The sequence below is a fragment of the Actinophytocola sp. genome (genome assembly GCF_035762905.1).
Classification (GTDB): Bacteria; Actinomycetota; Actinomycetes; order Mycobacteriales; family Pseudonocardiaceae; genus DASYTH01.
In genome coordinates this window covers 1-56484 of the sequence record NZ_DASUCC010000121.1, presented here as the reverse complement: position 1 = coordinate 56484, position 56484 = coordinate 1, and the positions used below count along the sequence as shown (strand labels likewise).

The following is a 56484-nucleotide window of genomic DNA, read 5'->3' as shown; positions in this document are numbered from 1 at the left end:
CGGGGTGCCGGGCAGCGAGTCGTCGGCGGTGAACAGCCAACGCATGATGTCGTCCGGGGTGAAGCCGGAGTCGGTGAGCACCGTGATGGTGCCGGGTAGTCCCTTGACGATCGCGCCGTCGTCGGTGAGGAACAGGGCGGGGACGACCAGGCCGCCGTCGCGCCGCACGGCGAGCAGGTGACCGTCGCGCAGCGCCTGCTGGACTCTGGTGACCGGCAGGGACAGCCGCGCCGCGACTTCCGGCAGCGTCAGGACCTCCACGTCAGGCTCGAGAACGTCCTCAGCAGACGGAATCGGACTCACGCGAACACCCTGCCACACTCCGTGCGCCCAGCACAGAAATCGGCGGGTCGGCCACACGCACCGCGCGGGCTACGTACCATCGACGATCGTGGAGAACGGCCCCGCCCTGACCGGAACCCTGCTCGAGCAGAGGTACCGGGTCGACGGGCTGCTCGCCCGAGGCGGGATGTCCTCGGTGTACCGGGGTCTGGACACCCGGCTGGACCGGCCGGTCGCGATCAAGGTGATGGATCCGAAGTTCGCCGCCGACCGCACCTTCGTCGACCGGTTCGAGCTGGAGGCCCGCTCGGCGGCCAAGATCCACCATCCGAACGTGGTCGCCGTGCACGACCAGGGCCTCGACGGCGAGAACGTCTACCTGGTGATGGAGTTGGTGGCCGGCGGCACGCTGCGGGACCTGATCGACGAGCGCGGCGCGCTTGGCGTGCCGCTGGCGGTGTCCATCATGGAGCCGATCCTGGCCGCGCTCGCCGCCGCGCACCGGGCCGGGCTGGTGCATCGCGACGTGAAGCCGGAGAACGTGCTGATCGGCGCGAACGGGGCGATCAAGGTCGGCGACTTCGGCCTGGTCCGGGCGATCGCCGGGGTGCGCACCACGAGCAGCAGCGTGATCCTCGGCACGGTCGCGTACCTGTCTCCCGAGCAGGTCACCACGGGCACGGCCACCGCGCGCGGCGACGTCTACTCGGCCGGGATCGTGCTCTACGAGATGCTCACCGGCACTCCGCCCTACGTCGGGGACAACGCGCTGTCCATCGCCTACCGGCATGTCAACGACGACGTCCCGGCGCCGGGCAGCGGGCTGCCGGCCCTGGACGAGCTGATGCTGCGCGCCACCCGGCGGGCGCCGGCCAGCCGGCCGGTGGACGCCGGGGCGTTCCTGATCGACCTGGAGCGGATCCGCGCCACCGCACCGGTTCCGCGGGTTCCGGTGCCGGTGCCGCACTGCCACCAGGTGGACCTGACCGTGCCGGTGTCGGCCGAGGACCAGGCCCGGGCGCTGGGGCTGGATCCGCCGGGACCGGTCGCCGCCGCCGACGCGGACACCCTGGTGCCGGTCAGCAACGCGACCGTGGTGCGGCAGGTGCCGGCCGGGTTCCAGCCGGTCGGTCCGCAGGGCACCCGGGCGCTGCTGCGCTCCGATCTTCCGCCCGGCGCGGACCCGGCGGTGCTCGCCGCGCCGCCACCGAGCCCGCCGTACGGCACCCCGCCGCCGCCGTCTCGGCCGCCCGGCCCGCCGCGCCCGCCCCGCCAGCCGATGAGCAGGCGCAACCGGACCCTGCTGCTGAGCATGATCGGGGTGCTGGTGCTGGCCCTGATCGGCACCAGCACCTGGTGGTTCGCCGCCGGCCGGTGGACCTCGGTGCCCGCGGTGACCGGGCTGGACGAGGCCGGCGCCACCCAGGCGCTGACCGACTCGGATCTCAACGCCGCGGTGGTCCGCAAACCCAACGACGAGGTCCCGCTCGGCACGGTGATCGAGACCGACCCGGCCGCCGGCTCCAGTGCGCTGCGCGGCGACCAGATCAAGCTGATCATCTCCACCGGGCGGCCGAAGGTGCCGGAGATCCGCCCGGGGATCAGCGTCGACGAGGCGAGCGCCGCGATCACCTCGGCCGGTCTGAGCCCGCTGCCGCCGGACGACGGCACCGCGGAGTTCGACGACAACGTGCCGGAGGGCACGGTGCTGCGGCTCGACCCGAAGACCGGCACCGAGCTGAGCCTCGGCGCCACGGTCAAGGTCGTGCTCAGCAAGGGCCCCAAACCCAAGCCGGTGCCGGACGTGCGCGGCAAGACCCGGGACGAGGCGTTCCAGATCCTGTCCCAGGCCGGCTTCGAACCGTTCGACGAGCCCGCCGCGTTCGACCGGGACATCGACGCCGGCAAGGTCATCAAGACCAACCCGCAGGCGAAGACCGAGCTGAAGGCCACCGACACCAAGCGGATCGGCGTCACGCTCTCCAACGCCATCAGCGTGCCCGACCTCACCCAGGGCAACGTCGCGCAGGCTCAGGCCACGCTCGCCGGCCTCGGTCTGCGCGCCGAGGTCCAGCAGTTCGGCCTCGGCAACCCGAACGGCCGCGTCTTCGCCCAGTCCCCCGACCGCGGCGGCCGAGTCGAACCCGGCGGCCGCGTGGTCATCTTCGCGCTGCCGTGACCCCGGCGGTTCCCCGCCGTCAGGAGCGGAGCATCTCGGCGACGAGGAAGGCGAGTTCGAGGGACTGCTGGGTGTTCAGCCGCGGGTCGCAGGCGGTCTCGTAGCGGCCGTGCAGGTCGGCGTCGGAGATTTCCTGGGCGCCGCCGAGACATTCGGTGACGTCCTCGCCGGTGAGCTCGATGTGGATGCCGCCGGGGTGGGTGCCCAGCCGGCGGTGCACTTCGAAGAAGCCCTGCACCTCATCGACGATCCGGTCGAAGTGCCGGGTCTTGTAGCCGGTGGAGGACTCGTGGGTGTTGCCGTGCATGGGGTCGCACTGCCAGATGACCTTGTGCCCGGCGGCGGTGACCTCCTCGATGATCGGCGGCAGCACCTCGCGCACCTTCGCGTTGCCCATGCGGCTGATCAGGGTCAGCCGGCCGGGGACGCCGAACGGGTCAAGGCGCTTGACGTATTCCACGGCCTGGCTGGGGGTGGTGGTCGGGCCGATCTTGACGCCGATCGGGTTGGCCAGCAGCTCGGCGAAGGCGATGTGCGCGCCGTCGAGCTGGCGGGTGCGGTCGCCGACCCAGAGGAAGTGCGACGACAGGTCGTAGAGCTTGGCCTCGTCACCGCCGGTGTCCAGGCGCAGCATGGCCCGCTCGTAGTCGAGCAGCAGCGCCTCGTGGCTGGCGAAGATCTCGGTGCTGTGCAGGGTGGTGTCCTGCACCCCGCAGGCGGCCATGAACCGCAGCCCACGGTCGATCTCGGTGGCCAGCGCCTCGTACCGCTCACCGGCCGGCGAGGTGCGCACGAAGTCCTTGTTCCAGTCGTGCAGGTTGTTCAGGTCGGCCATGCCGGCCGCGGTCAGCGCGCGCAGCAGGTTCATCGCGGCGCCGGCGTTGGCGTAGGCCCGGATCATCCGGCCCGGGTCCGGCGTCCGCGCCTCCGGGGTGGCCACCAGGGAGTTGATGATGTCCCCGCGGTAGACCGGAAGCCCGAGGTGGTCGGTGTTGTTCGAGCGCGGCTTGGCGTACTGCCCGGCGAACCGGGCGACCTTGACCACCGGCACGCTGGCCCCGTAGGTCAGCACCACCGCCATCTGCAGCAGCGTCCGGATGTTGCCGCGGATGTGCGGCTCGGTGTTGTCCGCGAACGTCTCCGCGCAGTCGCCGCCCTGCAGCATGAACGCCTCGCCGCGAGCGACCTCGGCGAGCCGCTCGCCCATCCGGTCGATCTCGGTCGGCACCGTGATCGGTGGGACGCTCTCCAGCAGCGTGCGCACCTGGCGCACCTGACCGTGGTCCGGCCATTCGGGCTGCTGTGCGGCCGGGCGGGCGAGCGCGTCGTCCAGCGCGGTCCGAAGGTTCGGCGGCAACGGTGGCAACTCCGGGAGTGTGTCCACCGGGACGTCCACGGTCCAGTTCACAGACCAAGGGTAGGAGGTCGCGCTACAAAGCCAATCTTCGGGCCGATGCCGATCAGCCGTAGACCGGGTCCGGCCGCCGGTCCGCCCACGGGTGCGCCCGCTCGTACTGGCCGGACAGCGACAGCAGCCGCCGCTCGGCATCCGCCGGACCGATCAGCTGCACCCCGATGGGCAGACCGGCGTCGTCCCAGCCGACCGGCAGCGCGGCCACCGGGTAGCCGAGCACGTTCCAGGTCGGGAAGTACGGGATGCCCAGGGATACGCCGGCGAGCGTGCTGGTCGTGCCGCTGCCGTGGTAACGGCCAACCCGCGGCTGCCGGGTGGTCCACCCGGGCTGCAGCAGCACGTCGAAATCGCCGAAGAACGCGCTCATCCGCTTGTGCAGGCCGGCCTCCGCGGCGCGGGCCCGGGCCAGCACGCGGTCCGGGATCGTGCCGCCGAGCCGGGCGATGCGCCGGGTGCGCGGCTCCAGCCACTCCGGATGCGGCAGCCCGGCCACGTCGTCGGCCACTCCGCGCAGGTAGCGGACCAGGAACTGGGGCGACGGCCGCGGCCCGAGCGGTGGGTCGGCCGGCTCGACGTGGTGGCCGAGCGCGCGCAGCCGATCGGCGGTGTCCAGCACCGCCTGCCGGCGCGCCGCCTCGATCCTCGGCGGCTTGCCGAGCGGGGTCCACCAGGACAGCGCGACGCGCAGCGGACCGGGGTCGGCGTCCACGGCGGCCCGGTAGCCGCCTGCGGGGTCCACCGGCCCGCCGGCGATGACGTCCAGCAGCGCGGCGGCGTCGGCGACCCGGCGCCCGAGCGGGCCGATCACGGACAGCCCGTGCCAGTCCTGCCCGGCACCGTCGTCGATCAGCCCCCGGCTGGTCTTCATACCGAACACGCCGCACGCCCCGGACGGGATCCGCACCGACCCGCCGCCGTCGGAACCCGTTGCCACACCGACGATCCCGGCCGCGATGGCGGCCGCCGAGCCGCCCGAGGAGCCGCCCGGGGTGTGGTCGAGCTGCCACGGGTTGCGGGTCGCGCCGTAGGCGAGCGTCTCGGTGAACGGCCACAGGCAGCGGTCCGGCGTCCGGGTGTGCCCGATGACCACGGCGCCGGCCGCGCGCAGCCGGGCCACGACCGGGCCGTCCCGTTCGGCGGGCGGGAACTGCGGGCGCCCGCCCTTGCCGGTGAAGTCGCCGGCCACGTCCAGGTCGTCCTTGATCGCGACCGGCACGCCGAGCAGTGGGGTGCGCTCACCGGCGTCGATCCGCCGCTGCGCCGCGGCCGCCGCCGCCCGCGCCGCGTCGCCGTAGACCGTCCGGAACGCGTTCAGGGTCGGGTCGACCGCGTCGATCCGGCGCAGCACCGCCTCGGTCAGCTCGACCGCCGACGCCGAACCGTCCCGCAGCGCCGCGGCCTGCGCGTCCGCACCCGCCCACAACAGCTCGTCGATATCCATGCCAGGCACCCTAAGGCCTGTCGTTGATCATCGTGTGAAGCCTGGGGCCAACCAACGCAACCTCAGGGGCACCGTGACGCAACCCAGCCACACTCAACCCGCCAACCGGCACCATCAGCTGGAACGCAACAACAGCAGTTAATCCCGGAGAGGCGGGCCAGCGAGGCGGACTAGCGAGGCGGAACAACTAACCGAAGAACACTTCGGCTTCGGCGTAGCGCTCCAGTGGCACGGTCTTCAGCTCGGCGGTGGCCTCGGACAGCTTGACCCGCACGATGTCGGTGCCGCGCAGGGCGACCATCACGCCGAAGTCGCCGTCGGCCACCGCGTCCACCGCGTGCAGCCCGAACCGGGTGGCCAGCACCCGGTCGTAGGCGGTCGGCGTGCCGCCGCGCTGGACGTGGCCGAGCACCACGGCGCGGGACTCGGCACCGGTGTGCCGGGTGATCTCGTCGGCCAGCCAGTTGCCCACCCCGCCCAGCCGGACGTGGCCGAACGCGTCCTTCTCGCCGCTGGCGAGCACCTCGTCGCCACCCTCCGGCAGCGCGCCCTCGGCCACCACGATGATCGGCGCGTACTGCCGCTCGAACCGCCGCTTCACCCAGGCGACGACCTTCTGCACGTCGAACGGTCGCTCCGGCACCAGGATCACGTTGGCCCCGCCGGCCAGACCCGAGTGCAGCGCGATCCAGCCGGTGTGCCGGCCCATCACCTCGATCACCAGGGCGCGGTGGTGCGACTCGGCGGTGGTGCGCAGCCGGTCGATGGCGTCGGTCGCGATGTGCACCGCGGTGTCGAAGCCGAACGTGTAGTCGGTGGCGCCGAGGTCGTTGTCGATGGTCTTGGGCACCCCGACCACGCCGACGCCGTCCTCGGTGAGCCGCCTGGCCACGCCGAGGGTGTCCTCGCCGCCGATCGCCACCAGCGCGTCGACGCCCTGGTCGGCCAGCACCTGCTTGATCTTGTCGACGCCGCCCGAATCCTTGTACGGGTTGGTTCGGGACGAGCCGAGGATCGTGCCGCCGCGGGCCAGGATGTCCTCGACGTCGGCCAGGCCGAGTGGGCGGACGTTGCCCTCCATCGGGCCCTGCCAGCCGTTGCGGAAGCCGACCAGCTCCCAGCCCTTCGCCTCGATTCCCTTGCGGACCACCGCTCTGATCACGGCGTTCAGTCCAGGACAGTCACCGCCACCGGTGAGCAAGCCAACACGCATCTGCCGATCCTCCATCCCAGGGCTCAACGGAGACTGGTCGCGGTCTGGACCACGAGTCGGCGCTAGCCTGCCACCTTCTGGATCGGTGCAGCAAGGCGACCCGGTTAACAGCCGGGGAAGCCGCGCCGAACACGTTCCGCCTCGATCACCCGCCAGCGAGCCAAGTTGTGCCGGGCGTCGGCGAGCGCGTCGTGCGCATCCTCCGGCGGCACCGGCAATGTCGGTTTGCCCACGTCCTCCCAGCGCTGGCGCAGTTCCCGGGTGAACCGGGGCAGCACCCGGGGCAGGGCCGGCATGTCCCCCCACAGCTGGGCAAGGGCCACGTGGTCGTAGGCGGCGAACCAGGCCCACAACTCGACCCGCTCGCCGTGCGGGCTGAGGAAGCGCAGCAGCCGCTCCCGCATCGTGGTCCGGTCGCACCAGACCGGGTCGCCCGGCGGCGGAAGCTTGTCCAGCACGTGCTCGCGCACCCAGGCACCGGCCTTCGCCGGGTCGAACTCGGTCGAGACCGCGTAGAACTCCCGGCCGTTCTCGTCCACGACACCGATCGACACCAGGTCGATGGTCGACCCGTCCTCGATGAACTCGGTGTCGTAGAAAAATCGCACCACGGCAGCCTAGTGCCGGCCCGCGGTCAACCCGCTTTGATCCGCGCGGCCCGGTCGGCGTCGGCGGGCGGAGCGGACTGCCGAGGCACCATCGGACCGGTGGCGGCCACGCCCATCAGCTCCTTTGCCTTGGCCGCGTAGAGGTCCACGTACTCCTGGCCGGACAGCTCCATCAGGGTGTACATGATCTCGTCGGTGATCGACCGCTCGACGAACCGGTCCCCGGCCAGGCCGTAGTAGCGGGAGAAGTCCAGCGGCTCGCCGACCTTGATGTGGATCTTGGTCGGCTTCCACATCTTGGAACCGATCGGGTTGGCCCGGTCGGTGCCGAACATCGCCACCGGGATCACCGGGACCCGCGCCTCGAGCACGATCCGGGCCATGCCGGTCTTGCCCTTGTACAGCCGGCCGTCCGGCGAACGGGTGCCCTCCGGGTAGATGCCGAGCAGGTGCCCCTCGCGTAGCAGCCGGATACCGGTGTCCAGCGCGGCCTGGGCGGCCGAGCCGCTGGACCGGTCGATCGGGATCTGGCCGACTCCGCTGAAGAACCACTTCTTGAACAGGCCCTTGATCCCCGGCTGGGTGAAGTACTCCAGCTTGGCCGTGAACGTGACCCGCCTGCGGACCTTCAGCGGCAGGAAGAACGAGTCGGACACGGCGAGGTGGTTGCTGGCCAGTACCGCACCGCCCTCGGCCGGGATGTTCTCGGCGCCCTCGATCGAGGGCCGGAAGAACAGGTGCAGCAGCGGGCCGATGAACACCCGCTTCATGAGCCAGTACAGCACCGCGAACCGCGCCTCCGTTCCTTACCGCCCCCGCCTTCCGCTCGCCGAGCCTACGGAGACTCCGCACGCAGGCACAATCCCGGGACATCCGCATGCCGGAACCCGTAACACCGACGAGGAGAACGGAGACTTCGACGTCATCACGGTACAGAACCACGTAACAACCGAGCCGAACCAGGCCGTCGAAACCGACCTGATTTCACCGACCAACCGGGCGCCGGTTCGTGCGACGATGGGCCCACCACCGTGCAGCACGGCCTAGTCGCCTGAGGAGGGCCGAGGTGTCCGATCGACCCGAGGATGTCGACGCAGCGTTCGCCGCTATCGTCGCCGATCTGGAACGCGAGGGTCTCGGAGCGGACGTCCAGGTCGACGAGCCGACGACGGAGGCGCTCCCGGTCGCCGACCCGGATGCGGGCAAGCCGGAGGCCGCCACCGGCGAGCCGACCGCGCCGATCGCGGCGGCCTGGCGCGGGCACGACGCCGAATGGGACTGGTCCTGGAACAACGACGAGGAGCACTACGTCCCGCCCGAGCCGCCGCCGATGCCCCGGCTGCGCCCACTGACCGTGCTCGCCCTGCTGCTGGTGGTCGCCGGCGTGCTGCTGCTGGTCTCCCCCGCCCTCGTCGGTCTCGACCCGCGGATCGCCACGCCGATCTCCCTGGTCGCCCTTGTCTGCGGCTTCGGCCTGCTCTTCCTGCGCATCCGCCGCTCCCCCGCCGACACCGGCGACGACAACGGCGCCCAGGTGTAGCCGTCACTCCAGCTCCGCGGCCAGGGTGGCGGCGCCGACCAGGCCGGCGTCGTCGCCGAGTTGGGCGGTGCGGATCCGGGCCAGCGGGCGGTGCCCGGCGCCGGTGATCACCGACTTGTAGTGGTCCCGGGCCTCGTCAAGGAACAACGGGGCGGACTCGGAGACGCCGCCGCCGATCACCACGATCTCCGGGTCGTAGATGTCCGAGATCAGCGCAAGACCCTCGCCGAGCCAGGTGGCCAGTTCGGCCATGGCCAGCAGGGCCAGCGGGTCACCGTCCCGGGCCGCGGCGCCCACCTTTCGGCCGGTGACGGCCCGGGAGTCGCCGGCGGCCTCGCGGGCGAGCACGGTGGACCGGCCGGGGTGGCGGGCGAGCAACTCGACGGCGGTGGTGGACAGCGCGGTGCCGCTGCAGTAGCGCTCCCAGCAGCCGGACTTGCCGCACGGGCACGGCCGGCCGCCCGGGACCAGGCAGAGATGGCCCAGTTCGGGGGCGACGCCGAAGGCGCCGCGGAACACCGACCCGTCGAGCAGCAGGCCGCCGCCGATCCCGGTGCCGATCGCGACCAGCACGGCAACCCCCGCCCCCCGGGCGGCGCCGTACCGGTACTCGGCCACCAGCGCGGCGTTGGCGTCGTGCTCGAGCACCACGGGCAACCCGGTTCGCTTGGCGATCCGGTCGGCCACCGGTGCGCCGCGCCAGGCCAGGTGCGGGGCGAACATCACCGACCGGCGGTCGGCGGAGACGAACCCGGCCACCGCCAGCCCGACGGCGGTCACCACGTGCCGCTCGGCCAGCCCGGCGACCACCGCGGTGATCGCGTCCTCCAGCGCCGCCTGCCCGGACGGCGTCGGCGCCCGCGCGGTGTCCAGCACGGTGCCGTACCGGTCCACGACGGCACCCCGCACGCTGGTGCCACCGACGTCGATGCCGATCGTGCTCAACCCGGTTGTTCCTTGCGTCGCACCGGAATCCGCTGGACCCGGGTGGGCCGCTCCGGCCGGAAGCCCGGCATGTGGACCACGTCGGGCTCCCACCGGTCGGCGAGCACCGCGCGCAGCAGCGCGACCAGGTCGGCCGCCCGGTCCAGCCCGCGCGTGGCCAGTTCGGGCGGCTCGCCGCGGACCAGTGCGAGCACCGCGCACGCCGGGCACCACTGCGCGTCGTGCTGCTCGTGGTCGCCGGCGGCCACCCGGTCCAGCCACGGCCCGGCCCGGTCGGCCACGGCATCGAGCAGCATCCGCAGTTCCTCCACCAACCGCGTGCCCGGACCGGACGGCGCGGTCAACGCGGCCCGCCGTCCGGCTCGAACCGCAGCACCAGACCGTCCGGGCCGGCCTCGGCGTCGGTGACGGTGTGCCGGCGCAGCAGCGCCGGCAACGCGATCAGCCGGCGCACGCCGTCCACGGTGATCACCAGGTCGTCGCCGGCCCTGGCCAGGTCCAGGTCCGCGGTGTCGGTCAGCGGCAGCGCGATCACCAGCTCCTGCGCCGCCCCGGCCGCCCGTACCGAGAGCAGCGGGGCCGGCCGGTGGGTGCGGGCCAGCGGGTCCGCACCGGCGTAGAGCTCGTCGGCCAGGTCGAGCAGCGCCGCGGTGCCGACCGGTTCGGCGGCCCGGTGCTCGACCACCCGCACGGCCAGCGGGGTGGACGCGGCCAGCTCGGCGAGCACCGCGTCCTGCTCGGCCCGCCGGGTGCGCAGCCAGCTCGCCGCCGGACCGGACCAGCGCCGGGCCCGCGGCACCAACCGGTTGGCCACCAGCCCCTCGACGTGGATGCCGCGCAGCGCCAGGGCGGTGAGCGTGCGCCGGGTCTCGGCCACCACCAGCCGCTCGGGAGTGAACACCAGCCGCACGCCGGCCCGCTCCGGGTCGGCAAGCAGCCCGCGCAGCGTCCCGAGATGCTCGGCCAGGGTGGTGGCCGCGCCGCCGGCGACCGGGTGGATCCGGCTCAGGTAGCCGGCGATCGCCTCGGGCAGCGCGAACAGCCGCAGCGTCTCCGCGGTCGGCCCGCAGTCGACCACGACGGCCTCCCACGGACCGTCGTCGGCCAGCCGGGCCACCTCGGTGAGCGCGAGCAGCTCGTCCACGCCCGGCAGCACGGTCAGCTCCTCGGCGTCCAGCTCGTCCACCCCGGCCCCGGACAGCACTCGGCGCAGCGCCTCGCGCAACCGCGGCCAGGACCGGTCGGCCAGCGCGCGAACGTCCACATGCGCCCCGAACAGGCAACTGTCCACTTCGGACGGTTCGCCGGACAGCGGCACGCCGAACGCGTCGGCCAGCGAGTGCGCCGGGTCGGTGGACACGACCAGCGCCTTGCGTCCGCCTGCGGCCAGCCGGGCGGCCGTGGCGGCGGCCAGGGTGGTCTTCCCCACCCCGCCCTTGCCGGTGAACAGGAGGATGCGCAATGCCGGGCTAGCTTTCCTCGACGCGGCGCTTGAGCTCCTTCAGCGCGGTGTCCATGATCATCTTCTCGGCCTTGCGCCGGAACAGCCCGATCATCGGCACCACGAGCTGGACCGACAGCGTGTAGGTCACCCGGGTCTTCTCGCCCTCCGGCGTGAGCTGGTAGGTCCCGGTCTGGGCACGCTGCATCTGGCCCTTGACCAGGTTCCAGTTCACCGAGAGCCCGTCGGAGGCCCAGGCGTAGGACAGCGTGTAGACGTCCTTGAACGGGCCGGCGTCCAACGTGAACCGCACCTGGCTGGCGTTGCCGTCCGGACCGGTCTCCAGCACCTCGGTCTGCTTGACCGCGTTGGCCCACTCGGGATACGCCGGGAAGTCCGCGATCACCCCCATGATGGCGGTGGGCGGGGCGTCAACCACGATGGACTGAGTGGACTCGTCGGCCATGGCGGCAGGTTACCCCGCACTTCACCAGCGCAGAACGTATGGCCGCTCGGCGCGCTGGAAATGTCCGACGTTGGCGCATTCGGTGCGGCCCACCCGCATCCGGGCCGCCAGCGGCTGGTGCACGTGCCCGAACAGCGAGGCGCGCGGGGCCCGTTCCCGGATCAGCTCGAGCAGGCCGGCCGAGCCGTACTCGGCCCGCCGGGCCAGCACGTCGTAGGTCAGCTCGGGCAGGTCCGGCGGGATGTGCGTGCACACCACGTCCACCGGGTCCAGCCCGCGGACCGCGGCGGTGTACTCCTCGGCGGTGCGCAGGTAAGGCCGCCATCCGCCGCCGCGCCGGCGCTTGGTGACCGTGGGCGGCAGCTGCCCGCCGCCGACGAAGCCGAACCGCAGCCCGCCGATCTCGGTCACCGTGCCGTCCAGGATCCGCACGTTGTCCCCGGCGTACTCCGGCCACAGCTCGGGCATGTCGACGTTGCCGGGGGTGGCGTAGGTGGGCGCGGTCAGCGCGGCGAACAGCTTGGCGTACTGCTCGCGGATCGCCTCCTCCACCACCGCGCCCGGGTCGGCCAGGCTCCCCCACAGCGAGCTGACGTAGGAGACGATCTCGGCGCTGCGGCGCTCGCGGCGCAGCGCGGCGAACACGGCGACCTTCTCGGCGCCGAAGATCGAACCGAGGATGCCGCCGGAATGGTCGTGGTAGTCCACGAAGTCGATCAGGTCGCCGAGCACGAGCAGCGCGTCCGCCCCGTCCGCGGCCCTGGCCAGCGCGTCGACGTTGCCGTGCACGTCGGAGACCACGTGAAGCCGCACCAGCAAACCCTACGTGAGCGCGGGCGGGCAGCCAGGTCTCCTGCCCTCCTCCAGCCGGTGTTTGAGGCCCAGTGCCAACGACTTCGCGGCCAGCTGCCGGCGGGTGCGCTCGCGGCACAGGTCCCGGCCCCGGCGCGGACCGCCGGCCGGGTCGGCCCGCAGGAAGTAGTGCAGCACCGTGCCGTCCAGCACCGGCTCCAGCCAGACCTCCATGGTGCCGACCAGCGCGCCGCGCACGGTCCAGCGCAGCCCGGCGTCGCCGCGGTCGGCGTAGACCTCGAGGGCGAGGTCGGGCCAGAACCGGCGCCAGGCGAGCGGGTCGGCGAACACCGCGGCCACTGCCTTGGGCGGCGCGACCAGGAACGTCTCGTCCACGATGTCCAGTTCGGGCACCCGTGCAGCCTCTCATGCGGGCACCTCACTACGGTTTCTGGACGTGTCGAGTATCGGTGCGGCGGTCACCGACCAGGAGAACCTGACCGACATGGTCTGGGCCAACGCGGAGCGGTTCGCCGACGCGGTCGTCTTCCGCCGGCGGGAGAACGAGTCCTGGCGCGACGTCACCGCGCGTGAGTTCGCCGGCCAGGTGCTGGACGTGGCCCGCGGGCTGATCGCGGCCGGCCACCCGCCCGGCGCGCGGATCCCCACCGGGGGCGCCGGGTACGACTGGGTGCTGGCCCAGTTCGGCGTGTGGACCTCGGGCGGTGTGCCGGTGCCCGGCGCGGACCCGGTGGTCCCCGGCCGGCTCGCCGAGGCCGGGCGCGCGGTCGACGAGCGGGTGGCGCACGCCCGCCGGCTGGCCGTCGGCGCCACCGACCCGGCGACCGCGGAGGCCAGCCATGGCGAGCTGCTGGCCGCGGTGCGCGGCACGGTGCTGCGCCGGGCGCGGCTGTTCGGCGTCGGCAGCTCGATGCTGATCCGGCTGCCGGTGGAGCACCCGCTCGCCCGGCTGATGGTGCTGTGCGGCGTGTACACCCGCACCACGCTGGCCATCGGCCGGGACGCCGACCTCGGCAGCTACCGCCCGACGGTGGTGGTGGCCGAGCCGGACCTGCTCGAGCGGGTGCACGACGCGGCCAGGAACCGGGCCCGGGCCGAGGACCGCGGCCGGCTGTTCGCCGCGGCCGAGGCGGTCGCCGTGGAGTACAGCCGATCCCTGGACCGGACCGGTCCGGGTATCACGCTGCTCGGCAAGCACATGGCGGCGAACCGGTTGGTCTACCCCAAGGTGCGGGCCGCGCTCGGCGGACGGTGCACCGCGGTGCTGTGCCCCGGTGAGCCGGTCGACCCGCGGCTGCGGCACTTCTTCCGCGGCATCGGGATCGCGGTCCAGTCCGTCTGAGCAACCCCGCTGCCCACCCGTGCACCGGGGCTTCCCGGCGGCCGGCCGGTCCGGCGATCGTTGCCCCGTGGACGCGCAGCAGATCAGCCAGGCGGTGGGCTACAGCATCGCCGCCGACGAGCTCACCGGTTACGTGCGGCACACCAGGCAGCTCGCCGAGGAGCTGACCCGGCTGGCCCGGCGCCGGATCGCCACGGTGCGGGAGATCACCGAGGACAGCTTCGGCCGGATCGGCAGGGAGACCGGCTTCACCGCCGCGCTGAACCGGTTCGCCGGTGCGCTTGAGCACCAGGTCGGCGGGATCGCCGGCAACGCGGACAAGCTCAGCGACGGCGTGGCCAAGACCGCGCGCAACTACCGCCGGCAGGACCAGGAGCTCGCCGAGGACCTGTTGAACCTGCTCGACTGAGCGAGCGTGCGAGCGCATCAATCTGACGCCGAGGGGCACACACGTGGACACCAGACTCATCGCGCGCAAGGTCGCCGGACAGCTCATCGAGCACCGCGACCGGCTGGCCGGCAAGGCCGAGGACGCCCAGCGCGCGCACGAGGTGCTGGCCGCCGGCGCGCGGGCGATCACCGAGCACCGCGACGCCCATCACCGCGACGCGGCCACCGCCACCAGCCACTGGGACGGGTCCAACGCCGGCGCGTTCGACCGGCGGGCCCGCCGGGTGACGAAGTCGCTCGAGGTCACGGCGGCCTCGGCCGGGCGCGGCGCGGAGATCGTCGGCACCGCGGCGGCCGCGCTGGACGGCGGGCACCGCGCGGTGGTGCGGCTGGTCGAGGAGTACACCACCCGGGCGGCGGCGGCGCTGGACGCCGGGCTCGCGGTGAAGGGCGCCGGGGCACAGGCCGCGCTGGTGCGGGCGGTCGGCCAGGTGGTCGACCTGGTCCGCGACTACACCGGCGAGTCGGCCAAGCAGCTCGCCGCGGTGCAGCACCAGCTGCGCGAGTCGGCCACGGCGCTGCGGGCGCTGGAGCGGACCGTCGAACACGACGGCTTCGTCGACCCGACCCGGACGCGCCGGCCGAAGGGGAAGGCGCAGCGGCGCAAGCCGGACCGCAAGCCACGCACGCCGGATGGCCAGCCGACCACCCGGTCCGGCACCACCAACAAGATCAAGAAGGTGGCCCGCAGCCAGCTCGGTTACCACGAGGGCCCCGGCAACCGGAACAAGTACGGCCCGGCGGCCGCCTGGTGCTCCTCGTTCGCCACCTGGGTGTGGCGCAAGTCCGGGGTGAACATCCCGATCCTGCCGTTCACCGGCGACGTCTACCGGTGGGGCCAGCGGCACGGCCTCGCCTACGGCAACCGGAACCTCGGCCAGGTCCGGCCGGGCGACGTGCTGCTGTTCGGCACCGGCCCGCAGAGCACCAGCACCAGCACGCACATCGGGATCGTGGAGAGCGTGCACGGCAACCAGGTGACGCTGATCGAGGGCAACTCCGGCGACCGGGTCCAGCGGGTCACCCACACGCTGTCCGGCTCGACCTTCTACGGCGGGGTGCACCCGCGATGACCGACATCACCGGGACCGCCCGGACCCCCGCGGTCGTGGCCGAGGTGTATCCGGGCGGGGCACTGCGCTCGCTCACGCTGTCCGAGCGGGCCTCGGCGCTGGGCCGCCGGGCACTGGCCGAGGCCGTCGTCGCGGCGGTCGCCGAGGCCACCGCGCGGGCCAACCAGCGCGCCCGGCACGCGCTGGGCGACGCGGTCACCCGGCTCGGGCTGGACACCGACGCCGGGCTGGTCGAGCGGGTCGAGACGACCACGCCGCACACCTGGCGGGTGTGATGGACCCGGCGGCCATGTCGACCGATGAGCTGATCGCGGCCAGCGCGGAACTGGCCGAGCGGGCGCACGGGGTGTCCGACCGGCTGGCCGGGATCACCGGCCGGGCGGCCGCGAACGGGATCGAGGTGACGGTCAACCTGGACGGCATGATCATCGCCGTCGAGCTGTCCGAGGAGGCGCTGCGGCTGCCGCCGGACCGGCTCGCCGCCGAGCTCACCCGGCTCACCCACGAGGCGGCGGCGGCCGCGCTGGCCGAGGGGGTCGCCACCCTCGAACCGGTCGCCGGCGAGCCGCTGCTGGCCCTGCTCACCGCGCAGGAGCCAGCACCCCCGCCGGAGTCCGCGCCTACCCCACCGGCCGACGAGGACTTCTCCGCGATCGAGAGCTGGGCGCTGCCGCGCTGACCGGCGCTACCCCGCCAGCAGGGTGGCGAGGCGGCCGGCGATGTCGTCCCACCGCCAGTGCTCGGCGACCCAGCGCCGGCCGGCTTCGCCCATCAGCGCGGCCCGGTCCGGGTCGGCCAGCAGCCCGGCGACCGAGTCCACCAGCGCGGCCAGGTCCCGCCCGTCGATGACCTGCCCGGTCACCCCGGACAGCACGGTCTCCGGCGCCCCGCCGGACCGGCCGGCCACCACCGGCAACCCGGACGCGGACGCCTCCAGGTAGACGATGCCGAGCCCCTCGACGTCCAGGCCGCGGCCGTGGGTGCGGCACGGCATGGCGAACACGTCCCCGGCGACGTAGTGCGCGGGCAGTTCCGGCCACGGCACCCGGCCGGCGAACACCACGTGCCGGGCCACGTCCAACTGCTCGGCCATGGCCATCAGGCGGGCCTGGTACGGGCCGCCACCGACCAGCAGCAGGGCCGCGTCCGGCACCCGCCTGCGGATCAGCGGCAGCGCCCTGATCAGCATGTCCTGCCCTTTGCGCGGCCACAGCCGGGAGACGCAGACCACCACCGGGCGGTCACCGAGACCGTACCGGTCGCGGATCTCCTTGCGCGCCAACGGATCCGGCTGGAACTGATCGGTGTCCACACCGGACGGAAGGTGCTCGAGCGCGGCCAGCGGACCGAACGCGGTGGCGAACCGGGATCGGGTGTAGCGGCTGACGAAGGTCACCACGTCGGTGGTCGACCCGATCCGGCGCAGTGCCTGCCGGGTGCCGGGCAGCATCGACCAGCCCACCTCGTGGCCGTGCGTGCTGGCCACGATCCGCCGGACGCCGGCCCGGCGCAGCGTCGGCGCCAGCAGGCCGAGCGGCGCGGCGGCGCCGAACCACACCGACTGGACGCCTTCGGACCGGATGATCTCGCGGGCCCGGCGGGCCACCGCGGGCGTGGGCAGCATGAGCGTGCCGGGGTGGCGGACCACGTCGAACGGCTGACCGGCGTCGAACTCCGGGTGCGAGCCCGACTGGGCCTGCCAGGACGGCGCGTAGACGATCAGGTCGTGGGCGGGCAGCCGGGTCGCCAGGGCGTGCAGGTACGCCTGGATCCCGCCCGGCCGGGGCGGGAAGTCGTTGGTCACCACCAAGGTTCTCGGCACCAGCGCACCCTACCGGCCGGGTTCACCCCAACGTGTCGTGCAGGTACTGCCGCCAGGACTGGACCAGGCCGGCCCGGTCCAGGCCGATCGCCGCCCGGAGCAGCTCGTCGGTCTCCGCGGCCGACATCGGCCCGGCCCCGGCCAGCCTGCGGTACAGCGCGACCAGCCGGTCCTCGCCGAACCGCTGCGCGATGAACCGGGCCACCGACCAGGACTTCTGGTAGACCAGGTCCAGGTCCCGGCCGGTGGACCGGAAGTCCTGGTCCTGCGGCAGCTCCCGGGGCAGGTCGCCGCGCCGGACCCGGTCGGCCAGGTCCGGGGCACCCTGTCGCAGGGTGATCCCGCTCTCCCGGTAACCCACGTAGTCGGCGAACCCCTCGAGCAGCCACATCGGAGAGCCGTCCACGGTCTCGGCCCGGGCCGCCACGTGCAGGATCTCGTGCCGCAGCACCACCCGCAGCGACGCCGCCGACAGCGACTTGGCGCTGGTCGGGCTGAGCACCACGCGCTGGCCGGCGACCGCGCGCCGCGCTGAGTCGACCCGGTCGGCCACGGCGACGGCCACCACCGACTCCACCGGGAACCCGGCGCCGACCAGCGCGCGCATCTCCTCCGGAGTGTCCGGGACCAGCAGCGCCACCCGCTGCGACCAGTCGGTGCCCCACAGCTTGCTCACCGCCGCCACCGAGGAGTCCAGCTCCCGGGCCAGCCGTTCGACCAGCCGCTCGCTGCCCGGGTGGGCCAGCACGATGCCGTTGCCGGTGGTGGTGACCTGGCACGGCCCGAAGTCCCATGGCCCGCGCCAGGTGTGCCGGCCGAGTCCGTCCAGCGCGGTGTCCGAGCGCAGGTACCAGTTGCCGCCGGTGCGGGCGAACAGGTAGCCCATCGCCCGGCCGGTCGGCACCAGGTCGGCGCCGCGCAGCGCGTAGCGCAGCTCGACCGCTGGCGCCCAGAGCTCGTCGGCGCCGCCGCGCTGGATCGCCGAGGTGTCCAGCGCGTCGTCCGGGGCGAGGTGGTACTCCCACGCGTCCAGCGGCACCCCGCCGAGGTGGGCGAACAAGGCGCGCTGCCGGACGGCGAAGTCCGGGTCGGCGGCCGGGTCGATGGTGGCCAGGAACGCCGCCTCGTCGCGGCGGAGCAGCGCGTCGGCCCGGACGCGCAGCAGCGTGGTGACCGCGTCGGCCCGGGACTGGGCCGGGGTGGGCGGGGGGACCGCGCCGAGCGGGCGGCCCTGGCCCGGGCTGGCCGGGGGCGGTGCGCCGGGGGTCGGGTCGCTCGGCAGCCACACCAGCACGAGCCCGCAGAGCAGCGCGGCGGCCACCGCCGCGCCCAGCCCGCCGCGGAACCGCGCCCTGCTGCTCACCGGGCGATGTTAGCCACCACGACTCGGGCCCGGTGCGCACGCACCGGGCCCGAGGGAACACGTTGGGCTGACTTACCCGACGATGCGCCGGGCGCCGAGGTAGTCGCGACCGCCGCCGTACGGGGCGTCGGCCACCTTGACCGGCACGCCGGAGGTGGAGGCGTGCACCAGCTTGCCGTTGCCGATGTACATCGCCACGTGGTGGATGCTGCCGGCGCTGCCGCCGTAGAACAGCAGGTCACCCGCGATCCACTCGCCGGACTTGACCGGCTTTCCGAGCGTGTACTGCGCCCGGCTGGAGTGCGGCAGGCCGACGTTGACCGCCCGGTAGGCGTACATGGTCAGGCCGGAGCAGTCGAACTGGTCCGGGCCCTCGGCACCGTAGACGTACCGGTCGCCGACCTGGTCGAGGGCGGTCTGCACGGCCGCCTGGGCGGCGCCGGCCGGGGCCAGGTAGACGCCGTGGTCGTCGGGACCGACCAGGTCCTGCTTGTCCTTGCCGGACAGCCGGGCGTAGGCCTTCTCGGCATCCGAGACCCGCGCGTCCAGGTCGGCCTTGGCCTTGTCGATCTCACCGACCAGGGCCTCGGCCTTGGCCTTGGCCTCCTGGGACCGGTTCTGGGCGTCGGTGGCCTGCTGGCGGGCCGTGGCGGCCTGCTCCACGGCGCTGCTGTACGCCTGCAGCGCCTGGGCGTTCTCGGTGGCGAGCATGTTCAGCGCCGAGGCGCGGTCCAGGAACTCCTGCTGCGAGTCGCCGGTGAGCAGGGCCGACAGGCTGGAGAACCGCGCGCCCTGGAAGGAGGCGCTGGCCAGGGCGTCGACGGTGCCGCGGAACTGTTCTTCCTGGGCCTTGGCGGCGGCCTCGCTCTGCTGGGCGTTGGCCAGGTCGGCCGTTGCCTTGTCCAGGTCGGCCTGACGGTTGACCAGTTCGTTCCGTGCCGCGAGGAGGTCCTCGTTGACCTTGGAGGCCTGGCCGGACAGGTCCTGGTACTGCTTGAGCGCTTCGGACGCCGTGGTCGGGGGGGCGGGGGCTTCTGGTTGCGCCAGTGCCGGTACGGGGGAGAGGCTCACCGCCGTCGTGATGACGGCAGAGATGCTGAGGGCTCCACGGACTGCGCGCTTCGCTTTGTGCGACGACACGTCGCGGGGGTCTCCGTTTCGTCTCGGACCGCTGACGAGGCGAACCCGCGGATCTCCGCAGGTTCCACCCCACCGTGGGGATACCGGTCCAGCCTCCCGACAAGGCCGAATCAGCGGCGATCCCGCGTCGCCGCCTCGGGGTTGACGGCCGTCGGCCGCGAGATCTCGGCTAGGTTACGAAAAGTGAGTCACGCCGTCTACCGGACCGTGGAAAAAAGGCGCCGAACGCGCTGGTGAACCCCAACGGAGCAGCGCCGACTTCGCACTGTGATCACGATTACACCCCCGTTCACCTGGTCGTGTGCCGTTCGTCGATTGCCAATGACCGTTCACCGATGGAACTCAATAGGCCGGGCGTGTCACCCGGCGAGTCGGCCCAAATCCGGCAAACCGGACCCTCGGCTAGGCCGATCGCTCCTCCGGCACCAGTCGTAGTCGCGGTATCAGGCCCGCACCGGCGAGCACGTCGATCGCGCGCCGCTCGAAGTCGTCCAGCTCCACCGCGGGCGGCGCCCCCAGCAGCACGCTGACCACGCAGTCCTTGCACGCCAGCCCACGCACCACGCAGCTGTCGCAGTCCACGATCAAGGTCGACATCGTCCACTCCTTCAGCTCTCGCTGATCACTTGGCGCGGACTCTACGGACGGCCACCGACATTCTCGGTCACCTGTTCGAACCGGCCCCGGCTCAGCCGGTGAACTCCCAGTGCCAGGGCTCCTCGCGGCCGTTGCCGGGGCGCGCCCAGGGTGGGTTCGACCAGCCGAAGGCGCGGGCGTTGGCGGTGAGCCAGGCGTGGGTCGGGGTGCCGGCGGTTTCGGCGCCGCCGCACAGGTCGACGGCCAAGCCCCAGCCGTGGTTGCTGGTGCCGGGGATGGCGGCCAGCGCGGGCTTGGCGGCGTAGAGGCGGACCTGGGCGTCGAAGGTGCGGTAGGAGTCGGTCAGGCAGAGCGGCTGGCCGGCCACGGCGGCGTAACCGGCGCTCATGGCCTGGAACGACTGGGCGGCGTCGCAGCGCAGCATGTGGCCGGCGTGGTCGGCGGGGCACAGGGCGGCGATCGGGATGAAGCCGTTCGGGTAGCCGCCCCAGGCGGCGACCGCCTCGCCGGGGGTACGCGGGGGTAACTCCACTCCCCCGCAGCGCCACGCCAGGCCGCCGTCGGTCGCGGCCGGCGCCGGGACCGGGGCGCGGTGCGGCAGGGCGGGCCGGGCGACGCCGAGCAGGCTGTCGCCGGCCGGCAGGTCGGCGACCACGACGCCGGTCAGGCGGGCGTCCGCCGTCAGCATGGTGTGCTGGTCCAGCAGGATCCCGACGCTCTGCGCGCCGTACCGGGGCGGGCCGGCGAACACCAGGTCGCCCGGTTGCGCCTCGGCCAGCGCGACCGGGGTGAGCACGGCAAGCTGCTCGGCGACCGACCCGGGCACCGCCAGGTCCGCGTAGGCGGCGCCGACCAGGCCGTCGCACGAGTAGGCCGCCGGCCCGGCGCCACCGGCGCCGGGCACGTACGGCCGGCCAAGCGCATCCACCGCCATGGTGACCGCGCGGATGGTCTCGGCGGGCAGCACCAGCAGCCGCTCACCGGAGGGCAGCTGGGCCGACGCGGCGCCGCCCGGGCCGGGCAGTGGTTGCAGGCCGGGCGGCAGCCGGGCCGGGTCGCGCAGGGCCGCGGCCGGCGGTGCGACGATGCCCGCCGCCGTGAGCCGGGCGGTGTAGGCCCGCCAGTTGGCCGCGGTGGCCTCGTTGCGCTCCCGCTGGGCCCGTTGGCGCGCGGTGACCGCCTCGTCGGTGGCGGCCAGCACGCCGCGCAGGTCGGAGGACACCGCGGCGGCCCGGTTGGTGGCGTCGGCGGTGCGCCGCTCCAGGTCGGTGCGCCGCTCGGCGGCGGCCCGCTCGGCCGAGGCCGCCGCGCCCTCGGCCGCGGCGGCGGCGTCGCGGCGGTGCACGGCGGCGGTCAGCCGGGCGTCCAGGTCGACCCGCAACCGGTCGACCAACTCGGCGCCGGCCAGGAAGTTCTCCGGGCTGTCCGCGGTGAGCAGCACGCGCATCGTGCCCGGCGCCGCCGAGGCGGAGAACACCGCCGCCGAGTACCGGTCGACCTCGGCCTGCTGCGCGGCGACCACCCGGTCGGCCTGCTCCCGCTCGGACCTGGCCCGGCCGAGCCGGTCGGTCGCGGCGCGCAGTTCCGCCTCGGCCTCGTGGATCCGGGCCGCCAGGTCACCGAGCTCCCGCTGCACGTCGGAGGCGGTCCGCTGGAGCTGGGCCACCTTCGGGTCCGCGAACGCCTCGCCCGGCCGGCTGTCCGGCACCGGCGCCCCGGGCGCCACCCCGGCCTCGATCCGGTCCGGGTCCGGCTGCGCCACGGACACCCCGGGCACACTGACCGCGAGCGCGAGCACCACCCCGGCGATCGCACTGGTCCGCCGCTCCGGAATCAACCGCTGTCGTCGCGTTCCAGCGAAGGTGCGGATCGGCCGTTGGTTGTGGCTGGGTGACGTCACGGTGCCCCTGAGGTTGCGTTGGTCGGGCCGAGACTTCACACGATGATCCACGCTTGGACTAACGCGCCCGGTCCGCGCGCGTCACGCGCCGGCCGGCCATCACACCCGGCCGAGCCGGGCCAGCAGCACCGCGGAGGGCACCGGATGGGCGCCGCGCCTGCGCACCGAATCGGCCACCGCCCGGTCGGAGGTGACCACCACCACCGGGCGGCCCTCGGGTTCGGCGGTGACCAGCGCCCTGATCACGTCGTCGGCCAGCACCCCGGGGTCGCTGAACAGCACCCGTACCCCGCGCGGCGCCGCGGTGGGCACGGCCACCACGCCGGCCCCGTCGAACACCAGCGTCACCTCGGCCGAGGTCCGGGCGGCCAGCGCGGCGAGCTGGCGGATCAGCCGGTCCCGCTGGTCGGACAGGGACAGCTCGGGGTAACCGGTCTTGGTGACGTTGTAGCCGTCCACCACCAGATGCACCGACGGAAGCGCGAGCAGCCGGTCCAGCGCCGCCGGATCCTCCACCCGGCCGACCACGCCCTGCGCCGCGGTGGCCCCGCGGACCATGTCGGCCGGCCGCGGCCCGGCCCCGCCGAGCGCCAGCTCCCGGCGTAACCCGGTGACCGCACCGTCCAGCGTGTCGACCAGCAGCGCCAGCCGCACCTCGTCGGCCTGCCGGGCCTCCCGGGCGGACTGCCGGGCGATCTCCGCGTCGGCCTCGGCCCGCTCGGCTCTGATCCGCTCGTGCTCGGACCGCTCCCGCTCCCGGTCCCGCTGCTCGGTCAGCGCGGCCAGCTCGGCGGCGGTGTCGGTGCGCATCCGATCCGCCGCGGCGACCGCCCTGGCCGCCTCGTCCTTGGCCTCGCGCAGCTTCACGCCCTGCTCACGCAGCTTCTTGCGGAGCCGCTCCAGCTCCACCTCGCCCTCGGCCCGCACCCGGTCGGCGGCGCCCTGCGCGGCGTCCAGCTCGGCCTGTATCCGGCGCAGCTCCGCCTGGGCCCGGTCCGCCCTGGCCACGGCGCCGTCCCGCTCGGCCCGCAGGTTCGCGTCCGACGCCCGGCGGGACACCAGCTCCAGGTAGTGCTCGGCACTGTCCGCCCCGAGCAGCACCGCCGCCGCGGCGACCGCGACCGGGTCCCCGCCGCCCAGGTCGAGCACGGCCGGGCGGTGCTCCCGGCACCACTCCACGACCGCGGTCCGGAACGCCACCGAGTCCCGCAGGCTGGCCACGATCGAGCCGCCGCCGAGCCGGGCCCGCTTGGCCGGCGCGAACCGCGCCACGGCGCGCAGCTGCTGCGGGATGTCCACCCGGGGCAGCACCGCGATCGCCTCGGCGGCCAGCTCGGCCAGCCGGACCCGGACCGCGTCCGGCAGCTGGCTCCAGTCCACAGTGGACCCGTTGGCCGAGGCGCCGTCCGCCGCGGGCGGACCGGCCGGCGCGTCCTGCGCCGGCTCGACCGGTTGGGACGACGGAGCCATCCCACAAGGCTAACGGGGTGGCAGTCGGGATGCGCGGTCCGTTGTCGGTGGTCTGGCCTAGCGTGCGGCGGTGATGACCGCGCCGCACCGCCCCCGCACCCAGCTCAGCTTCGACGAGCTGGGCACCCCGCTGCGGACCACCACGTTCGTGGTGTTCGACCTGGAGACCACCGGCGCCACCGCGGAGGACACGATCACCGAGTTCGGCGCGGTCAAGGTGCGCGGCGGGGAGGTGCTCGGCGAGTTCGCCACGCTGGTCGACCCCGGCCGCGGCATCCCACCCGAGATCGTGGCGCTGACCGGCATCACCGACGCGATGGTGTGCGCGGCGCCCCGGCTGGAGCGGGTGCTGCCGGCGTTCCTGGAGTTCGCCGCGGGCGCGGTGCTGGTCGCGCACAACTCGGGCTTCGACATCGGGTTCCTGCGCGCGGCCTGCAACCGGTTCGGCTACGCCTGGCCGAAGCCGGCCGTGGTGTGCACGGTGCGCCTTGCCCGCCGGGTGCTGTCCAGGGAGGAGGCGCCGTCCTGCCGGCTGTCCGCGCTGGCCGAGCTGTTCCGGTCCGGCACCAAGCCGGTACACCGGGCGCTGCCGGACGCGCAGGCCACCGTGGACGTGCTGCACGCGCTGCTGGAGCGGGTCGGCTCGCTCGGCGTGCACACCCTCGAGGAGCTACTGGACTACATCCCGGACGTCACGCCGGAGCAGCGCCGCAAACGCACGATGGCCGCGCACCTGCCGCACGAGCCGGGCGTGTACCTGTTCCGCGGCCCGGGCGAGGAGGTGCTCTACGTCGGCACCGCGTCCGACCTGCGCCGCCGGGTCCGGCAGTACTTCACGGCCAGTGAGACCCGCAGGCGGCTGCGCGAAATGGTCCGGCTCGCGGTCCGGGTGGACGCGGTGACCTGCGCCCACCCGCTCGAGGCACAGGTGCGGGAGCTGCGGCTGCTGGCCGCACACCGGCCGATGTACAACCGGCGCTCGAAGAACCCCCGGCAGGCGTGGTGGGTCACGTTGACCGACGAGGCGTTCCCCCGGCTGTCGGTGGTGCGGGCGCCCCGGGACGGAGCGCTCGGACCGTTCCGCTCGCACCGGCTGGCCGAGGAGGCGACGCTCGCGCTGCAGGATGCGACCGGGATCCGGCCGTGCACGCAGCGCATCCCGGCCCGCTCGCCGCGCGGCCGGCCGTGCGCGCTGGCCGAGCTGGGTCGGTGCGGGGCGCCGTGCGCGGGGCGGCAGAGCACGGCCGAGTACCGGCCGGCGGTCGAGGCGGTGCGCCTGCTGGTGACCGGCCGGCGGCTCGACCCGTTGCGGCACCTCGCGAACCGGCTCGCCGAGCTGGCCGGGGCCGGGCGGTTCGAGCAGGCCGGGCTGTCCCGGGACCGGATGCGCACGCTGGTCCGGGTGCTTGACCGGGGGCAGCGGCTGGCCGCCCTGGCCACCGTGGCCGAGCTGGTCGCCGCCCGGCCGGACCAGTCCGGCGGCTGGGAGTTCGCGGTGGTCCGGCACGGGCGGCTGGCCTCGGCCGGGGTGGCCCGGCGCGGGGTGCCGCCCATGCCGGTGGTGGACGCGCTGGTCGCCTCGGCCGAGACGGTGCGCCCCGAGCCGGGGCCGTTACGCGGCGCCCCGGCCGAGGAGGTGGGCGTGATCCTGCGCTGGCTGGACCGGCCGGGTACCCGGATGGTCCGGTGCTCGGCGCCGTGGACCGAGCCCGCCCAGTGCGCGGCCAGCTGGCGACCATGGCTGGCGCGCGCAGACTCGGCCCACGGCGGCACCGCGCCGGATCACGCCCGGGACCTACTTGCGGATGGCGACGGCGCTGTACGGGGTCTCGGGCGTCGGCGGGGTGCTGAACCGGGCGTTGGGCAGGTAGAGCCGGTTGCCGAACGAGGCCACCGTGGTGGGGATGTCGAACCTCGGGTCGGTGAGCCGCTCCACCAGCCGGCCGGAGCCGCCGGACCGGTCCAGCCGGAACACCGCGACCCGGTTGAGCTGGTTCTGCACCACGTACAGGGTGCGGCCCTCCACGAGCAGGCCGTCGCCGTTGGTGAGCAGTTCGCCGCCGAGGTCGACGGTGGCGGCCACGCCGGTGCCCGGGTCGACCCGGAACAACAGGCCGGTGGCGGACTGGACGATCAGCAGCGCCCGCCCGTCCGGGGTGCGCGCGATGCCGTTGGCGTTGAACCCGGCCACGTGCACGTAGTCCCCGGACAGCGGGAGCCGGACCACGTCGGCCTGTTCGGGCACCCCGCGGCCGCGCGGAACCCCGTAGATGAAGGGGTTCTGCGAGTCGGTGAACCAAGCGGTCCGCGGGGTGAGCACGACGTCGTTGATGAACGTGGGGGCGGCGGCGAAGGTCAACGACGCCAGGATGGTGCCCGAGCGCAGGTCGATGACCCGGCCGTTGCCGGCATTGCCGCCGGAGACGTAGATCCTGCGATCGTCGGTCTTCAGCCCCACCGACGGAGTGCCCGGGCCGGCGCTGACGTCCCGGCCGACCCCGGTGATCAGGTTGACCCGGTGGATCCGGCCGTCGGCCCGTGAGCCGAAGTACGCGAACGGGCCCGGGCCGATCGCGATGCCCTCCGGGAGGAAGCCGTTGGGCAGCGGGAACTCCGTGGGGAAGCCCCGCGAGCCGTCCGCCGACGCGGTGCCGGTGATGGCGGACGAGGTTGCCAGCGCGGCCGGCACGGCGACGGCGGCGGTCAGGAGCGTACGGCGACGGAACATGGTCGGTAATCCTCCGCTCTGTGCATACGGCAAGGGGGCGCCTGTGCCCCGACCGACATTACGACCAAAGCCGCCATTCGGTTCGATCTCTCTGTCCACAGTGGACCAAGACGGTCACTCGTCGGGCTTGCGGACGATCTCCCGCACGGTCATCACCAGGCCGTACACCCCGAAACCGATGATGAGAAGCGAGACCGCCCCGCCGGCCAGCAACTGGATCATCAGGCCGAGGCCGACGAACAACAGGCCCGCCACGATGCCGAGCACGTGTACCGGCGACATCGCGGACATGGCCGCTCCGAGCCGTCCCCCGGCCGCCGGTGTGGCGGCGGACTCAGCAGGCTCGGTGGCCCCGGACCCGGTCTCGGCGAGCCGCTCCCGACGGATTCTCGGGAGGACCCGAGCCACCAGGTAGAACATGCCGAGTATGCCCAGCGGGTGGGTGACCCAGGTGCTGATGGTGTGGACCCGGTACCAGTCCGGAGCGGCACCACCGGGCGACACGCTCTCCGTGACGAACCAGAAGAAGTTGACGAAGGCGATCAACACGACGGCCGCGGCCAGGTAGGCGAGCGGCCCGAACCGACGGGTGCTCATCGGCTCCCCCAGATAATGATCATTACCAGGCGCGCTCATTCTGCGGGCACTGGCCGGGGTTGTAAAGAGCCCGTGTGGTCAGGCGCGGCCGGCCAGGATGATCCGGGCGATCTCGCTGACCGTGGCCTTGCCGGCGTCGTAGCCGCCCTTGCCGCGCAGGTTGTTCATCGCGGCGAAGACGTAGCGCTCGGCGGGACCGGCGAAGCCGACCGTGTTCATCACCCAGCCGCCCTGCTCGGACGACCAGCCGTTCTTGTTGCCCGGCCGGGCGGCGGGGCCGGCGGCCCACACGCCCCACTGCTGGTTCGGGGCCACCCCGCGCAGCTCGCCGACCACGTAGTCACGCAGATCGGCCGGCAGTTCGCCAAGCACGTAGCTCATCAGCCGGTCGAGGTCGTCCGCGGTGCACTTCTGGAAGCCCCAGTACGGATAGAAGTCGGCGAAGCCGCGCTGCGGGGCCAGCGAGGTCATCCCGTAGCCGGAGAAGGCGTTGTTGAACGCCATGTGGTCGGCCCCGGCGTAGCGGAACCACAGCGTGTCCGCCGCGTTGTCGTCCGAGCTGTTCAGCATGGCGTGGATCAGACCGCGGTCCTCGACCGTCAGCGCGATCTCTCCCGCCCGGTCCCGCAGCAGCAGGTTCACGGTCATGGCCAGCTTGATCGTGGACGCGGTCCAGGTCGGGTCACCGGCGTGGCCGTTGTGCCACACCGCGCCGGTCTTCCGGTCGTGCACCACGATGCCCACCGTGCCCGGCCGTTTGGCCAGGTAGGCCTCGGCGCTGGCGAACCGGCGCTGGAAGTCGCAGTCGAACCCGGACTGCGGCAGCGGGCACTCCGCGGCCGGCGGCGGGGCCGGCGGCGGGGTGCTGGCGGACGCGACCGGCGGCCCGGCGGACACCGGTGGCGGCGTGGTGTGCGACGACGAGGCCGGATTCAGCACCAGATGGGCCGGGGACATCTCGCCCGACGGCGCGGACCCGCACCCGGCGGCGGCCACCAGCACCGCCGCCGCGATCAGGACGCGGGCGCACCGCCCGGCCGGGCTCAACCCAGCGGCTTCCGACTCGGATCCTCCGACGTCGCCACCTCGGTACTGGCCGCCGCGGCCGGCTCGATCTCGAGCGCCTCGTGCTCGGCCGCCCTGGCCCTGGCCAGCGCCGCGGTCTCCTCCGTCGGGTCCGGTCGCAGCAGCGAACCGGCCACCGGCTCGCCGGCCGAGCCGAGCTTGTTCATCTTCTTCGGCACCGGGGTGCCCTGGTACTCCAGCGGAATCGGGTGGCCGTGGTCGTCCACCGGGCCGAGCGGCTGATGGATCTCGATGAACTCACCGTGCGGCAGCCGCTTGATGATGCCGGTCTCCACGCCGTGCTCGAGCACCGCCCGGTCCGACCGCTGCAGACCGAGGCAGATCCGGTAGGTGAAGTAGTAGGCGATCGGCGGCAGCACCAGCAGCGCGATCCGGCCCATCCAAGTGGTGGCGTTCAGCGAGATGTGGATCTTGTCGGCCAGCACGTCGTTGGCCGCCGACAGCAGCGTCACCATGAAGAACGTGATCGCCATGACGCCCAGGCTGGTGCGCACCGGCACGTCCCTCGGCCGCTGCAGCAGGTTGTGGTGCGCGTGGTCCTTGGTGAAATGTCGCTCGATCCACGGATAGACCATGGCCAGTGGAATCAGCAGCGGCAGGCCCATCATGAACGGGAAGAACGCCGCCGGGATCGTGTAGTTGCCGAGATAGATCTCCCAGGCCGGCCACAGCCGGATCAGCCCGTCGGTCCAGCCCATGTACCAGTCCGGCACGGTGCCGGCGGAGATGTGCGCCGGGTTGAACGGCCCGAAGTTCCAGATCGGGTTGATCTGGAACAACCCGCCGAGCAACGCGGTCACGCCGACCACGATCGCGGTGAACCCGCCGCCCTTGAGCGCGAACACCGGCATGATCCGCACGCCGACGACGTTGGTCTCCTTGCGCCGCAGCCCCGGGAACTGGGTGTGCTTCTGGTACCAGACCAACCCGACGTGCACCGCGATCAGCGCCAGCAGGATGCCCGGGATCAGCAGGATGTGCGCGGTGTAGAGCCGCGGGATGATCTCGGTGCCGGGGAACTCGGAGCCGAACAGCAACCAGTGCGTCCAGGTTCCGATCACCGGGATGGACAGGATCAGCCCGGACATGATCCGCAGCCCGGCACCCGAGAGCAGGTCGTCCGGCAGCGAGTAGCCGGCGAAGCCCTCGGTGGCGCCAAGCGCGAACAGGATCACGCCGATCACCCAGTTGACCTCACGCGGCCGGCGGAACGCTCCGGTGAAGAACACCCGGAACATGTGCACCACGATCGCGGCCATGAACAGCAGCGCCGCCCAGTGGTGCACCTGGCGCACGAACAGGCCGCCGCGCACGTCGAACGAGATGAACAGGGTGGACTCGTAGGCCTTGGTCATCTCAAGGCCACGCAGGTTCTCGAAGCTGCCGTTGTAGGTGGTCTCGGCCATCGACGGGTCGAAGAACAGCGCCAGGTAGGTGCCGGACAGCAGCAGCACGATGAAGCTGTACAGCGCGATCTCACCGAGCAGGAACGACCAGTGCGTCGGGAAGACCTTGTTGAGCTGCTTACGCAGCCCGCCGGCCATGTGGTACCGGTCGTCCGCCCACTTGGCCGCGCCGGCGGCGAAGCGGCTGGCCACGTTGGTCGGCTTTGTGGGCGTGGTGAGTCCACTCATGACTTACGCTCCCAGAATGCCGGTCCCACCGCTTCCATGAAATCACTCTTTGCGTAGAAGTAGCCAGTCTCCGGGTCGAGATCGATCGGCAGCTGGGCAAGCTTGCGGGTGGCCGGTCCGAAAATCGGCTTGGCGTACTCGAGCGCGTTGAACTGGGACTGGTGGCACGGGCACAGGATCCGGTTGGTGCGCTGCTCGTACAGCGACGTCGGGCAGCCGAGATGGCTGCAGATCTTCGTGTAGGCGTAGAAGTCGCCGTAGTTGAAGTCCTCCTGGCCCCGGTGCTTGATCACCTTCGCGGCGTCCTCCGGGCGCAGCCGGATCAGCATGACCGGGTTGTCCGAACGGCGCAGCGCCTCGGACAGCGCCTCGTGGTTGCCGCGCTCCGACTCGCGGAACGGGAACACGGTCTCCATCGAGCCGGCGTCCATGTCCTCGGGCCGGACCAGCACGACCTCCTCGACGTCGCCGGTGACCCGGCGCAGGAACACCTTCTCGGTGTTGCCCGGCTCGGAGTGCCAACCGGTGCGCCACAACCCCTCCGGCTCCTCGGAGTGGGCGTGCGGGTTGCGCAGGAAGGCGCCGAGCGTGAACACGCCGATGCCAAGGCCCATGATCCCGGCGCCGGCGCCCGCGCTGCGCTTGATCAGCGAGCGGCGGGCGATCGTGCTGCGCACCCCGGCGTCGGACAGCTGCGCCAGGATCGTCTTCTGGTCGATGTCGGCGGACCCGCCGTCGTGCCGATCCTGCACCGCGACCTCGTGCGGGACGAACTTCCTGGTGTAGTTCAGCACGCCGACGCCGACACCGAGGATGGAAAGGCCGAGGGTGATGCCGAGCATCGGGGTGTACCAGTAGTAGAGCTGGAAGACCCCGTCCTGCGGCGCCTCGTACTGCCACGGCCACCAGATGAACACGACGATGAACGCCAGCCCGGCCAGCGCCGACAGGATGAACCAGAACGCCACCTGGCGCTCCGCGCGCCGCTCCGCCCTGGTTCCCTTGACCGGCCACGGGTCCGGGTACTCGATCAGCTCGACGCCGTCCATCCGGCCGCCGAGCTTGACCAGCTCGTCCCGGTCCAGTTCGGCGAGCTCGGCCTCGCTCGGCAGCTCCGGCTTGTCTGAGCTCACTGCTTAGCTCCAATCCACAGTGTGATGCCGAGCAGAGCCGCCATCCCCACGATGAACGCGATCAGACCCTCGGACTGCGGCCCGAGCCCACCGATCGGGTTACCTCCGGGGTTGTTGTTGCCGTCCGTGACCGACTTGACGAAGGCGATGATGTCCTTCTTCTCCTCCGGGGTGAGCTGCCGCTCGGAGAACTTCGGCATGCTCTCCGGGCCGGACAGCATCGCCGCGTACATCAGGTCCTCGGAGACGCCGTCCAGGTCCGGGGCGACCTTGCCGGACGAGAGCGCGCCGCCCCGGCCGGTGAAGTTGTGGCAGGAGGCGCAGTTCAGCCGGAACAGCTCGCCGCCGCGGGCCGGGTTGTCGCCGCGCAGCTCTTCGCCGTGCTCCTCGGGCAGCGTGGTGCCGCCGCCGTGCGACTGGATGAACGCCATCAGGGCCTCGATCTCCTCGGTGGTGAGGACCTTCGGCTTCGCGTCCATCTGCGCGCCCTGCTGCACCGCGGGCATCCGACCGGACTCGACCTGGAAGTACACGGCCGCCTCGCCGATCCCGATCAGGCTCGGGCCGCGGCCCTCCTCCCCCTCCAGGTTGCCGCCGTGACAGCTGATGCAGGTGTTGTTGTAGATCCGCTCGCCCTCGCGGACCTGCGCCGGGTCCTGCTGGGCGTTCGCGGTCTGCGGGTCCGGGACCACCGCGCTGTACAGGAAACCCATGCCGATCAGCGCCACGGCCAGGGCAAGCAGGCCGGCCACGCGGCGGTGCAGCTTCGATCGGCTCCGTAGCCTCTTGCTGATCATCTGTGCGGCAGTCCTCGTGGTCACGGGATGAAGTAGATGACGGTGAACAGGCCGATCCAGACGATGTCGACGAAGTGCCAGTAGTACGACACCACGATCGCCGACGTGGCCTGGGCGGGCGTGAACTTGCTCAGCTTGGTGCGGATCAGCAGGTAGACGAACGCGACGAGTCCGCCGGTCACGTGCAGGCCGTGGAACCCGGTGGTCAGGTAGAACACGGTGCCGTAGGCCGAGGACGGGATCGTGGTCCCCTCGGCGATCAACTGGCGGTACTCGTTGGCCTGACCCAGCACGAAGATCGTGCCCATGATCAGGGTGAGCACGTACCACCTGCGCAGCCCGAACACGTCACCCTTCTCCGCCGCGAAAACACCCATCTGACAGGTGAAGGACGAGGCGACCAGGATGATCGTGACAACCAGCGCGTAAGGGATGTTCAGCTCGGTGGGCTCCGGCGGCCAGTGCTCGGTGTCGTTCTGCGCCTTGACCGTGAAGAACATCGCGAACAGGCCGGCGAAGAACATCAGCTCGCTGGACAGCCAGATGATCGTGCCTACGCTGACCATGTTCGGCCGGTTCAGCGAGTGCACCCGTTGGCTGATGGAGGGCGCTGCGGTCGTCACGCGGGCATTATGTCTTGCGGTGATCCCCCTCGCCTGTTCGGGTCCACGGCGCGCCGCGGGGGTCGCTCGATACCATTCGAGGCCTCCAACCTGGTCGATTGCCAGAAGGGCGCGCACCGTGAGCACGCAGCCGCTGAAGATCCTCGTCTACAGCCACCGCCCCAACATTCGAGAGGCGATCATCACAGCGGTGGGTCGCCGACCCGCCCCGGACATCGGGCGGGTGGACTACATCGAGGCGGGCACCGTGTCCGAGGTGCTGATGACCATGGACGCCGGCAGGATCGATCTGGCCATCCTGGACGGGGAGGCCCAACCGACCGGCGGGATCGGCCTGTGCCGGCAGCTCAAGAACGAGATCACCGACTGCGGCCCGATCGTGATCGCGGTGCGCCGCAAGGACGACCGGTGGCTGGCCACCTGGTCGCAGGCCGACGCGGTGGTGATCTACCCGCTCGACCCGCTGGCCGCCGCCGAGACCGTGGCCGACGTGCTGCGCGCCCGGCGCCTGCCGGTGGCGCGGGGGTGACCGGGATGACGACCCGGACCTGGCCCGAGATGCTCACCCGGCTGGTCGGCCGGGAGGACCTCGCGCTCGAGGACACCTCGTGGGCGATGAACGAGATCATGTTAGGCAACGCCACCCCGGCGCAGATCGGCGCGTTCGTGGTGGCGCTGCGGTCAAAGGGTGAGACGCCGGCCGAGGTGGCCGGGATGGCCGAGGCCATGCTGGGGCACGCCCGCCGGGTGCGGGTGGACGGGCGGGCGGCCGACGTGGTGGGCACCGGCGGCGACCGGTCCGGCTCGGTGAACATCTCCACGATGAGCGCGCTGGTCACGGCGGCCGCCGGGGTTCCGGTGGTCAAGCACGGCAACCGGGCGGCGTCGTCGCAGTGCGGGTCGGCCGACGTGCTCGAGGCGCTCGGCGTGCGGATCGAGCTGTCCCCGGAGGCGGTCGGCACCTGCGTCGGCGAGCTGGGCATCGGGTTCTGCTTCGCCCCCGCGTTCCACCCGGCGCTGCGGCACGCCGGCCCGACCCGCCGGGAGATCGGCATCCCGACCACGTTCAACGTGCTCGGCCCGCTGACCAACCCGGCGCAGCCCGTGGCGGGCCTGGTCGGCTGCGCGAACGAGCGGATGGCCCCGATCATGGCCGAGGTGCTGGCCGCGCGCGGCTTCACCATGCTGGTGGTGCGCGGGGACGACGGCCTGGACGAGATCACCACGACCACGACCACCCGGGTCTGGACCGTCTCCGGTGGCACCGTGCGCCCGGATTCGATCGACCCTGCCCGGCTCGGCGTCGCGCCCGCCACCGCCGCCGACCTTGCCGGCGGCGACGCCGCGACCAACGCCGCGATCGCGCAGAAGGTGATCTCCGGCTCCCCCGGCGCGGTGCGCGACACGGTCCTGCTCAACGCGGCCGCCGCCATCGCCACGTTCCGTGGCCTGTCCGGCGACCTGCACGCCGACCTCGCCGCCGCCATGGAAACCGCCACCGAGGCCATCGACTCCGGCGCCGCGGCCGGCCTGCTCAACCGCTGGGTGACCCGCTCCGCCGAACTCGCCGGCTAACGGAAAACAGCACCGCATCCCGGCCGCGGTCACCTACTCCTACTCGGTGACGTTGGGGCGGGTGTGGTACTCGAACACCAGGCCGCCGATGGTCAGCAGCAGCAGGACGGCGCCGATGACCAGGAGCCAGACCTGCCAGAAGGCCATGGCGAGCGCGGCGATGGCGGCGGAGGCGGCGACGCCGACCGGCCAGTAGCTGCCGGGGCTGAAGAAGCCCAGCTCACCGGCGCCGTCGCTGATCTCGGCGTCCGGGTTGTCCTCGGCGCGCTGCTCGGTGCGACGGGCCACGAAGTGGAAGTACGAGCCGATGATCAGGGACAGGCCGCCGGTGAGGATCAGCCCGATCAGGCCGACCGGTTCCTTGGCCCAGAAGCCGTACACCACGGCCGACACGAAGAAGAACGCGGTCGTGATGTCGAAGAGCCTGGCCTCGACCTTCATTGCTGCTGCACCCTTTCCGAAACCGTCGCTCAGCGCGACGAGTTCCGCTTCGTGTCGAACGGCACCGTCGTGGTCGCGAGCGGCGAGCACAGCTCGCCGCAGCTCGGATCGGTCCGCTGCATCTCGGCCAGCGCCTCACCCGCGGTGTACGGATCCTCGGTCCGCGGATTCTCCTGCTGCCGCAACGACATGTACCGGTCGAACCGCTCCGGCGAGAGCGCGCGCACCTCGAAGTTCATCGCCGAGTGGTAGATCCCGCACAGCTCGGCGCACCGGCCGACGAACGAACCCTCGCGGTCGATCGAGTTCTGGAACGACGAGTCCTGGTTGTTCTTCTCCGGCGCGGGGAACACGTCGCGCTTGAAGTTGAACTCCGGCACGAAGAACGAGTGGATCACGTCCCGGGCGCGCAGGTTGTAGTGGATCGTCTGGTCGGTCGGCAGCACCAGAATCGGGATCAGGTCGGACGTCCCCAGCGTGCGCACCGGCTCGCCGTCCGGCGTCCGGGTGTCCTGATAGGTGAACTCCCAGTTCCACTGGAACGCGACGACGTCCACGGTCACGTCCACGTCGTCGGCGTCCGCCTTGGCCAGCACGTAGTTCTGGGTGACCACGGTGAAGTAGAACAGCACGACGACGGCGAGCGCCGGGATGGCGGTGTAGAAGAACTCGAGGAAGTGGTTGTACTGGAACTGCTTGGGCAGCGTGTCGCCCTTCTTGCGGTGCGCGATGACCGGCCACAGGATCAGCGCCCAGACGATCACGCCGACGACCAGGGCCGCGATCACCGACCAGGTCCAGAACACCTGCATCCGTTCACCCTGCGGAGTGACCGCCTCGGGCCAGCCGAACCGGAGCACCTCCTCGCCCGAGCACCCGGTCGCCGTGAGGGCCACCAGCCCGGCGAGGCCACCGATCCGCGCCAGGCGGCGGCCAGGGGCGAGGGTCCCGTGTGACACCGCCGGGGTGCGCACCATGGGCACGGTTTCTCCTCCTCAGCGTCCCGATTTGATCCAGCCGGAGCCTACCCAGTGGGAGCCGCCTGCCGCCGTTCGGGGCAGGCCAGCGATACTGGGTCGACTGGGGCGCTCGAACGAGAGGTGCGACGGAAGCGTGTGTGGTCTGCTTGGCCTGATCTGTCCCTCCGAGCTCGACGCCGGATCCGCGAGGACCGCCGTGAGCGCCGCGCTGCGCTGCCAGCGCCACCGCGGTCCGGACGAGGCCGGCACCTGGGCCGGTGGCGAGGCGGTGTTCGGCTTCAACCGGCTGTCCATCATCGACATCGAGCGGTCCCACCAGCCGCTGCGCTGGGGCCCGCCGGAGTCGCCGGACCGGTACGCGATCCTGTTCAACGGCGAGATCTACAACTACCTGGAGCTGCGCAAGGAGCTCGCCGACCTGCACTGCGCGCAGTTCAACACCGACGGCGACACCGAATCCGTGGTGGCGGCCTACCACTACCTCGGCCCGTCCGCGGTCGGCCGGCTGCGTGGCATGTTCGCGTTCCTGATCTGGGACACCGAGCGCGGTGAGCTGTTCGGCGCCCGCGACCCGTTCGGCATCAAGCCGCTGTTCTACGCGAGCGGCCCCGGTGGGGTGGCGTTCTCCAGCGAGAAGAAGTCCCTGCTGGAGTTGGCCGGCACGGTCGGCATCGGGTCCGAACTGGACCGCACCGCGCTGCAGCACTACCTGGTGCTGCAGTACGTGCCGGAGCCGGAGTCGCTGCACACGCTGATCCGCCGGGTCGAGTCGGGCACCTGCTTCACCGTCTCCCCGGGCGAGCCGCCGGTGTTCAAGCGGTACTTCACGCCGCGGTTCGACGCCCGGCCGGTGCGCGACGCCGGCGACGCCGAGCGGCTCTACGACGAGATCGCCGAGGTGCTCAGCGACTCGGTGGCCAAGCACATGCGCGCCGACGTCACGGTCGGCTCGTTCCTGTCCGGCGGCATCGACTCGACCGCGATCGCCGCGCTGGCCAAGCGGCACAACCCGAACCTGATCACGTTCACCACCGGGTTCGAGCGGGAGGGCTACTCCGAGGTGGATGTGGCCGCCGAGTCGGCCGCGGCGCTCGGCGTGCGGCACGTGGTGCGCACGGTGAGCGCCGAGGAGATGATGGCCGCGCTGCCGCTGATCGTGTGGTACCTGGACGACCCGGTCGCCGATCCGGCGCTGGTCCCGCTGTGGTTCATCGCCCGCGAGGCGCGCAAGCACGTCAAGGTGGTGCTCTCCGGTGAGGGCGCCGACGAGCTGTTCGGCGGCTACACGATCTACCGCGAACCGCTGTCGCTGCGGCCGTTCGAGCGGGTCCCCGGCGCGCTGCGCAAGGCGATGGGCAAGGTGTCCACCCGGATCCCGGAGGGCACCCGGGGCAAGGACCTGCTCCGCCGCGGCGCGCTGTCGCTCGAGGAGCGGTACTACGGCAACGCCCGGATCTTCCGGGACGACCAGCTCCGGTCGGTGCTGCACACGTTCGACCCGGAGGTCGGGCACGCCGACGTCACCGCCGGCCCGTACCGGGAGTCGGCGAGCTGGGACCCGGTCACCAGGATGCAGCACGTGGACCTGTTCACCTGGCTGCGCGGCGACATCCTGGTCAAGGCCGACAAGATGACCATGGCCAACTCGCTGGAGCTGCGCGTGCCGTTCCTCGACCCCGAGGTGTTCAAGGTCGCGGCCCGCATCCCGCTCGAGCAGAAGATCACCAAGGAGACCACGAAGTTCGCCCTGCGCCAGGCGCTGCGCGAGGTGGTGCCCGGGCACGTGCTGAACCGGCGCAAGCTGGGCTTCCCGGTGCCGATCCGGCTGTGGCTGCGCGACGAGATGTACGACTGGGCGCGGGACATCATCGTCAAGTCGCAGACCGAGGAAGAGCTGGACCGCAACGCGGTGCTGCGGCTGCTCGACGAACACCGGGCCGGCAACCTGGACCACAGCAGGCGGATCTGGGCCCTGCTGGTGTTCATGCTCTGGCACGGCATCTTCGTGGAGCGCCGGATCACCCCGGAGATCCCCGAGCCGCACTACCCGGTCAAGCTCTGAGCCGTAACACTCACCCAGGCAGGATCGAGCCGACCTCGGCCGCGGCGTCCGGGCCGTAGGCACCCTCGATCCGGCTCAGCGCGACGGCCCGGTCGAACAGCCACTCCTGGGTGCCGACCGTCTCCAGCACGCTCACCGCGACGAACGACCCGAGCTGCGCGCACCGCTCCAGGCCGAGGCCCTTGGTCAGGCCGGCGATGAACCCGGCCCGGAAGCCGTCGCCGACGCCGGTCGGGTCCGCCTTGACGGACTCCGGCACGGCGGCGACGTGGATCGAGTCGCCGTTCGCCGAGACGATCTCCACGCCCTTCTCGCCGAGCGTGGTGATCCGCATCCCGACCCGGCTCAGCACCTCGGCCTCGGACCAGCCGGTCTTGCGCAGCAGCAGGGTCCACTCGTAGTCGTTGGAGAACAGGTAGTCCGCCCCGCCGATGAACTCCCGGATCTGCGCGCCGTCCATCCTGGCCAACTGCTGGGACGGGTCGACGGCGAACGGGTACCCGCGCTGCCGGCACTCCTCGGCGTGCCGCAGCATCGCCTCCGGGTCGTCCGGGCTGATCAGCACCAGGTCCAGGCCCCCGACCCGGTCGGCGATCGGGGCCAGCTCGATCTGCCGCGCCTCGGCCATCGCACCGGCGTAGAACGAGGCGATCTGGCACATGTCGTCGTCGGTGGTGCAGACGAACCGGGCGGTGTGCGCCACCTCGGACACGTGCACCCCGGCGCAGTTCACGCCGTGCCGCTCCAGCCAGGACCGGTAGTCGGCGAAGTCGGCTCCCACCGCCCCGACCAGAACCGGGCGGCAGCCGAGCACCGCCATGCCGAACGCGATGTTCGGGCCGATCCCGCCCCGGCGGACGACCAGATCGTCGACCAGGAAGCTGAGCGAGATCCGGTGCAGCTGATCGGCGACCAACTGGTCGGCGAACCGCCCCGGGAAATGCATCAGGTGGTCGGTGGCAATGCTTCCGGAAACCGCTACAGGCACAAGAGACGACCCTACCCGGTGACCCTGACTTTGCAGTCGGTCCCGGTGGGCCTACGGTCAGTTGTGTGAACGCGCCAGAACCCGAGTCGATGGCCGAGTTGATCGCCGACTGCGCGGACATCCCCAGTTCCCTGCGGGCCGAGCGGAGCTACCTGCCGCTGCCCCGGGCGGCGACCCACTGGGAGGTCGACGACGCCTGCCTTGCCCAGGTCCAGGACCTCGACGAATACGTCTGACCTGGGCAGGAACGCCCGAGGGCCGCGACCGGAGCGGACGCGACCCTCGGGAGACAGTCGTCACTCAGTGGAATGAGTCACCGCACGCGCACGAACCCGAGGCGTTCGGGTTGTCGATGGTGAAGCCCTGCTTCTCGATCGAGTCGACGAAGTCGATGGTCGCGCCCTGCACGTACGGCGCGCTCATCCGGTCGACGGCCACCTTCAGGCCGTTGAAGTCCCGGAACAGGTCGCCGTCGAGCGTGCGCTCATCGAAGAACAGTTGGTAGCGCAGTCCGGCGCAGCCGCCTGGCTGAACGGCGATGCGCAGGTGCATGTCGTCGCGACCCTCCTGGTCGAGCAGCGCCTTGGCCTTGCTCGCGGCGGCTTCGGTCAACTCAACGCCGTGGGTGGCCGTATCCGTGTCCTGCTTCGCGGAGGTCATCGTTCTCCCTCGAGATTCGCTTCTGACCCGCACAACCGGGATCACTCCCGATTTCTTCCCATGGTGTCACACTCGCCGGACCGGGGTATCGACTCACGCTGGACCAGTGATTCGGGTCATAACCGCCACTGGCCGGCCACCTGCGCGGCCAGCGCGGCGAGCGTTCCGGACGGGTCGGCCAGCGACGCCGCCACCGAGCCGGCGTGCTCGGCCACCGAGTAGGCCCGCTCCACGCCGGCCGCGGCCGCCTGCCGCCGCCCGACGCTGACCTGGCCGGCCAGCGCCAGGCACGGCAGCCCGCGCTCGGCCGCCGCGGCGGCCACACTGGTGACCAGCTTGCCGTGCAGCGACTGCCAGTCGAAGCTGCCCTCACCGGTGATCACCAACCCGGCCCCGTCCATGGCCGGGCCCAGCCCGCTCAGCCGGCGCACCAGCCCCGCACCGGATTCCAGCTCGGCGCCGAGTGCGAGCAGCGCGGCGCCGAGACCGCCGGCCGCCCCGGCGCCCGGCCGGTCCCGCACGTCCCGCCCGGTCGCCTCGGCCAGCACGTCGGCCCAGCGCCCCATGGCCCGCTCCAGCCGGCGCACGGCCAGCTCGTCGGCGCCCTTCTGCGGGCCGAACGTCCGGGCCGCGCCCAGCTCGCCGAGCAGCGGGTTCTCCACGTCCGATGCGGCGATCAGCCGGACGTCACCCAGCTCCGGCGAGCCGGACAGCCGGGCGCAGTCGACCAGCGGCCCGCCGCCCGGGGGCAGCACGTCGCCGCCGGCGTCCACCGGGATCGCGCCGAGCGCGCGGAGCAGCCCGGAACCGCCGTCGGTGCTCGCCGAGCCGCCGAGGCCGACCACGACGGTGTGCACGCCGGAGTCGCGCGCGGCCCGCACCAGCTCGCCGACCCCGATCGTGGTCGCGGCCAGTGCACTGCGGTCCGCCGGCGGCACCAGGTGCAGCCCGCAGGCCTGCGCGCATTCGATGTAGGCGGTGCCCTCGTGCTCCAGCCAGAACGCCGACACGTGGCGGTCCAGCGGACCGGAGACCGACCGGTGCCGCAGCTGCCCGCCGAGCGAGTGGTGCAGCACGTCGACGAAGCCGGGGCCGCCGTCGGCCTGCGGGCAGAGCACCAGCTCGTCCTCGGGAGCCACGGTGCGCCAGCCGCTGGCGATGGCCACCGCCGCCTCGGTCGCGCTGAGTGTCCCGCCGAAACAGTCGGGAGCGATCAGGACCCGCATGAACCGGAGGGTAGCGAGCCGCGGACCGGCGTTGACTACGCTGACGCCGTGAGGTTTCTGCGCCGCAACACCACCGAGAGCACCGAACCCGTCGGCGAGGCCGAGCCGGGGGCGGAGGATCTCACCGCGACCAAGGGGCACACGCCGGGCAAGGGCCGGCCGACCCCCAAGCGCCGCGAGGCCGAGTCGCGCCGGCGCGGCCCGGTCCCGCCGCCGCCGCGCACCACTCGCGAGGCGCTCCGGCGCGGCCGGGGCAACAAGGAGGAGCGCAAGGCGCTCGCCGCCAAGCGCCGGGAGATGCGGGTGGCGCAGCGGCAGCGCATGATGGCCGGCGACGAGAAGTACCTCCCGGCCAGAGACCGCGGCCCGGTCAAGGCCTACGTGCGTGACCTGGTCGACTCGCGCCGCCACCTGCTCGGACTGTTCATGCCGCTGGCCATCGTGGTGTTCGTCTCACTGCTGGCCCCGTCGCCCGCGTTGCAGAGCTACGCCACGCTGCTGTGCCTGGTGATGCTGATCGGGATGATCCTGGAGGGCGTGTTCAACGGCCGCCGGTACACCGCGCTGGCCCGAGCCAAGTTCCCCAAGGAGAACGTCCGCGGCCTGTCGGTCGGCTGGTACGCGTTCATCCGCGCATCCCAGCTCCGCAAGCTGCGCATCCCCAAGCCCCGGCTGCAGCCCGGCGACAAGGTGACCTAGAGCGGCACCAGCTAGTTAGCCTGGCGAACGACTTGACGCTAGGTTGGGCGCATGGAGTTTCGTCGCCTCGGCCGCAGCGGCCTGTCCGTCAGCGAGATCTCGTACGGCAACTGGATCACCCACGGGTCCCAGGTGGAGGAGGAGCAGGCGCACGAGTGCGTGCGGGCCGCCCTCGACTCGGGCATCACCACGTTCGACACCGCCGACGTGTACGCCAACACCCGGGCGGAGGAGGTGCTCGGCCGCGCGCTCGACGGTCAGCGCCGGGAGAGCCTGGAGATCTTCACCAAGGTGTACTGGCCGACCGGACCCGGCGGCCCGAACGACAAGGGCCTCGGCCGCAAGCACATCATCGAGTCGGCCAACGCCTCGCTGCGCCGGCTGCGGACCGACTACGTCGACCTGTACCAGGCGCACCGGTTCGACCAGACGGTTCCGCTCGAGGAGACCATGCAGGCGTTCGCCGACCTGGTGCGGACCGGCAAGGCGCTCTACATCGGCGTTTCGGAGTGGAAGGCGGACCAGATCGCCCGGGGCGCCGCCCTGGCCCGCGAGCTGGGCATCCAGCTGATCTCCAACCAGCCGCAGTACTCGATGCTCTGGCGGGTGATCGAGGCGCAGGTGGTCCCGACCTGCGAGCAGGAGGGCATCAGCCAGATCGTCTGGTCGCCGATCGCCCAGGGCGTGCTCACCGGCAAGTACCTGCCCGGCCAGGCCCCGCCCGAGGGTTCCCGGGCCACCGACGAGCAGGGCAAGAACTTCATCGCCCGGTTCCTGCGCGACGAGGTGCTCGAGCGGGTCCAGCAGCTCAAGCCGATCGCCGAGGGCCTTGGGCTGTCCCAGGCCCAGCTCGCCGTCGCCTGGGTGCTGCAGAACCCCAACGTGGCCTCGGCGATCATCGGCGCCACCCGCCCCGAGCAGGTCCGGGAGAACGTCAAGGCGGCCGGCGTGAAGCTGGACGCCGACGTGCTCGCCCAGATCGACAAGGTGCTCAACGGCATCGTCGAGTACGACCCGCGCCTCGGCGGCTGACCCGACGAGCACACCCGCGAGTCAGGTCTCGGGTGGGTGCAGGCTCATCGGGCCGTAGACGACCTCGCCGGCGTGCAGCAGGGTGACCTCGGCTATGCCGCCGTCGAGCAGGTCGGGCCAGTTGGCCGACAGCCAGTCCTCGGCGGTGGACTGGTCGGCGAAGGCCAGCCCGGGGCCGGGGACGTCGGCGCCGGTGCCGTCGGCGTAGCGCCACCGGAAGTCCATGGCGGACAAGGTAGCGTGCGGCCGTGCGGACACTTGTGCTCGGTGGTGCGCGGTCCGGCAAGTCCGCGCATGCCGAGGGGCTGCTCGGCGCGGGGCCGGCGACCTACGTGGCCACCGGGCGGCGGGACCCGGCCGACGCCGAGTGGTCGGCCCGGATCGCCGCGCACGTGGCGCGCCGCCCGGCGACCTGGCGCACGGTCGAGTCGGACCCGGTCGACGTGCTGCGCGCGGCGGCCGCGGGCGATCCGCCGATCCTGGTCGACGACATCGGCACCTGGCTGACCGGCGTGCTGGACGACACCGGCGGCTGGACCGGCCCGCCGACAGCCGCGCGGCGGGCCGGCGCCGCGCTTGCCGACGCGACCGGGTCCTGCCGGACCGACCTGGTGCTGGTCTCCGCCGAGGTCGGGCTGGGCGTGGTACCGCAAACCCGCTCTGGCAGGCTCTTCCGTGACGAGCTCGGTGCGCTCAACGCGGCCCTGGCCGACCGCTGCACGGATGTTGTGCTGCTGGTCGCCGGCCTCCCGTTGCGCCTGAAACCTGGGAGGTAACGCGTGGCCAGCGAGACGGAGCTGGTGGTCTTCGCGCCGGTGTTACCGCCGGACGAGTCGGTCCGGCGAGCCGCCCTCGACCGGCACGAGCAGCTGACCAAGCCGGCCGGCTCCCTCGGCCGGCTCGAGGAACTGGGTGCCTGGGTCGCGGCCTGCCAGGGCCAGTGCCCGCCGCTGCCGTTCACCCGGCCCCGGATCGTGATCTTCGCCGGCGACCACGGCATCGCCGCGAAGGGCGTGTCCGCCTACCCGAGCGAGGTGACCGGCCAGATGGTCGGCAACTTCCTCGGTGGCGGCGCCGCGATCAACGTGCTGGCCGAGACCGCCGGGGCCAGCGTGCGGGTGGTGGACATCTCGGTGGACTCCGCCGACACCCCGGACGAGGTGGCCAAGTTCAAGGTCCGCCGCTCGTCCGGCTCGATCGACACCGAGGACGCACAGACCGAGAACGAGATGCGCGCGGCGCTCGCGGCCGGGCGGGCGGTCGCCGACGAGGAGGTGGACGGCGGCGCGGACCTGTTGGTGGCCGGCGACATGGGGATCGGCAACACCACGCCGGCAGCGGTGCTGGTCGCCGCCATCACCGGCAACGAACCGGTCGCGGTGATCGGCCGGGGTTCCGGGATCGACGACGCGGGCTGGATGCGCAAGGCCGCCGCGATCCGGGACGCGCTGCGCCGGGCCCGGCGGGTCAGCGCGGATCCGCACGGCCTGCTGCGCACGGTGGCCGGCGCCGATCTGACCGCGATCGCCGGGTTCCTCGCCCAGGCCGCGGTCCGGCGCACGCCGGTGCTGCTGGACGGGCTGATCGTGACCGCCGCCGCGCTGATCGCCGAGGAGTTGGCCCCCGGTGCGAGCCAGTGGTGGCTGGCCGGGCACCGCTCTGTGGAGCCCGCGCACACCATGGCGCTGGACCAGCTGGACCTGAAACCGTTGCTGGAGCTGGACATGCGGCTCGGCGAGGGCGCCGGCGCGACGGCCGCCATCCCGCTGGTGTCGATGGCGGTCCGGGTGCTCGCCGAGATGAGCACGTTCGACGAGGCCGGCGTCTCGGGCCGGTCCGAGCGGTAGGGCCGGCGTGCGACTGGCGCTGTCCTGGCTGACCGTGCTGCCGGTCGGCCCGGTCCAGGTGGACGCCGCCGCCGGCCGGCGGGCGATCATGCTCGCGCCACTGGTCGGGCTGCTGCTCGGGGCGGCGGCCGCCCTCGCGCTGTTCGTGGCCGACCAGGCCGGCATGCCGGGCCTGGTGGCCGGGCTGCTGACCGTCGGCATGCTGGCCGGGCTGACCCGCGGAATGCACCTGGACGGCCTGGCCGACACGGCCGACGGGTTCGGCTGCTACGGCCCGCCCGAGCGGGCGCTCGCGGTGATGCGCGACGGCGGCGCCGGACCGTTCGCCGTGGTCACGCTGATCGTGGTGCTCGGCACGCAGGCGAGTGCGTTCGGCGCGCTCGGCGGCGGCGAGCGGTGGGCCGCCGTGCCGGTGGCCCTGGTGGCCGGGCGGGCGGCGTTCGGGCTGTGCTGCTTACCGGGAACGCCGGCCGCCCGGCCGGACGGACTGGGCGCGCTGGTGGCCGGCTCGCAGCCGGCCGGCGTGGTGGCCGGCTGGTGGGCCCTGCTGGCCGTGGCCGGCGGCGTGGCGACGCTGCCGCACTGGTGGCTCGGCCTGTTCGGGGTGCCGGTGGCGGCCGGGGCGGTGCTGCTGCTGGTGTGGCACGCCCGCCGGCGGCTCGGCGGCATCACCGGCGACGTGCTCGGCGCCGCCTGCGAGACCGCCGTCACCACCGTGCTGGTCGTGTGCACCCTGGCCTGACGGTCAGGACAGGGTCGTCATCCAGTTGTGCTTGTCCGGCACGGTGCCGCGCTGGATGGCGGTGAGCGCCTCGCGCAGCTTCATGGTGACCGGTCCGGTGCCGCCGCCGTTGATCGTGAACGCGCCGTCGGTGTGCTTCACCGAGCCGACCGGAGTGATCACCGCCGCGGTGCCGCAGGCGAACACCTCGGTCAGCTCACCCGACTCGTTCTTCTTCTCCCACTCCTCGGTGGAGATCCGGCGCTCCTCGACCGCGAAGCCCAACTCGCCGGCCAGGGTGAGCAGCGAGTCGCGGGTGACGCCGGCCAGCAGCGAGCCGGACAGCTCGGGGGTGACCACCCGGACGTCCGCACCGGAGCCGAACACGAAGAACAGGTTCATGCCGCCCATTTCCTCGACCCACCGGCGCTCCACCGCGTCCAGCCAGACCACCTGGTCGCAGCCCTGCTCGGCGGCCTGCGCCTGGGCGACCAGCGACGCGGCGTAGTTGCCGGCGAACTTGGCCGCCCCGGTGCCGCCGGGCGCGGCGCGCACGTACTCGTGCGACAGCCACACGCTCACCGGCTTGATCCCGCTGGCGAAGTACGACCCGGCCGGCGAGCCGATCAGCACGTAGAGGTACTCCCCCGCCGGGCGGACGCCGAGGCCCTTCTCGGTGGAGAACATGAACGGCCGGAAGTACAGCGACTCCTCGTTCTGCTCGGGCACCCACCGGCCGTCGACCGCGATCAGCTCCCGCAGCGAGGCCAGGAACAACTCCTCCGGCAGCTCGGGCATGGCCAGCCGGCGGGCCGATCGACGGAACCGGTCCGCGTTCGCCTCCGGACGGAAGGACGCGATGGACCCGTCGGGCTGGCGGTAGCCCTTGAGCCCCTCGAAGATCGCCTGCCCGTAGTGCAGGACCATCGCGGCCGGGTCGAGCGGAACCGTGTGGTACGGCTCGACGAGCGGATCATGCCAACCCTGTGTGCGGTTCCAGCGGATCGTCACCATGTGGTCGGTGAAGTGCTGACCGAAACCGGGGTTGGCCAGTACCTCCGCAACGCGCTCCGGGGTCGCCGGATGCGGGTTGGGGGTCCGGGAGAACGGCATCGGTGTCGTCATGAGGCAACGGTATCCCTCGTTTCGGTCACCGGAAAATCGCGATCTCGAGGATCGGACGTCCTAGGAAACTGAACCGTGCCAGACCCGGCCGCCCACCAGGTACTGGCCGACCATCAGCGCGGCCGCGGCCACCATCGCCACCGGCACCGGGAGCAGGGCCGCGCCGGCCGCGGCGGCGACCCCGGCCGCCGGCACCAGCACCGGCCGGCCGACCTGGCGCAGGTCGTCGAACAGCCCGAGCAGGACGAGCACAGTGGCGAGCGCGGCGCCGGCGGTGACCACCGGGCCGAGCCCGGCGGCGTCCGCGGCGGCCAGCGCGTCCAGCAACGGCGCGTCGGACAGCGCCAGCCGGGCGCTGCCCAACTGGTACAGCGCGGCGCCGCCGACCGCGAGGCAGACCACGAGGGCGACGCCGATCGCGGCCAGCACCGGCCAGCGCCGCCGCCGGTCACCGGTCCCGGCCCGGTCGAACCCGAGGAAGCAGAACAGCATCAGCGCCGTGGCCGCCGGCAGCCCGGCCGGGCCACCGGTGTCCGGATTCCCCGCGGGCGGCGCGACCGCGAAGCACACCACCACGAACAGCACCAGCACGGCGAGCACCAGTGCCGCCCCCACCGCCAGGAAGGTCCGCGACGGCCGCATCCCGGCCATGGTCAGCCCCGTACCGGCCGCTACCAGCACGATCGCGGCGGGTAGCGGATGGGCCGGCAGCAGGTAGGCTCCGAAAGTAGTGGCGACGGCCGACGCGCCTGCGATCCGACCAAGAATTCCCAGTATTCCCAGTCTGTCCCGAATAGACAGTCCACATCCGACAGCCGCCGCCGCGGCGAATACCAGGCCGACCAGCAGCCAGGCACCCGCGACGGAGGCCGCAGGGGCCAGACCGGCGAGAATCCCGGCCCCCAGCATGGCGGCCAGACCGGACGGGACCTGGTACGACACCGGCCACAGGGTAGCTAGCATTCCTGGACACCGGACAACCGAGGAGCGTTCGTGATCCTGCCCAAGCTGGCCCTGACCACCACCGCGGTGACCGAGGTCGCGGCCGACGCCGTGATCGTCGGTGTCATCCAGGAGGGCGACCGAGTCGGCCTGGCCCCCGGCGCCGAGGCGGTGGACGCGGCGTTCGGCGGCGAGTTGCTCGCGGTGCTCGGCACGCTCGGTGCCACCGGCAAACCCGACGAGGTCGTCAAGGTGCCGACCATGGGCCGAATGACGGCCCGGATGGTGGTCGCGGCCGGCCTGGGCAAGCCGGACCCGGACGGCACGGTGACCGCCGAGCAGGTTCGCCGGGCGGCCGGGGCCGCCGCGCGTGACCTGTGCGGGGTCAGCCGCGCGGTGACCACTCTGTCCACTGTGGACCTTCAGGCCGCGGTGGAGGGCACGGTGCTCGGCGCCTACACCTTCGACACGTACAAATCGGAGAACAAGAACGGTGCGGTGTCCCGGGTCGACCTCGCCGCCCCGGCGGACGGAACGGCCCGGCAGCACCGGGCCACCCTCAAGGCCGCGACGGCGATCGCGGAGGCGGTGGCCGCGGCCCGGGACCTGATCAACACCCCACCCAACGATCTCTACCCGGCCTCGTTCGCCGAGCGCGCGGCCGCGATGGGCAAGGCGGCCGGGCTCGAGGTGGAGATCCTGGACGAGAAGGCGCTGCGCAAGGGCGGCTACGGCGGCATCCTCGGGGTCGGCGGCGGCTCCACCCGGCCGCCGCGGCTGGTCCGAATGCGCTACCGCGGCCCGAAGGCGCGCACGAAGGTCGCCCTGGTGGGCAAGGGAATCACGTTCGACACCGGCGGCATCTCGATCAAGCCGGCCACGCACATGGAGGAGATGACCTCCGACATGTCCGGCGCGGCGGCGATCGTGGCCACCACCGTGCTGGCCGCCCGGCTCGGCTACCCGCTGGAGATCGTCGCCACCGTGCCGATGGCGGAGAACATGCCGTCCGGCGCGGCCTACCGGCCGGGCGACGTGCTCACCATGTACGGCGGGAAGACCGTCGAGGTGCTCAACACCGACGCCGAGGGCCGGCTCATCCTGGCCGACGCGATCGTGCGGGCGGCCGAGGACGGGCCCGACTACCTGGTGGAGACGTCCACGCTGACCGGCGCGCAGATCGTCTCGCTCGGCCGGCGCACGGCCGGAATCATGGGCAGCGACGAGCTGCGCGACCGGGTCGCCCAACTGGCAAGGGCCACCGGTGAGGGCGGCTGGCCGATGCCGCTGCCCGAGGAGCTGCGCGGCGACCTGGACTCCAAGCTCGCCGACCTGGCCAACGTCACCGGGCACCGCTGGGGATCGATGCTCGCCGCCGGCATCTTCCTCAAGGAGTTCGTGCCAGAGGACCTGCCCTGGGTGCACATCGACGTCGCCGGCCCGGCCTACAACAACGGCTCGCCATGGGGCTACACCGGCAAGGGCGGCACCGGCGTTCCGGTCCGCACGCTCGCCGCCCTCCTCGCCGACATCGCCGAGCACGGCTGATTCGCCGAGCACTCAGCGCACAACGTCCTGTTCGCGCGGAAACCCGCGGCCGTCAGCCACCCGCGCGCTTCTGCCGCGCCTGGTACTCCCGCATGCGCTTGGGATAGCCGACCCGCTCCACCTCGTAGATCGGCATCGATCGCTTCTTGGCGAACTCGAAGGCGGCATCCGCGCTGGAGACCCGGCGCCGGGTCCATTCGCCGTCGTGCGCGACGAGCAGCACGGTCGTCTCGGTCACGTGCGTTCGCGGCTCGACGAAGGCCTCGACTCCGCGCCGCTCTGCCGCCCACTGCTCGAGATGCGCCGTGTCCTGCCTGGTCGCCCCGCGGACCGTACCCGCCTTGCGCTTCTTGCGCAGCGAGTCGAAAAGCCCCACGTCACCACCTCCGAACCCGATCAAGGTGCCGGCCCCTGGCCATGTCGCAAGCCTGCCCTACGTAGTGACAAGATGGCGTGTGAAAAAGCCAAGTCGATGAAGCTTGTCGAGGAGACCTCCGTGACTGACACCTCCGCTGACCTTGTGATCCTGGGCGGCGGGTCGGGTGGCTACGCCTGTGCGTTCCGTGCCGCCGAGCTCGGCCTGTCCGTCGTCCTGATTGAACGGGACAAGCTGGGGGGCACTTGTCTGCATCGCGGCTGCATTCCGACCAAGGCGCTGTTGCACGCGGCGGAGGTGGCCGACCTGGCCAGGGAGGGCGATCAGTTCGGCGTGAAGTCCTCGCTCGAGGGCATCGACATGGCCGGGGTGAACTCCTACAAGGACGGCATCGTCGGCCAGATGTTCAAGGGCCTGACCGGATTGGCCAAGGCGCACAAGGTCACCGTGGTGGACGGCGAGGGCACCTTCGGCGCGCCGAACACGGTGACCGTCGGCGGCGACCGGTACACCGGCAAGAACGTCGTGCTGGCCACCGGCTCCTACGCCAAGACCCTGCCCGGCCTGGAGATCGGCGGCCGGATCATCACCAGCGATCAGGCGGTGCACCTGGACTACGTGCCGGAGAGCGTCGTCGTGCTCGGCGGCGGCGTGATCGGCGTGGAGTTCGCCAGCGTGTGGCGTTCGTTCGGCGCGGACGTGACGATCGTCGAGGCGCTGCCCCGGCTGGTTCCGCTCGAGGACGAGTGGGCCTCCAAGCAACTCGAGCGGGCGTTCCGCAAGCGCGGCATCAAGTACAAGACCGGGGTGAAGTTCACCGGCGCCACCCAGACCGACACCGCGGTCACCGTCGCGCTGGAGTCCGGCGAGTCGTTCGACGCCGACCTGCTGCTGGTCGCGGTCGGCCGCGGACCGAACAGCGCCGGCCACGGCTACGAGGAGGCCGGGGTCCGGATGGAGCGCGGGTTCGTGCTCACCGACGACCGGCTGCGCACCAACCTGCCCAACGTCTACGCGGTCGGCGACCTGGTTCCCGGCCTGCAGCTCGCGCACCGCGGGTTCCAGCAGGGGATCTTCGTCGCCGAGGAGATCGGCGGGCTGAACCCGGCGCCGATCGACGAGGCCGGCATCCCGCGGGTCACCTACTGCAAGCCGGAGGTGGCCTCGGTCGGGTTGACCGAGGCGCAGGCCAAGGAGAAGTACGGCAACGCCGAGACCTACGTGCTCGCGTTGAGCGCCAACGGCAAGAGCCAGATTCTCAAGACGGCCGGCGGGGTCAAGCTGGTCAAGGCGCCGGACGGCCCGGTGGTCGGCGTGACGATGGTCGGCGACCGGGTCGGCGAGCTGATCGGCGAGGCGCAGCTGATCTACAACTGGGAGGCCTACCCGGAGGACGTGACCCCGCTGATTCACGCCCATCCGACCCAGAACGAGGCCCTCGGCGAGGCATTCCTCGCCCTGGCCGGCAAACCGCTACACGTCCACGCCTGAGTTCACGAGGAGTCAGCGAAGACATGGCGATCTCCGTCCAGATGCCCGCGCTCGGCGAGAGCGTCACCGAGGGCACCGTGACCCGGTGGCTCAAGCAGGTCGGCGACCGCGTCGAGGTGGACGAGCCGCTGCTCGAGGTGTCCACCGACAAGGTCGACACCGAGATCCCCTCGCCCGCGGCCGGCGTGCTGCAGAAGATCGTCGCCCAGGAGGACGAGACCGTCGCGGTCGGCGGTGAGCTCGCGGTGATCGGCGACGGCGAGGGTGGTGGCGGGGCGCCGCCGCCGCAGGAGGAGCAGCCCAAGCACGCCGAGCAGGCCCAACCGGAGCCGGAGCCCGAGCCCGAGAAGGAATCCGAGCCGGAACCGGAGCGCGCCGAGGCGCCGTCGAGCGCGGGCCCGCAGCAACATCCCGACTCGCCGGCCGCGGCGACCGGCCGCTCGGGCACCTCGGTGACCATGCCGGCGCTCGGCGAGAGCGTCACCGAGGGCACCGTGACCCGGTGGCTCAAGCAGGTCGGCGACCGCGTCGAGGTGGACGAGCCGCTGCTCGAGGTGTCCACCGACAAGGTCGACACCGAGATCCCGTCGCCGGTGGCCGGCACTCTGCTGCAGATCACCGCGGGCGAGGACCAGACCGTGGAGGTCGGCGGCCAGCTCGCGGTCGTCGGCGAGGCCGGCGACGCCGCGGCGGAGCCCGAACCGGAACCCGAATCCGAGCCGCAGCCGGAGCGCGAGCCGGCCAAGGCTCAGCAGGAGCCGGAACCGACCCCGCAGCCGCAGGCCGCCCAGCAGCAACCGCAACCGCAATCCCAGCCGCGGCAGCAACCGCAGCAGCGGCCGGAGCCGGCACCCGAGCCCGCGGCGCGCGCCTCCACCGACGGCGCCGCCCCGTACGTGACGCCGTTGGTCCGAAAGCTCGCCAGCGAGCACGACATCGACCTGACCACGGTCAAGGGGACCGGGATCGGCGGGCGGATCCGCAAGCAGGACGTGCTGGCCGCGGCCGAGGCAGCCAAGGCCAAGGCCGCCCAGCCGGCCGCCGCGCCCGCGGCGAGCCCCCGGGCCGCCGCCCCGGTGCAGCCCTCGCCGCAGGCCGCGGCGCTGCGCGGCAAGACCGAGAAGTTGAGCCGGCTGCGCCAGACCGTGGCCCGCCGGATGGTCGAGTCGCTGCAGACCGCCGCCCAGCTCACCCAGGTGGTCGAGGTCGACGTCACCCGGGTCGCCAAGCTGCGCTCCCGGGCGAAGTCCGCGTTCGAGCAGCGCGAGGGCGTGAAGCTGACCTTCCTGCCGTTCTTCGCCAAGGCCACGGTGGAGGCGCTCAAGCAGCACCCGAAGCTGAACGCCTCGATCAACGACGAGACCCAGGAGGTGACCTACCACGGCGCCGAGCACCTCGGCATCGCGGTGGACACCGAGCGCGGGCTGCTCTCCCCGGCCATTCACAACGCCGGCGACCTGAACGTGGCCGGTCTGGCCAGGGCCATCGCCGACCTGGCCGAGCGCACCCGGGCCAACAAGGTCACGCCGGACGAGTTGGTCGGCGCCACCTTCACGGTGACCAACCTGGGCAGCCAGGGGGCCCTGTTCGACACGCCGATCATCCCGCAGCCGCAGGTCGGCATCCTGGGCGTCGGGCTGGTGGTGAAGCGGCCGGTGGTGCTCCCCAACGAGGACGGCGACGACACGATCGCCGTGCGCTCGATGGTCTACCTGGCGCTCACCTACGACCACCGCCTGGTCGACGGCGCGGACGCCGGCCGGTTCCTGACCACGGTCAAGCGCCGGCTGGAGGAGGGCAACTTCGAGGCCGACCTGGGTCTGTAGGTGCGCGTCGCCGTCGCCGGATCGTCCGGACTGATCGGGACCGCGCTGCTGCCAGAGCTGCGCGGCGCGGGGCACCAGGTGGTCCGGCTGGTCCGCGGGCGCCCGACCGCGGCGGGCGAGCGTGGCTGGGATCCGCCGGCCGGCCGGCTCGACGAGGGTGCCCTGGACGGGGTGGACGCGGTGGTCAACCTGTGCGGCGCCGGGGTGGGCGACCGGCGCTGGAGCCACGCCCGCAAGCAGGTGCTGCTGGACAGCCGGGTGGAGCCGACCGAGGTGCTCGCCGCGGCGGTCGCCGACCGGGGCATCCCCGTGCTGGTCAACGCGTCCGCGATCGGCTGGTACGGCGACACCGGCGACCGCGAGGTGGACGAGACGGCGCCGGCCGGCACCGGCTTCCTGGCCGGGCTGTGCGAGCAGTGGGAGGCGGCGACGCACCGCGCCGCCGACGCCGGGGCGCGGGTGGTGCGGCTGCGCACCGGGCACGTGCTGTCGAGCCGTGGGGGCTTGCTCGGTCGGCTGCGCCCGCTGTTCAGCCTGATGCTGGGCGGCCGGCTGGGCAGCGGCCGGCAGTACATGCCGTGGATCCACGTCGCCGACACCGCGGCCGCGATCCGGTTCCTGTTGGAGCACACCGGGATCTCCGGTCCGGTCAACGTGTCCACGCCGCGGGCGGTGACCAACGCGGAGCTGACCGCGGCCCTCGGCCGGGCGCTGCGCCGGCCGGCGCCGTGGGTGGTGCCCCCGTTCGCGTTGCGGGTCGTGCTCGGCGAGGCAACCGACGACTTGCTCTCCGGCCAGCGAACCGTGCCGAAGGTGTTGCAGGACAACGGTTTTGCCTACCGGTTCAGCGAGCTGGACGCGGCGTTGGCCGACCTGGAGGGCCGGGCGTAGCCTCCAGTCGTGAGTCTTTCCTGCCGTGCCAGCACCGCGCCGGTTGAGGTCCGGCCGCTCGGGGTGATCGACTACCTGGCCGCCTGGGCGGTGCAGCGCGAGCGGCTGACCGCACGCGCCGAGGATGCCGGGCCGGACACGCTGCTGCTGCTCGAGCATCCCTCGGTCTACACGGCGGGCAAGCGCACCACGCCGGATGAGCGGCCGACCGACGGCACCCCGGTGATCGACGTGGACCGCGGCGGCAAGATCACCTGGCACGGCCCCGGGCAGCTGGTCGGCTACCCGATCGTCAAGCTGGCCGAGCCGGTGGACGTGGTGCAGTACGTGCGCCGCATCGAACAGGCGCTGATCACCGTGTGCGACAAGCTCGGTGTGCCCACCGGCCGGGTCGAGGGCCGCAGCGGCGTCTGGCTGCCGGCCACCGCCGCCCGCCCGGAGCGCAAGATCGCCGCCATCGGCATCCGGGTCCAGCGCGGGGTCACCATGCACGGCTTCGAGATCAACTGCAACGCCGACCTGACCGCGTTCGACCGGATCGTCCCGTGCGGCATCCGCGACGCCGGGGTGACCTCCCTGTCCACCGAACTGGGCCGCGACGTCCCGGTCACCGAGGTTCTTCCGCTGGCCCGCGACTGCGTCCTCGCCGCCCTCGACGGCACCCTCCCGGTCGAGGACCGCTGGCTCCCCCGCGCCGAACCGCAGGCCCCCGGCGTGACGTTCGTGCTTCAGGACAACCGCGCCACCCCGAGCAACGGATAGCCGGGGAAGCCCACCGCCACCGTGCGCCCGGGGTCCGGTTCGCCGGCCAGCCACACGGTGCCGGTCCGCCACATCGTCCCGAGCAGCTCGGTCGTCGCCAGCGGCAGCGAGATGTCCAGGCAAGCGCCGCCGTCCGGCTGCACCGTGCCGGTCGCATTGGCGGTGCCGTCGAGCCGGATCTCCCACGGCCGCAAGGTCACCGCCACCCGGGTCCACGCGCCGGCGCGCAACAACCGGGGCAGCCGCGACGTCGCAAGGAACCACCGCGGCCGGGCCGGAACGATCATGGGCAGCGAAAGGCCGACCACCAGCGCCACGACCAGCAGCCAGCGGTCCACCCGGCCGGGGGCGAACGCCACGACCAGGATCGGCAGCACGGCAATCCCGAGCCACCCGCCGAGGCACCTGCGCCGCCAGACGGCCAGCGCGTTGGTGACCGGGTCGTCGGCCGCCGTCCCCGTGGTACCGGACGGCCGGCTGGTGAGCGCCGGCAACCCGGTGCGCGGGCGGACCAGCCGGGCCGGATACAGCCCGGGCGTACCGTCCAGGCGCACCGTGAGCCAGCCCCGCCGATCCGGGCCGACCACCCAGATCCGGCCGGTCCGGGCGATCAGCTGCCGCTCCGCCTCGTGCAGCCCGGTCACCCGGAGGTGGCCGGGCAGTGTCCCGGCACCCGGCTCGAGCACGCGGCGGCCGACGACCGCGGCCGGAACCGGCCGCCACGCCTGCGCCGGCAGCGCGGCTCGGGCCGCTGGCCACCACCGGCCGTGCACGAGGTGCCCGTGGATCAGCCCCGCGACCGCCAGCACGAGGCCGAGCGCCCAGATCCAGAAGTAGTAGCCGGGCAGCACCGGGCTCGTCCCGAGCCCGACCGCGAGGCACAAGACGACCGGCCAGGACCACCTGGCGCTCCTCATCCGCCTGGCCCAGCTGTCCAGCAGGGGACCGGTGACCGGGTCGGCCGCGGCCGGCCGGTCGGTGTCCGGCGGCGGTAACTCGGCCGGGAGCCGCTCGGTGGTGGACACCGGCCTCACCCTCCCCTGGCCTGCCCGCGCATGCCCGTCATGACGGCGACGATTGTGCGGGAGACCTCGGCGCCGGCCTTCTTGGGGTCGGCGGCGCCGGCGATGACGGCGGCGCCTGCGGACAGGGCGCCGAACAGGATTCGGGTGGTGACCTCGAGCGGGAGCTCGACCATCTCGCCGGCCGCCATCAGGTCCTCGATGGTGGTCCGGACCAGGCCGTAGCTGTACTTCTCCTCGGTCTCCCGCCAGCGCTCCCAGCCCATCACCACCGGGCCCTCGTGCACGACGATGCGCTGGTAGGACGGCTCGAGGCAGGACTTGATGTAGCTGTCCACGCCGCGCATGGCCCGCTCCCAGGCCGGCTCGGCGCTGGCCACCGCCCGGCGCAGCCGCTCCACCGCGGCCCGCTCCACCACGTCGAAGGCGGCCTCGAACAGCGCCTGCTTGCCGTCGAAGTGGTGGTAGAGCGCGCCCTTGGTCACCCGGGCCCGCTTGGCCACGGCGTCCAGCGAGGTGCCCGCGTAGCCGTTCTTGGTGAACAGCTCCACCGCCGAGTCCACCAGGGCCTGCCGGGTCGACTCGGAGTAGTCCTGACGCCTCGACCGCAATGTCACCACCCTCACAACCCTACCGATCACATACCGACGGTATGCTGCAAACCAATGGTATGAACGACGAGGGGAGCCATCGTGAGCTGGGCGGACCACTACCGGAGACGGGACGCGCTGAACGCGGTGCTGGACCGGGCCGGCCAGGAACCCGACGGGCCGCTGCCGTTCGACGAGACGTGCGCCGAGGTGTTCGGCGGCCGCACGGAACTGCTGCTCGCCCTGCACTACAAGTGGCTCCTGGCGCTGACCGGGCGCCTGGGGGTCGCCCTGTCAGACGCCGGGCCCGGCGCCGACCCGGTGGACGCGGTCGCCGCGGCGTGGCGGGCCGGCGCGGCCGACCACGTCGTGCTGCGCCGGCTGATCGACCGGTTCGCCGACGAGGCCGACCCGGCCGTCGCCGCGGCGCTGGCGGGCGAGCGCCGACTGCTCGCCGTTGCCGCCGGGCTGGACCTGACCGCCGCCGCTGCGCCGCAGGTCGCGGGCGTAGTCTGACCATGTGACGATCGCGCCGGAGGGACGAAGGCTGCTGCGCCTCGAGGTGCGCAACAGCCAGACGCCGATCGAGAAGAAGCCGCCGTGGATCAAGACCCGGGCCCGGATGGGTCCGGAGTACCGCGAGCTGAAGGGCCTGGTCAAGCGCGAGGGCCTGCACACGGTGTGCGAGGAGGCCGGCTGCCCCAACATCTTCGAGTGCTGGGAGGACCGCGAGGCCACCTTCCTCATCGGCGGCGACCAGTGCACCCGGCGCTGTGACTTCTGCCAGATCGACACGGGCAAGCCGGCCGAGTTCGACGCCGACGAGCCCCGCCGCGTCGGCGAGTCCGTCGCCACCATGGGGCTGCGGTACGCCACCGTCACCGGCGTCGCCCGCGACGACCTCCCCGACGGCGGCGCCTGGCTCTACGCCGAGACGGTGCGCCAGATCCACGGCCAGCTGCCCGGCTGCGGCGTCGAGCTGCTGATCCCCGACTTCAACGCCGACCCCGACCAGCTCGCCGAGGTCTTCTCCTCCCGCCCCGAGGTGCTCGCGCACAACGTCGAGACGGTGCCGCGCATCTTCAAGCGGATCCGCCCCGGCTTCCGGTTCCAGCGCTCGCTCGACGTCATCACCGCGGCCCGCGAGGCCGGCCTGGTGACCAAGTCGAACCTGATCCTGGGCATGGGCGAGGAGCCGCACGAGGTCGTCGAAACGATGCAGGCCCTGCACGACGCCGGCTGCGATCTGCTGACCATCACCCAGTACCTGCGCCCCTCGCCGCGGCACCACCCCGTGATCCGCTGGGTCAAGCCCGACGAGTTCGTCGGCTTCCAGGCCGAGGCCGAGCGGATCGGGTTCCCCGGCGTCCTCGCCGGGCCGCTGGTGCGCAGCTCGTACCGCGCCGGACGCCTGTACCAGCAGGCGATCGAGGCACGCGGACTCACTCGCCAGGGCTGACCCCCGCGCCGCACGCGGGAGGGACGTGACCGCGCCCCTATCCTGTGGGCATGGCACGCAGCAAGCCCTCAGACGCGACCGCTCCCGGCGGCAAGGCCGGCCGTGGCCCGAAGGACGCCGGCCG

The 56484-nt window shown here is 72.5% G+C and carries 57 protein-coding genes and 2 pseudogenes (1 of these 59 only partly in view); 24 read left to right on the top strand and 35 right to left on the bottom strand.

Going from position 1 to position 56484, the window contains the following annotated elements; genetic code table 11:
• A protein-coding gene (locus VFV67_RS25420) for an Rv2175c family DNA-binding protein (RefSeq protein WP_326473155.1) crosses the window boundary here: on the bottom strand, nucleotides 1–303 show its 5' portion. 66 nt of this gene lie to the left of the window's left edge; 303 of the gene's 369 nt are visible here — the first part of the coding sequence; its start codon is at nucleotides 301–303; its stop codon lies off the left edge, out of view.
• An 85-nt stretch (nucleotides 304–388) separates the two neighbouring features.
• Between VFV67_RS25420 and VFV67_RS25415 the strand changes: the two genes are divergently transcribed.
• Nucleotides 389–2461 carry a Stk1 family PASTA domain-containing Ser/Thr kinase gene (locus VFV67_RS25415; protein WP_414636347.1) on the top strand — a complete coding sequence of 691 codons (2073 nt, stop codon included), beginning with the start codon at nucleotides 389–391 and terminating at the stop codon, nucleotides 2459–2461.
• 19 nt (nucleotides 2462–2480) lie between these two features.
• Here VFV67_RS25415 and VFV67_RS25410 read toward each other — a convergent pair whose 3' ends face one another.
• The 5 genes from VFV67_RS25410 to VFV67_RS25390 form a co-directional block, all read right to left on the bottom strand.
• On the bottom strand, nucleotides 2481–3869 hold the full coding sequence (locus VFV67_RS25410; RefSeq protein ID WP_326473153.1) for a class II 3-deoxy-7-phosphoheptulonate synthase: 1389 nt from the start codon (nucleotides 3867–3869) through the stop codon (nucleotides 2481–2483).
• A 52-nt stretch (nucleotides 3870–3921) separates the two neighbouring features.
• Nucleotides 3922–5316 carry an amidase family protein gene (locus VFV67_RS25405; protein WP_326473152.1) on the bottom strand — a complete coding sequence of 465 codons (1395 nt, stop codon included), beginning with the start codon at nucleotides 5314–5316 and terminating at the stop codon, nucleotides 3922–3924.
• A 187-nt stretch (nucleotides 5317–5503) separates the two neighbouring features.
• On the bottom strand, nucleotides 5504–6529 hold the full coding sequence (locus tag VFV67_RS25400) for a 6-phosphofructokinase (RefSeq protein WP_326473151.1): 1026 nt from the start codon (nucleotides 6527–6529) through the stop codon (nucleotides 5504–5506).
• A gap of 104 nt (nucleotides 6530–6633) precedes the next feature.
• Nucleotides 6634–7137 (bottom strand): polyadenylate-specific 3'-exoribonuclease AS, encoded by a 504-nt coding sequence (locus VFV67_RS25395; protein WP_326473150.1) that lies wholly within the window; start codon nucleotides 7135–7137, stop codon nucleotides 6634–6636.
• Between the two features lie 26 nt (nucleotides 7138–7163).
• The gene (locus tag VFV67_RS25390; RefSeq protein ID WP_326473149.1) at nucleotides 7164–7922 is read right to left on the bottom strand and encodes a lysophospholipid acyltransferase family protein; all 759 of its coding nucleotides are present in this window, start codon (nucleotides 7920–7922) and stop codon (nucleotides 7164–7166) included.
• A 281-nt stretch (nucleotides 7923–8203) separates the two neighbouring features.
• On the opposite strand from VFV67_RS25390, the gene VFV67_RS25385 reads away from it, so the two are divergent.
• Nucleotides 8204–8677 (top strand): hypothetical protein, encoded by a 474-nt coding sequence (locus tag VFV67_RS25385; protein WP_326473148.1) that lies wholly within the window; start codon nucleotides 8204–8206, stop codon nucleotides 8675–8677.
• Between the two features lie 3 nt (nucleotides 8678–8680).
• On the opposite strand, the gene VFV67_RS25380 is transcribed toward VFV67_RS25385, so the two are convergent.
• Genes VFV67_RS25380 through VFV67_RS25355 form a run of 6 tightly spaced genes read right to left on the bottom strand, consistent with a single transcriptional unit; the run spans nucleotide 8681 to nucleotide 12735 of the window.
• Nucleotides 8681–9607, bottom strand: a complete 927-nt coding sequence (locus VFV67_RS25380; RefSeq protein ID WP_326473173.1) for an ROK family protein — start codon at nucleotides 9605–9607, stop codon at nucleotides 8681–8683.
• Nucleotides 9608–9618: 11 nt separating this feature from the next.
• Nucleotides 9619–9918: a hypothetical protein gene (locus VFV67_RS25375; protein WP_326473147.1), complete on the bottom strand. Its 300-nt coding sequence runs from the start codon at nucleotides 9916–9918 to the stop codon at nucleotides 9619–9621.
• A gap of 44 nt (nucleotides 9919–9962) precedes the next feature.
• Nucleotides 9963–11084, bottom strand: coding sequence for an ArsA family ATPase (locus VFV67_RS25370; protein WP_326473146.1), 1122 nt, complete (start codon nucleotides 11082–11084; stop codon nucleotides 9963–9965).
• 7 nt (nucleotides 11085–11091) lie between these two features.
• Nucleotides 11092–11529, bottom strand: a complete 438-nt coding sequence (locus VFV67_RS25365; RefSeq protein ID WP_326473145.1) for an SRPBCC family protein — start codon at nucleotides 11527–11529, stop codon at nucleotides 11092–11094.
• Nucleotides 11530–11550: 21 nt separating this feature from the next.
• Nucleotides 11551–12342, bottom strand: coding sequence for a metallophosphoesterase family protein (locus VFV67_RS25360; protein WP_326473144.1), 792 nt, complete (start codon nucleotides 12340–12342; stop codon nucleotides 11551–11553).
• 9 nt (nucleotides 12343–12351) lie between these two features.
• Nucleotides 12352–12735 carry a polyketide cyclase / dehydrase and lipid transport gene (locus VFV67_RS25355; RefSeq protein ID WP_326473143.1) on the bottom strand — a complete coding sequence of 128 codons (384 nt, stop codon included), beginning with the start codon at nucleotides 12733–12735 and terminating at the stop codon, nucleotides 12352–12354.
• Nucleotides 12736–12778: 43 nt separating this feature from the next.
• Here VFV67_RS25355 and VFV67_RS25350 point away from each other — a divergent pair, with 43 nt between their 5' ends.
• The 5 genes from VFV67_RS25350 (at nucleotide 12779) to VFV67_RS25330 (ending at nucleotide 15886) form a co-directional block, all read left to right on the top strand.
• Nucleotides 12779–13684: a hypothetical protein gene (locus VFV67_RS25350; RefSeq protein WP_326473142.1), complete on the top strand. Its 906-nt coding sequence runs from the start codon at nucleotides 12779–12781 to the stop codon at nucleotides 13682–13684.
• A gap of 67 nt (nucleotides 13685–13751) precedes the next feature.
• On the top strand, nucleotides 13752–14093 hold the full coding sequence (locus tag VFV67_RS25345) for a type VII secretion target (RefSeq protein ID WP_326473141.1): 342 nt from the start codon (nucleotides 13752–13754) through the stop codon (nucleotides 14091–14093).
• 43 nt (nucleotides 14094–14136) lie between these two features.
• On the top strand, nucleotides 14137–15207 hold the full coding sequence (locus VFV67_RS25340; RefSeq protein ID WP_326473140.1) for a CHAP domain-containing protein: 1071 nt from the start codon (nucleotides 14137–14139) through the stop codon (nucleotides 15205–15207).
• Nucleotides 15204–15482 carry a YbaB/EbfC family DNA-binding protein gene (locus tag VFV67_RS25335; RefSeq protein WP_326473139.1) on the top strand — a complete coding sequence of 93 codons (279 nt, stop codon included), beginning with the start codon at nucleotides 15204–15206 and terminating at the stop codon, nucleotides 15480–15482. The genes VFV67_RS25340 and VFV67_RS25335 overlap by 4 nt, the downstream gene beginning before the upstream one ends.
• 14 nt (nucleotides 15483–15496) lie before the next feature.
• A complete protein-coding gene (locus VFV67_RS25330) occupies nucleotides 15497–15886 on the top strand; it encodes a hypothetical protein (protein ID WP_326473138.1) in 390 nt (129 codons plus the stop codon).
• Nucleotides 15887–15892: 6 nt separating this feature from the next.
• Here VFV67_RS25330 and VFV67_RS25325 read toward each other — a convergent pair whose 3' ends face one another.
• From VFV67_RS25325 to VFV67_RS25300, 6 genes are all read right to left on the bottom strand, one after another.
• Nucleotides 15893–17029 (bottom strand): glycosyltransferase family 4 protein, encoded by a 1137-nt coding sequence (locus VFV67_RS25325; RefSeq protein WP_326473137.1) that lies wholly within the window; start codon nucleotides 17027–17029, stop codon nucleotides 15893–15895.
• Nucleotides 17030–17051: 22 nt separating this feature from the next.
• The gene (locus VFV67_RS25320; RefSeq protein WP_326473136.1) at nucleotides 17052–18392 is read right to left on the bottom strand and encodes a hypothetical protein; all 1341 of its coding nucleotides are present in this window, start codon (nucleotides 18390–18392) and stop codon (nucleotides 17052–17054) included.
• 72 nt (nucleotides 18393–18464) lie between these two features.
• Nucleotides 18465–19463 (bottom strand): NlpC/P60 family protein, encoded by a 999-nt coding sequence (locus VFV67_RS25315; RefSeq protein ID WP_326473135.1) that lies wholly within the window; start codon nucleotides 19461–19463, stop codon nucleotides 18465–18467.
• Nucleotides 19464–19934: 471 nt separating this feature from the next.
• Nucleotides 19935–20129 (bottom strand): hypothetical protein, encoded by a 195-nt coding sequence (locus VFV67_RS25310; RefSeq protein WP_326473134.1) that lies wholly within the window; start codon nucleotides 20127–20129, stop codon nucleotides 19935–19937.
• A gap of 91 nt (nucleotides 20130–20220) precedes the next feature.
• Nucleotides 20221–21966, bottom strand: coding sequence for a D-alanyl-D-alanine carboxypeptidase family protein (locus tag VFV67_RS25305; protein WP_326473133.1), 1746 nt, complete (start codon nucleotides 21964–21966; stop codon nucleotides 20221–20223).
• A 162-nt stretch (nucleotides 21967–22128) separates the two neighbouring features.
• The gene (locus tag VFV67_RS25300) at nucleotides 22129–23499 is read right to left on the bottom strand and encodes an NYN domain-containing protein (protein WP_326473132.1); all 1371 of its coding nucleotides are present in this window, start codon (nucleotides 23497–23499) and stop codon (nucleotides 22129–22131) included.
• Nucleotides 23500–23572: 73 nt separating this feature from the next.
• Between VFV67_RS25300 and VFV67_RS25295 the strand changes: the two are divergent.
• A pseudogene (locus VFV67_RS25295) lies at nucleotides 23573–25261 on the top strand (DEDD exonuclease domain-containing protein); the annotation flags it as partial.
• A gap of 1080 nt (nucleotides 25262–26341) precedes the next feature.
• Here VFV67_RS25295 and VFV67_RS25290 read toward each other — a convergent pair.
• The 6 genes from VFV67_RS25290 to VFV67_RS25265 all read right to left on the bottom strand — a co-directional run bounded on the left by VFV67_RS25290 (nucleotide 26342) and on the right by VFV67_RS25265 (nucleotide 32097).
• Nucleotides 26342–26824 (bottom strand): hypothetical protein, encoded by a 483-nt coding sequence (locus VFV67_RS25290; protein WP_326473131.1) that lies wholly within the window; start codon nucleotides 26822–26824, stop codon nucleotides 26342–26344.
• A 78-nt stretch (nucleotides 26825–26902) separates the two neighbouring features.
• Complete coding sequence (locus VFV67_RS25285) at nucleotides 26903–27871, bottom strand: tat pathway signal sequence (protein ID WP_326473130.1); 969 nt, start codon at nucleotides 27869–27871, stop codon at nucleotides 26903–26905.
• Nucleotides 27868–29544 carry a cytochrome bc complex cytochrome b subunit gene (locus tag VFV67_RS25280; protein ID WP_326473129.1) on the bottom strand — a complete coding sequence of 559 codons (1677 nt, stop codon included), beginning with the start codon at nucleotides 29542–29544 and terminating at the stop codon, nucleotides 27868–27870. The genes VFV67_RS25285 and VFV67_RS25280 overlap by 4 nt, the downstream gene beginning before the upstream one ends.
• Complete coding sequence (locus tag VFV67_RS25275; protein ID WP_326473128.1) at nucleotides 29541–30677, bottom strand: ubiquinol-cytochrome c reductase iron-sulfur subunit; 1137 nt, start codon at nucleotides 30675–30677, stop codon at nucleotides 29541–29543. Before VFV67_RS25275 ends, VFV67_RS25280 begins: the two co-directional genes overlap by 4 nt.
• Entirely contained in the window at nucleotides 30674–31474 is an 801-nt protein-coding gene (locus tag VFV67_RS25270) for a cytochrome c (RefSeq protein ID WP_326473127.1), read from the bottom strand. Before VFV67_RS25270 ends, VFV67_RS25275 begins: the two co-directional genes overlap by 4 nt.
• Nucleotides 31475–31494: 20 nt before the next feature.
• The gene (locus VFV67_RS25265) at nucleotides 31495–32097 is read right to left on the bottom strand and encodes a cytochrome c oxidase subunit 3 (RefSeq protein ID WP_414636346.1); all 603 of its coding nucleotides are present in this window, start codon (nucleotides 32095–32097) and stop codon (nucleotides 31495–31497) included.
• Between the two features lie 118 nt (nucleotides 32098–32215).
• Here VFV67_RS25265 and VFV67_RS25260 point away from each other — a divergent pair, with 118 nt between their 5' ends.
• Nucleotides 32216–32626: a hypothetical protein gene (locus tag VFV67_RS25260; protein WP_326473126.1), complete on the top strand. Its 411-nt coding sequence runs from the start codon at nucleotides 32216–32218 to the stop codon at nucleotides 32624–32626.
• 5 nt (nucleotides 32627–32631) lie between these two features.
• Complete coding sequence (trpD, locus tag VFV67_RS25255) at nucleotides 32632–33672, top strand: anthranilate phosphoribosyltransferase (protein WP_326473125.1); 1041 nt, start codon at nucleotides 32632–32634, stop codon at nucleotides 33670–33672.
• Nucleotides 33673–33711: 39 nt separating this feature from the next.
• On the opposite strand, the gene VFV67_RS25250 is transcribed toward trpD, so the two are convergent.
• Entirely contained in the window at nucleotides 33712–34113 is a 402-nt protein-coding gene (locus VFV67_RS25250) for a cytochrome c oxidase subunit 4 (protein WP_326473124.1), read from the bottom strand.
• Between the two features lie 29 nt (nucleotides 34114–34142).
• Nucleotides 34143–35090: a cytochrome c oxidase subunit II gene (locus VFV67_RS25245; RefSeq protein WP_326473171.1), complete on the bottom strand. Its 948-nt coding sequence runs from the start codon at nucleotides 35088–35090 to the stop codon at nucleotides 34143–34145.
• Between the two features lie 136 nt (nucleotides 35091–35226).
• Here VFV67_RS25245 and asnB point away from each other — a divergent pair, with 136 nt between their 5' ends.
• Nucleotides 35227–37155 (top strand): asparagine synthase (glutamine-hydrolyzing), encoded by a 1929-nt coding sequence (asnB, locus tag VFV67_RS25240; RefSeq protein WP_326473123.1) that lies wholly within the window; start codon nucleotides 35227–35229, stop codon nucleotides 37153–37155.
• 10 nt (nucleotides 37156–37165) lie between these two features.
• Here the strand turns inward: asnB and VFV67_RS25235 are convergent, their stop codons facing one another.
• Nucleotides 37166–38101 carry a carbohydrate kinase family protein gene (locus VFV67_RS25235; RefSeq protein WP_326473122.1) on the bottom strand — a complete coding sequence of 312 codons (936 nt, stop codon included), beginning with the start codon at nucleotides 38099–38101 and terminating at the stop codon, nucleotides 37166–37168.
• A gap of 107 nt (nucleotides 38102–38208) precedes the next feature.
• On the opposite strand from VFV67_RS25235, the gene VFV67_RS25230 reads away from it, so the two are divergent.
• Complete coding sequence (locus tag VFV67_RS25230; protein ID WP_326473121.1) at nucleotides 38209–38379, top strand: hypothetical protein; 171 nt, start codon at nucleotides 38209–38211, stop codon at nucleotides 38377–38379.
• 64 nt (nucleotides 38380–38443) lie between these two features.
• Here the strand turns inward: VFV67_RS25230 and VFV67_RS25225 are convergent, their stop codons facing one another.
• Together VFV67_RS25225 and VFV67_RS25220 are read right to left on the bottom strand one after the other, a co-directional pair.
• Nucleotides 38444–38803, bottom strand: a complete 360-nt coding sequence (locus VFV67_RS25225; protein WP_326473120.1) for an iron-sulfur cluster assembly accessory protein — start codon at nucleotides 38801–38803, stop codon at nucleotides 38444–38446.
• Between the two features lie 116 nt (nucleotides 38804–38919).
• Nucleotides 38920–40029, bottom strand: a complete 1110-nt coding sequence (locus VFV67_RS25220; RefSeq protein WP_326473119.1) for a glycerate kinase — start codon at nucleotides 40027–40029, stop codon at nucleotides 38920–38922.
• A 48-nt stretch (nucleotides 40030–40077) separates the two neighbouring features.
• Here VFV67_RS25220 and VFV67_RS25215 point away from each other — a divergent pair, with 48 nt between their 5' ends.
• Both VFV67_RS25215 and VFV67_RS25210 read left to right on the top strand, forming a co-directional pair.
• A complete protein-coding gene (locus tag VFV67_RS25215) occupies nucleotides 40078–40728 on the top strand; it encodes a DUF3043 domain-containing protein (protein ID WP_326473118.1) in 651 nt (216 codons plus the stop codon).
• A gap of 51 nt (nucleotides 40729–40779) precedes the next feature.
• Entirely contained in the window at nucleotides 40780–41760 is a 981-nt protein-coding gene (locus tag VFV67_RS25210; protein WP_326473117.1) for an aldo/keto reductase family protein, read from the top strand.
• Nucleotides 41761–41781: 21 nt separating this feature from the next.
• On the opposite strand, the gene VFV67_RS25205 is transcribed toward VFV67_RS25210, so the two are convergent.
• The gene (locus VFV67_RS25205) at nucleotides 41782–41985 is read right to left on the bottom strand and encodes a hypothetical protein (protein WP_326473116.1); all 204 of its coding nucleotides are present in this window, start codon (nucleotides 41983–41985) and stop codon (nucleotides 41782–41784) included.
• 23 nt (nucleotides 41986–42008) lie between these two features.
• Between VFV67_RS25205 and VFV67_RS25200 the strand changes: the two genes are divergently transcribed.
• From VFV67_RS25200 to cobS, 3 genes are read left to right on the top strand one after another with little or no spacing between them, the layout of a single operon-like run.
• Entirely contained in the window at nucleotides 42009–42536 is a 528-nt protein-coding gene (locus VFV67_RS25200; RefSeq protein ID WP_326473115.1) for a bifunctional adenosylcobinamide kinase/adenosylcobinamide-phosphate guanylyltransferase, read from the top strand.
• Between the two features lie 3 nt (nucleotides 42537–42539).
• Entirely contained in the window at nucleotides 42540–43607 is a 1068-nt protein-coding gene (gene cobT / locus VFV67_RS25195) for a nicotinate-nucleotide--dimethylbenzimidazole phosphoribosyltransferase (RefSeq protein WP_326473114.1), read from the top strand.
• A gap of 7 nt (nucleotides 43608–43614) precedes the next feature.
• Nucleotides 43615–44349 (top strand): adenosylcobinamide-GDP ribazoletransferase, encoded by a 735-nt coding sequence (gene cobS, locus VFV67_RS25190; protein WP_326473113.1) that lies wholly within the window; start codon nucleotides 43615–43617, stop codon nucleotides 44347–44349.
• 3 nt (nucleotides 44350–44352) lie between these two features.
• Here the strand turns inward: cobS and VFV67_RS25185 are convergent, their stop codons facing one another.
• Nucleotides 44353–45453: a branched-chain amino acid aminotransferase gene (locus tag VFV67_RS25185; RefSeq protein WP_326473112.1), complete on the bottom strand. Its 1101-nt coding sequence runs from the start codon at nucleotides 45451–45453 to the stop codon at nucleotides 44353–44355.
• A 60-nt stretch (nucleotides 45454–45513) separates the two neighbouring features.
• Nucleotides 45514–46395: a hypothetical protein gene (locus VFV67_RS25180; protein ID WP_326473111.1), complete on the bottom strand. Its 882-nt coding sequence runs from the start codon at nucleotides 46393–46395 to the stop codon at nucleotides 45514–45516.
• A 51-nt stretch (nucleotides 46396–46446) separates the two neighbouring features.
• On the opposite strand from VFV67_RS25180, the gene VFV67_RS25175 reads away from it, so the two are divergent.
• Nucleotides 46447–47943, top strand: coding sequence for a leucyl aminopeptidase (locus VFV67_RS25175; RefSeq protein ID WP_326473110.1), 1497 nt, complete (start codon nucleotides 46447–46449; stop codon nucleotides 47941–47943).
• 52 nt (nucleotides 47944–47995) lie between these two features.
• Here VFV67_RS25175 and VFV67_RS25170 read toward each other — a convergent pair whose 3' ends face one another.
• A complete protein-coding gene (locus tag VFV67_RS25170) occupies nucleotides 47996–48319 on the bottom strand; it encodes an oxidoreductase (protein ID WP_326473109.1) in 324 nt (107 codons plus the stop codon).
• Between the two features lie 120 nt (nucleotides 48320–48439).
• On the opposite strand from VFV67_RS25170, the gene lpdA reads away from it, so the two are divergent.
• The 4 genes from lpdA to lipB are packed head-to-tail and all read left to right on the top strand — an operon-like array spanning nucleotide 48440 to nucleotide 53289.
• Complete coding sequence (gene lpdA, locus VFV67_RS25165; RefSeq protein ID WP_326473108.1) at nucleotides 48440–49810, top strand: dihydrolipoyl dehydrogenase; 1371 nt, start codon at nucleotides 48440–48442, stop codon at nucleotides 49808–49810.
• Nucleotides 49811–49833: 23 nt separating this feature from the next.
• Complete coding sequence (sucB, locus tag VFV67_RS25160) at nucleotides 49834–51636, top strand: 2-oxoglutarate dehydrogenase, E2 component, dihydrolipoamide succinyltransferase (RefSeq protein WP_326473107.1); 1803 nt, start codon at nucleotides 49834–49836, stop codon at nucleotides 51634–51636.
• Nucleotides 51637–52527: a TIGR01777 family oxidoreductase gene (locus tag VFV67_RS25155; RefSeq protein ID WP_326473106.1), complete on the top strand. Its 891-nt coding sequence runs from the start codon at nucleotides 51637–51639 to the stop codon at nucleotides 52525–52527.
• Nucleotides 52528–52536: 9 nt separating this feature from the next.
• Nucleotides 52537–53289 carry a lipoyl(octanoyl) transferase LipB gene (gene lipB / locus VFV67_RS25150; RefSeq protein ID WP_326473105.1) on the top strand — a complete coding sequence of 251 codons (753 nt, stop codon included), beginning with the start codon at nucleotides 52537–52539 and terminating at the stop codon, nucleotides 53287–53289.
• Here the strand turns inward: lipB and VFV67_RS25145 are convergent.
• Entirely contained in the window at nucleotides 53256–54314 is a 1059-nt protein-coding gene (locus VFV67_RS25145) for a hypothetical protein (protein WP_326473104.1), read from the bottom strand. The genes lipB and VFV67_RS25145 overlap by 34 nt on opposite strands.
• 5 nt (nucleotides 54315–54319) lie before the next feature.
• Complete coding sequence (locus VFV67_RS25140) at nucleotides 54320–54922, bottom strand: TetR/AcrR family transcriptional regulator (protein ID WP_326473103.1); 603 nt, start codon at nucleotides 54920–54922, stop codon at nucleotides 54320–54322.
• An 81-nt stretch (nucleotides 54923–55003) separates the two neighbouring features.
• On the opposite strand from VFV67_RS25140, the gene VFV67_RS25135 reads away from it, so the two are divergent.
• Together VFV67_RS25135 and lipA are read left to right on the top strand one after the other, a co-directional pair.
• On the top strand, nucleotides 55004–55417 hold the full coding sequence (locus tag VFV67_RS25135; protein WP_326473102.1) for a hypothetical protein: 414 nt from the start codon (nucleotides 55004–55006) through the stop codon (nucleotides 55415–55417).
• Nucleotides 55418–55421: 4 nt separating this feature from the next.
• A pseudogene (lipA, locus tag VFV67_RS25130) lies at nucleotides 55422–56345 on the top strand (lipoyl synthase); the annotation flags it as partial.
• Nucleotides 56346–56484 lie beyond the last annotated feature (139 nt).

Excerpts from the sequence above, each read along its gene's own strand:
- VFV67_RS25300 (WP_326473132.1), bottom strand. The coding sequence starts at position 23,499 with ATGGCTCCGTCGTCCCAACCGGTCGAGCCGGCGCAGGACGCGCCGGCC.
- VFV67_RS25400 (WP_326473151.1), bottom strand. The coding sequence starts at position 6,529 with ATGCGTGTTGGCTTGCTCACCGGTGGCGGTGACTGTCCTGGACTGAAC.
- VFV67_RS25270 (WP_326473127.1), bottom strand. The coding sequence starts at position 31,474 with ATGATCAGCAAGAGGCTACGGAGCCGATCGAAGCTGCACCGCCGCGTG.
- VFV67_RS25210 (WP_326473117.1), top strand. The coding sequence starts at position 40,780 with ATGGAGTTTCGTCGCCTCGGCCGCAGCGGCCTGTCCGTCAGCGAGATC.
- VFV67_RS25250 (WP_326473124.1), bottom strand. The coding sequence starts at position 34,113 with ATGAAGGTCGAGGCCAGGCTCTTCGACATCACGACCGCGTTCTTCTTC.
- VFV67_RS25185 (WP_326473112.1), bottom strand. The coding sequence starts at position 45,453 with ATGACGACACCGATGCCGTTCTCCCGGACCCCCAACCCGCATCCGGCG.
- VFV67_RS25245 (WP_326473171.1), bottom strand. The coding sequence starts at position 35,090 with ATGGTGCGCACCCCGGCGGTGTCACACGGGACCCTCGCCCCTGGCCGC.
- VFV67_RS25220 (WP_326473119.1), bottom strand. The coding sequence starts at position 40,029 with ATGCGGGTCCTGATCGCTCCCGACTGTTTCGGCGGGACACTCAGCGCG.
- VFV67_RS25375 (WP_326473147.1), bottom strand. The coding sequence starts at position 9,918 with ATGCTGCTCGATGCCGTGGCCGACCGGGCCGGGCCGTGGCTGGACCGG.
- VFV67_RS25235 (WP_326473122.1), bottom strand. The coding sequence starts at position 38,101 with ATGCATTTCCCGGGGCGGTTCGCCGACCAGTTGGTCGCCGATCAGCTG.
- VFV67_RS25205 (WP_326473116.1), bottom strand. The coding sequence starts at position 41,985 with ATGGACTTCCGGTGGCGCTACGCCGACGGCACCGGCGCCGACGTCCCC.
- trpD (WP_326473125.1), top strand. The coding sequence starts at position 32,632 with ATGACGACCCGGACCTGGCCCGAGATGCTCACCCGGCTGGTCGGCCGG.
- VFV67_RS25335 (WP_326473139.1), top strand. The coding sequence starts at position 15,204 with ATGACCGACATCACCGGGACCGCCCGGACCCCCGCGGTCGTGGCCGAG.
- VFV67_RS25225 (WP_326473120.1), bottom strand. The coding sequence starts at position 38,803 with ATGACCTCCGCGAAGCAGGACACGGATACGGCCACCCACGGCGTTGAG.
- VFV67_RS25405 (WP_326473152.1), bottom strand. The coding sequence starts at position 5,316 with ATGGATATCGACGAGCTGTTGTGGGCGGGTGCGGACGCGCAGGCCGCG.
- VFV67_RS25290 (WP_326473131.1), bottom strand. The coding sequence starts at position 26,824 with ATGAGCACCCGTCGGTTCGGGCCGCTCGCCTACCTGGCCGCGGCCGTC.
- VFV67_RS25330 (WP_326473138.1), top strand. The coding sequence starts at position 15,497 with ATGTCGACCGATGAGCTGATCGCGGCCAGCGCGGAACTGGCCGAGCGG.
- sucB (WP_326473107.1), top strand. The coding sequence starts at position 49,834 with ATGGCGATCTCCGTCCAGATGCCCGCGCTCGGCGAGAGCGTCACCGAG.
- VFV67_RS25280 (WP_326473129.1), bottom strand. The coding sequence starts at position 29,544 with ATGAGTGGACTCACCACGCCCACAAAGCCGACCAACGTGGCCAGCCGC.
- VFV67_RS25310 (WP_326473134.1), bottom strand. The coding sequence starts at position 20,129 with ATGTCGACCTTGATCGTGGACTGCGACAGCTGCGTGGTGCGTGGGCTG.
- VFV67_RS25365 (WP_326473145.1), bottom strand. The coding sequence starts at position 11,529 with ATGGCCGACGAGTCCACTCAGTCCATCGTGGTTGACGCCCCGCCCACC.